At 66.6% G+C, this 56929-nt stretch carries 52 protein-coding genes, 3 tRNA genes and 1 pseudogene; 26 read left to right on the forward strand and 30 right to left on the reverse strand.

Translation table 11 applies throughout. The features are described 5' to 3' along the window. From dnaA to MWM45_RS00060, 12 genes are all read left to right on the forward strand, one after another. Complete coding sequence (dnaA, locus tag MWM45_RS00005) at positions 1-1416, forward strand: chromosomal replication initiator protein DnaA (protein WP_043442664.1); 1416 nt, start codon at positions 1-3, stop codon at positions 1414-1416. Between the two features lie 484 nt (positions 1417-1900). After that, positions 1901-3025 (forward strand): DNA polymerase III subunit beta, encoded by a 1125-nt coding sequence (gene dnaN / locus MWM45_RS00010; RefSeq protein ID WP_247827579.1) that lies wholly within the window; start codon positions 1901-1903, stop codon positions 3023-3025. Between the two features lie 64 nt (positions 3026-3089). After that, positions 3090-3986 (forward strand): phosphogluconate dehydrogenase (NAD(+)-dependent, decarboxylating), encoded by an 897-nt coding sequence (gene gnd, locus MWM45_RS00015; RefSeq protein ID WP_247827580.1) that lies wholly within the window; start codon positions 3090-3092, stop codon positions 3984-3986. Between the two features lie 10 nt (positions 3987-3996). Continuing rightward, complete coding sequence (recF, locus tag MWM45_RS00020; RefSeq protein WP_247827581.1) at positions 3997-5286, forward strand: DNA replication/repair protein RecF; 1290 nt, start codon at positions 3997-3999, stop codon at positions 5284-5286. Further along, positions 5279-5905, forward strand: a complete 627-nt coding sequence (locus MWM45_RS00025; RefSeq protein ID WP_247827582.1) for a DciA family protein — start codon at positions 5279-5281, stop codon at positions 5903-5905. The genes recF and MWM45_RS00025 overlap by 8 nt, the downstream gene beginning before the upstream one ends. A 244-nt stretch (positions 5906-6149) precedes the next feature. Next, complete coding sequence (gene gyrB / locus MWM45_RS00030; protein WP_272496054.1) at positions 6150-8189, forward strand: DNA topoisomerase (ATP-hydrolyzing) subunit B; 2040 nt, start codon at positions 6150-6152, stop codon at positions 8187-8189. 67 nt (positions 8190-8256) lie between these two features. Beyond that, on the forward strand, positions 8257-10926 hold the full coding sequence (gene gyrA / locus MWM45_RS00035) for a DNA gyrase subunit A (protein ID WP_247827583.1): 2670 nt from the start codon (positions 8257-8259) through the stop codon (positions 10924-10926). Then, a complete protein-coding gene (locus tag MWM45_RS00040; protein ID WP_247827584.1) occupies positions 10923-11453 on the forward strand; it encodes a DUF3566 domain-containing protein in 531 nt (176 codons plus the stop codon). The genes gyrA and MWM45_RS00040 overlap by 4 nt, the downstream gene beginning before the upstream one ends. Before the next feature lie 86 nt (positions 11454-11539). Then, positions 11540-11613 (forward strand) — tRNA-Ile (locus MWM45_RS00045). A 38-nt stretch (positions 11614-11651) separates the two neighbouring features. Next, positions 11652-11768, forward strand: coding sequence for a DLW-39 family protein (locus MWM45_RS00050; RefSeq protein ID WP_247827585.1), 117 nt, complete (start codon positions 11652-11654; stop codon positions 11766-11768). A gap of 45 nt (positions 11769-11813) precedes the next feature. Further along, positions 11814-11886 (forward strand) — tRNA-Ala (locus MWM45_RS00055). Between the two features lie 88 nt (positions 11887-11974). Further along, complete coding sequence (locus MWM45_RS00060) at positions 11975-12895, forward strand: DMT family transporter (RefSeq protein WP_247827586.1); 921 nt, start codon at positions 11975-11977, stop codon at positions 12893-12895. Between the two features lie 90 nt (positions 12896-12985). On the opposite strand, the gene MWM45_RS00065 is transcribed toward MWM45_RS00060, so the two are convergent. Further along, positions 12986-13957, reverse strand: coding sequence for a hypothetical protein (locus tag MWM45_RS00065; protein WP_247827587.1), 972 nt, complete (start codon positions 13955-13957; stop codon positions 12986-12988). A gap of 164 nt (positions 13958-14121) precedes the next feature. Here MWM45_RS00065 and MWM45_RS00070 point away from each other — a divergent pair, with 164 nt between their 5' ends. Together MWM45_RS00070 and MWM45_RS00075 are read left to right on the forward strand one after the other, a co-directional pair. Then, a complete protein-coding gene (locus MWM45_RS00070) occupies positions 14122-14664 on the forward strand; it encodes a peptidylprolyl isomerase (RefSeq protein ID WP_247827588.1) in 543 nt (180 codons plus the stop codon). A 5-nt stretch (positions 14665-14669) separates the two neighbouring features. Next, on the forward strand, positions 14670-15545 hold the full coding sequence (locus tag MWM45_RS00075; RefSeq protein ID WP_247827589.1) for a rhomboid family intramembrane serine protease: 876 nt from the start codon (positions 14670-14672) through the stop codon (positions 15543-15545). 268 nt (positions 15546-15813) lie between these two features. Here the strand turns inward: MWM45_RS00075 and MWM45_RS00080 are convergent, their stop codons facing one another. Then, the gene (locus MWM45_RS00080; protein WP_043442692.1) at positions 15814-16062 is read right to left on the reverse strand and encodes a cell division protein CrgA; all 249 of its coding nucleotides are present in this window, start codon (positions 16060-16062) and stop codon (positions 15814-15816) included. 305 nt (positions 16063-16367) lie between these two features. Here MWM45_RS00080 and MWM45_RS00085 point away from each other — a divergent pair, with 305 nt between their 5' ends. Continuing rightward, positions 16368-17012 (forward strand): aminodeoxychorismate/anthranilate synthase component II, encoded by a 645-nt coding sequence (locus MWM45_RS00085; RefSeq protein WP_043442695.1) that lies wholly within the window; start codon positions 16368-16370, stop codon positions 17010-17012. On the opposite strand, the gene pknB is transcribed toward MWM45_RS00085, so the two are convergent. Genes pknB through MWM45_RS00120 form a run of 7 tightly spaced genes read right to left on the reverse strand, consistent with a single transcriptional unit; the run spans position 17009 to position 26561 of the window. After that, positions 17009-18982 (reverse strand): Stk1 family PASTA domain-containing Ser/Thr kinase, encoded by a 1974-nt coding sequence (pknB, locus tag MWM45_RS00090; protein WP_247827590.1) that lies wholly within the window; start codon positions 18980-18982, stop codon positions 17009-17011. The genes MWM45_RS00085 and pknB overlap by 4 nt on opposite strands. Positions 18983-19016: 34 nt before the next feature. Next, positions 19017-20846 (reverse strand): protein kinase domain-containing protein, encoded by a 1830-nt coding sequence (locus MWM45_RS00095; protein ID WP_247827591.1) that lies wholly within the window; start codon positions 20844-20846, stop codon positions 19017-19019. Continuing rightward, positions 20843-22285, reverse strand: a complete 1443-nt coding sequence (locus tag MWM45_RS00100; protein ID WP_247827592.1) for a peptidoglycan D,D-transpeptidase FtsI family protein — start codon at positions 22283-22285, stop codon at positions 20843-20845. Before MWM45_RS00100 ends, MWM45_RS00095 begins: the two co-directional genes overlap by 4 nt. Then, positions 22282-23712 carry an FtsW/RodA/SpoVE family cell cycle protein gene (locus tag MWM45_RS00105; protein WP_247827593.1) on the reverse strand — a complete coding sequence of 477 codons (1431 nt, stop codon included), beginning with the start codon at positions 23710-23712 and terminating at the stop codon, positions 22282-22284. Before MWM45_RS00105 ends, MWM45_RS00100 begins: the two co-directional genes overlap by 4 nt. Continuing rightward, a complete protein-coding gene (locus MWM45_RS00110; RefSeq protein ID WP_247829280.1) occupies positions 23705-25291 on the reverse strand; it encodes a PP2C family protein-serine/threonine phosphatase in 1587 nt (528 codons plus the stop codon). Before MWM45_RS00110 ends, MWM45_RS00105 begins: the two co-directional genes overlap by 8 nt. Before the next feature lie 44 nt (positions 25292-25335). Continuing rightward, positions 25336-25824 (reverse strand): FHA domain-containing protein FhaB/FipA, encoded by a 489-nt coding sequence (locus tag MWM45_RS00115; RefSeq protein ID WP_043442704.1) that lies wholly within the window; start codon positions 25822-25824, stop codon positions 25336-25338. Continuing rightward, the gene (locus tag MWM45_RS00120; protein ID WP_247827594.1) at positions 25821-26561 is read right to left on the reverse strand and encodes an FhaA domain-containing protein; all 741 of its coding nucleotides are present in this window, start codon (positions 26559-26561) and stop codon (positions 25821-25823) included. The genes MWM45_RS00115 and MWM45_RS00120 overlap by 4 nt, the downstream gene beginning before the upstream one ends. Before the next feature lie 316 nt (positions 26562-26877). Between MWM45_RS00120 and MWM45_RS00125 the strand changes: the two genes are divergently transcribed. After that, positions 26878-26960: transfer RNA gene (locus MWM45_RS00125), tRNA-Leu, on the forward strand. 60 nt (positions 26961-27020) lie between these two features. On the opposite strand, the gene MWM45_RS00130 is transcribed toward MWM45_RS00125, so the two are convergent. The 4 genes from MWM45_RS00130 to MWM45_RS00145 form a co-directional block, all read right to left on the reverse strand. Further along, complete coding sequence (locus MWM45_RS00130; RefSeq protein ID WP_247827595.1) at positions 27021-30440, reverse strand: error-prone DNA polymerase; 3420 nt, start codon at positions 30438-30440, stop codon at positions 27021-27023. After that, complete coding sequence (locus MWM45_RS00135) at positions 30440-32047, reverse strand: DNA polymerase Y family protein (RefSeq protein WP_247827596.1); 1608 nt, start codon at positions 32045-32047, stop codon at positions 30440-30442. Before MWM45_RS00135 ends, MWM45_RS00130 begins: the two co-directional genes overlap by 1 nt. Beyond that, a complete protein-coding gene (locus tag MWM45_RS00140; protein ID WP_247827597.1) occupies positions 32044-32835 on the reverse strand; it encodes a hypothetical protein in 792 nt (263 codons plus the stop codon). The genes MWM45_RS00135 and MWM45_RS00140 overlap by 4 nt, the downstream gene beginning before the upstream one ends. A gap of 98 nt (positions 32836-32933) precedes the next feature. After that, complete coding sequence (locus tag MWM45_RS00145) at positions 32934-33326, reverse strand: DUF5997 family protein (protein WP_247827598.1); 393 nt, start codon at positions 33324-33326, stop codon at positions 32934-32936. Positions 33327-33380: 54 nt separating this feature from the next. On the opposite strand from MWM45_RS00145, the gene MWM45_RS00150 reads away from it, so the two are divergent. Then, complete coding sequence (locus tag MWM45_RS00150; RefSeq protein WP_247827599.1) at positions 33381-34079, forward strand: LysR family transcriptional regulator substrate-binding protein; 699 nt, start codon at positions 33381-33383, stop codon at positions 34077-34079. Positions 34080-34263: 184 nt separating this feature from the next. Here the strand turns inward: MWM45_RS00150 and MWM45_RS00155 are convergent, their stop codons facing one another. Both MWM45_RS00155 and MWM45_RS00160 read right to left on the reverse strand, forming a co-directional pair. Next, entirely contained in the window at positions 34264-35664 is a 1401-nt protein-coding gene (locus tag MWM45_RS00155; protein ID WP_247827600.1) for a GntP family permease, read from the reverse strand. A gap of 43 nt (positions 35665-35707) precedes the next feature. After that, positions 35708-36226 (reverse strand): gluconokinase, encoded by a 519-nt coding sequence (locus MWM45_RS00160; protein ID WP_247827601.1) that lies wholly within the window; start codon positions 36224-36226, stop codon positions 35708-35710. Positions 36227-36374: 148 nt separating this feature from the next. Here MWM45_RS00160 and MWM45_RS00165 point away from each other — a divergent pair, with 148 nt between their 5' ends. Beyond that, the gene (locus MWM45_RS00165) at positions 36375-37094 is read left to right on the forward strand and encodes a FadR/GntR family transcriptional regulator (protein ID WP_247827602.1); all 720 of its coding nucleotides are present in this window, start codon (positions 36375-36377) and stop codon (positions 37092-37094) included. A 126-nt stretch (positions 37095-37220) separates the two neighbouring features. Here the strand turns inward: MWM45_RS00165 and MWM45_RS00170 are convergent, their stop codons facing one another. Both MWM45_RS00170 and MWM45_RS00175 read right to left on the reverse strand, forming a co-directional pair. Continuing rightward, on the reverse strand, positions 37221-37436 hold the full coding sequence (locus MWM45_RS00170) for a hypothetical protein (RefSeq protein WP_247827603.1): 216 nt from the start codon (positions 37434-37436) through the stop codon (positions 37221-37223). A 110-nt stretch (positions 37437-37546) separates the two neighbouring features. Next, positions 37547-37990 carry a hypothetical protein gene (locus MWM45_RS00175; protein WP_247827604.1) on the reverse strand — a complete coding sequence of 148 codons (444 nt, stop codon included), beginning with the start codon at positions 37988-37990 and terminating at the stop codon, positions 37547-37549. Positions 37991-38136: 146 nt separating this feature from the next. Between MWM45_RS00175 and MWM45_RS17715 the strand changes: the two genes are divergently transcribed. After that, positions 38137-38526, forward strand: coding sequence for a 3'-5' exonuclease (locus tag MWM45_RS17715; RefSeq protein WP_418909710.1), 390 nt, complete (start codon positions 38137-38139; stop codon positions 38524-38526). A gap of 261 nt (positions 38527-38787) precedes the next feature. Here the strand turns inward: MWM45_RS17715 and MWM45_RS00180 are convergent. Beyond that, positions 38788-39115: pseudogene (locus MWM45_RS00180) on the reverse strand (recombinase family protein); the annotation flags it as partial. Positions 39116-39306: 191 nt separating this feature from the next. Continuing rightward, on the reverse strand, positions 39307-40251 hold the full coding sequence (gene glsA, locus MWM45_RS00185; RefSeq protein WP_247827605.1) for a glutaminase A: 945 nt from the start codon (positions 40249-40251) through the stop codon (positions 39307-39309). 171 nt (positions 40252-40422) lie between these two features. On the opposite strand from glsA, the gene MWM45_RS00190 reads away from it, so the two are divergent. Then, positions 40423-40641, forward strand: coding sequence for a hypothetical protein (locus MWM45_RS00190; protein ID WP_247827606.1), 219 nt, complete (start codon positions 40423-40425; stop codon positions 40639-40641). Between the two features lie 38 nt (positions 40642-40679). Here the strand turns inward: MWM45_RS00190 and mnhG are convergent, their stop codons facing one another. Genes mnhG through MWM45_RS00220 form a run of 6 tightly spaced genes read right to left on the reverse strand, consistent with a single transcriptional unit; the run spans position 40680 to position 46997 of the window. Continuing rightward, complete coding sequence (gene mnhG, locus MWM45_RS00195; RefSeq protein ID WP_247827607.1) at positions 40680-41072, reverse strand: monovalent cation/H(+) antiporter subunit G; 393 nt, start codon at positions 41070-41072, stop codon at positions 40680-40682. 4 nt (positions 41073-41076) lie between these two features. Continuing rightward, positions 41077-41334: an MrpF/PhaF family protein gene (locus MWM45_RS00200; protein WP_247827608.1), complete on the reverse strand. Its 258-nt coding sequence runs from the start codon at positions 41332-41334 to the stop codon at positions 41077-41079. Next, positions 41331-41879: a Na+/H+ antiporter subunit E gene (locus tag MWM45_RS00205; RefSeq protein ID WP_247827609.1), complete on the reverse strand. Its 549-nt coding sequence runs from the start codon at positions 41877-41879 to the stop codon at positions 41331-41333. Before MWM45_RS00205 ends, MWM45_RS00200 begins: the two co-directional genes overlap by 4 nt. Further along, a complete protein-coding gene (locus MWM45_RS00210) occupies positions 41876-43486 on the reverse strand; it encodes a Na+/H+ antiporter subunit D (protein WP_247827610.1) in 1611 nt (536 codons plus the stop codon). Before MWM45_RS00210 ends, MWM45_RS00205 begins: the two co-directional genes overlap by 4 nt. Continuing rightward, a complete protein-coding gene (locus MWM45_RS00215) occupies positions 43483-44001 on the reverse strand; it encodes a Na(+)/H(+) antiporter subunit C (RefSeq protein ID WP_247827611.1) in 519 nt (172 codons plus the stop codon). Before MWM45_RS00215 ends, MWM45_RS00210 begins: the two co-directional genes overlap by 4 nt. After that, positions 44001-46997 carry a Na+/H+ antiporter subunit A gene (locus MWM45_RS00220; protein ID WP_247827612.1) on the reverse strand — a complete coding sequence of 999 codons (2997 nt, stop codon included), beginning with the start codon at positions 46995-46997 and terminating at the stop codon, positions 44001-44003. Before MWM45_RS00220 ends, MWM45_RS00215 begins: the two co-directional genes overlap by 1 nt. A 245-nt stretch (positions 46998-47242) precedes the next feature. Between MWM45_RS00220 and MWM45_RS00225 the strand changes: the two genes are divergently transcribed. Beyond that, positions 47243-47992 (forward strand): alpha/beta fold hydrolase, encoded by a 750-nt coding sequence (locus MWM45_RS00225; protein WP_247827613.1) that lies wholly within the window; start codon positions 47243-47245, stop codon positions 47990-47992. A 114-nt stretch (positions 47993-48106) separates the two neighbouring features. On the opposite strand, the gene MWM45_RS00230 is transcribed toward MWM45_RS00225, so the two are convergent. The 3 genes from MWM45_RS00230 to MWM45_RS00240 form a co-directional block, all read right to left on the reverse strand. Beyond that, complete coding sequence (locus MWM45_RS00230; RefSeq protein WP_247827614.1) at positions 48107-48433, reverse strand: hypothetical protein; 327 nt, start codon at positions 48431-48433, stop codon at positions 48107-48109. 1143 nt (positions 48434-49576) lie between these two features. Then, positions 49577-50500: a DUF1963 domain-containing protein gene (locus MWM45_RS00235; RefSeq protein WP_247827615.1), complete on the reverse strand. Its 924-nt coding sequence runs from the start codon at positions 50498-50500 to the stop codon at positions 49577-49579. A gap of 76 nt (positions 50501-50576) precedes the next feature. After that, on the reverse strand, positions 50577-51830 hold the full coding sequence (locus tag MWM45_RS00240) for a hypothetical protein (protein ID WP_247827616.1): 1254 nt from the start codon (positions 51828-51830) through the stop codon (positions 50577-50579). A 427-nt stretch (positions 51831-52257) separates the two neighbouring features. Here MWM45_RS00240 and MWM45_RS00245 point away from each other — a divergent pair, with 427 nt between their 5' ends. Continuing rightward, positions 52258-52788: a hypothetical protein gene (locus MWM45_RS00245; RefSeq protein WP_247827617.1), complete on the forward strand. Its 531-nt coding sequence runs from the start codon at positions 52258-52260 to the stop codon at positions 52786-52788. Between the two features lie 109 nt (positions 52789-52897). Here MWM45_RS00245 and MWM45_RS00250 read toward each other — a convergent pair whose 3' ends face one another. Next, positions 52898-53383 carry a hypothetical protein gene (locus tag MWM45_RS00250; RefSeq protein ID WP_247827618.1) on the reverse strand — a complete coding sequence of 162 codons (486 nt, stop codon included), beginning with the start codon at positions 53381-53383 and terminating at the stop codon, positions 52898-52900. Between the two features lie 391 nt (positions 53384-53774). Here MWM45_RS00250 and MWM45_RS00255 point away from each other — a divergent pair, with 391 nt between their 5' ends. Both MWM45_RS00255 and MWM45_RS00260 read left to right on the forward strand, forming a co-directional pair. Further along, positions 53775-54338, forward strand: coding sequence for a recombinase family protein (locus MWM45_RS00255; protein ID WP_247827619.1), 564 nt, complete (start codon positions 53775-53777; stop codon positions 54336-54338). Between the two features lie 158 nt (positions 54339-54496). Then, positions 54497-54721 carry a hypothetical protein gene (locus tag MWM45_RS00260; protein ID WP_247827620.1) on the forward strand — a complete coding sequence of 75 codons (225 nt, stop codon included), beginning with the start codon at positions 54497-54499 and terminating at the stop codon, positions 54719-54721. A 107-nt stretch (positions 54722-54828) separates the two neighbouring features. Here the strand turns inward: MWM45_RS00260 and MWM45_RS00265 are convergent, their stop codons facing one another. Next, on the reverse strand, positions 54829-55146 hold the full coding sequence (locus MWM45_RS00265) for a hypothetical protein (RefSeq protein WP_247827621.1): 318 nt from the start codon (positions 55144-55146) through the stop codon (positions 54829-54831). Positions 55147-55280: 134 nt separating this feature from the next. Between MWM45_RS00265 and MWM45_RS00270 the strand changes: the two genes are divergently transcribed. Both MWM45_RS00270 and MWM45_RS00275 read left to right on the forward strand, forming a co-directional pair. Next, positions 55281-55613, forward strand: a complete 333-nt coding sequence (locus MWM45_RS00270; RefSeq protein WP_247827622.1) for a hypothetical protein — start codon at positions 55281-55283, stop codon at positions 55611-55613. 54 nt (positions 55614-55667) lie between these two features. Continuing rightward, a complete protein-coding gene (locus MWM45_RS00275) occupies positions 55668-56747 on the forward strand; it encodes a hypothetical protein (RefSeq protein ID WP_247827623.1) in 1080 nt (359 codons plus the stop codon). Positions 56748-56929 lie beyond the last annotated feature (182 nt).

A 56929-nucleotide genomic window follows, 5' to 3' on the forward strand; every position in this document is an offset into this window, starting at 1 on the left:
GTGGGTACAGATGAGGTAAACGACGTCGGGAGCTCCTGGCGTAAGGTCATCCGCACCCTCGAACAGGACGACCGCGTCACCCCCCGCCAACGCGGCTTCATGGTCCTCGCCCAGGCTCAGGGGCTCATCGGGACGACGATGCTCATCGCCGTCCCGAACGAACTGACGCGCGAAGTGCTGCAGACCCAGCTCAAGGGGGCTCTCGACGAAGCCCTGCGCGATGTGTTCCGCGAGGACATCCAGTGCGCGTTCGTCATCGACCCCGAACTGACCCCCGTCACCGAGGACGTCCCGGAGCAGGAACCCGCGGAGCAGCCATCCCCGGAGCCGAAGGGTGAAGCCAAACCGTCTCCGACGCCCCCCAGCAATTCGCACGAGTTCGGTCGGCTCAATCCGAAGTACATCTTCGACACCTTCGTCATCGGGTCCTCGAACCGCTTCGCACACGCTGCCGCGGTGGCCGTCGCGGAGGCCCCGGCGAAGGCCTACAACCCGCTGTTCATCTACGGCGACTCGGGGCTGGGCAAGACCCACCTCCTGCACGCGATCGGCCACTACGCGAGGCACCTCTACACCGGCATCCGCGTCCGCTACGTGAACTCCGAGGAATTCACCAACGACTTCATCAACTCGATCCGCGACGACGAGGGCTCGAGCTTCAAGCAGACCTACCGCAACGTGGACATCCTGCTGATCGACGACATCCAGTTCCTCTCCGGCAAGGACCGGACCATGGAGGAGTTCTTCCACACCTTCAACGCCCTGCACAACCACAGCAAGCAGGTCGTCATCACCTCGGACCTGCCACCCAAGCAGCTCATCGGGTTCGAGGAACGCATGCGCTCCCGCTTCGAGTGGGGCCTGCTGACCGACATCCAGCCTCCCGAACTGGAGACGCGCATCGCCATCCTCCGGAAGAAGGCGATCAGCGACAGCCTGAGCGCCCCCGATGACGTGCTCGAGTACATCGCCTCGAAGATCGCCACGAACATCCGCGAACTCGAAGGCGCCCTCATCAGGGTCACGGCCTTCGCCAGCCTGAACCGCCAGCCCGTGGACGTGAACCTGGCGGAGATCGTCCTGAAGGACCTGATCTCGGCCGACGGAGCACAGGAGATCACCTCGACGGTGATCATGGCGCAGACAGCGGACTACTTCCAGATCAGCATGGAGGAACTGTGCAGCAAGTCCCGGACGAGGACCCTCGTGACTGCGCGGCAGATCGCGATGTACCTCTGCCGTGAACTGACCGACATGTCCCTGCCGAAGATCGGACAGGAGCTCGGTGGACGCGACCACACCACCGTCATCCACGCCGACCGCAAGATCCGGGAACTCATGGCCGAGCGCCGTGCGATCTTCAACCAGGTCACCGAACTGACCAACCGGATCAAGCACAAGCAGCGGGAAGCCTGACCCTCCAGCGGGCCTCCTGGAGGCAACGGCAGTAATTAACAGGTGTGGACACAGCTGTGGATAACCCGGGGGACATCCCGACTCAACCTGAGGATAACCACCCACCTGCCTGTGGATGCGCGGAATGACAAGGATTCTGCCCACAGCCACCCCCTGCAGGCCGTCGGCTCGACGCACACGTTATCCACAGGCAAAATCCGCGGCGTCGCACCGCCCAGCGACGTTATCCACAGAATCCACAGCAGTTATTAACACTACGAACCTTAAACTTCAAAAGCTCGTCAAATAACATTCCACGTCCCGGACATCCCGCACACCGCCCCGACGGACCCCGCTGCGCGGGCTCGCTATCCGGCTAAGCTTTGACCCAGTAGGGTTGTAGTTCCCGTGCCGTGGGGACATCCGTCAAGGCATCGGACCCGACCATCCGCCGGCTGTTCGCCGGTGGCTGTTTTTTTGATCTGGCGAAAGGCGGCACTGCTCCGTGAAATTCAGAGTTGAGCGGGATGTACTTGCGGAGGCAGTGTCCTGGACCGCCCGTTCCCTGTCACCGCGCCCCCCCGTGCCGGTCCTCGCGGGCCTCCTGATCAAGGCCGAAGGCGGCATGCTGAGCCTTGCGAGCTTCGACTACGAGATCTCCGCCCGCCTCGAGATCCCTGCCGACGTCCTCGAGGAAGGCACCATCCTCGTCTCGGGACGTCTCCTCGCCGACATCTGCCGGAGCCTGCCCTCCGCACCCGTGGAAGTGGCGACCGATGGCTCCAAGGTGACGCTCACGTGCCGCAACAGCCGCTTCAACCTCGCGACTATGCCCGAAGGGGAATATCCCGAACTGCCGAAACTCCCGGACGTGAGCGGCGTCGTCGACGGAGACGCCTTCGCCCTGGCGGTATCGCAGGTCATCATCGCGGCAAGCCGTGATGACACCCTGCCGATCCTCACCGGCGTGCGGATGGAGATCGAGGACGACCTGATCACACTGCTGGCCACGGACCGGTACCGTCTGGCCCTCCGTGAGGTCGCCTGGAAGCCGTCGACCCCGGGCATCTCCACCAGCGCCCTCGTCAAGGCCAAGACCCTCAGCGAAGTGGCCAAGACCCTCGGCGGGGCCGGCGAACTGAACATCGCCCTGTCGGACAACTCGGAACTGATCGGCTTCGAGTCCGGGGGCCGCCGGACCACGTCGCTGCTGGTGGACGGGGACTACCCCAAGATCAGATCGCTGTTCCCCGCCACCACCCCGATCCACGCGACCGTGCAGACCAGCGCGCTCGTGGAGGCAGTGCGACGCGTCTCGCTCGTCGCCGAGCGCAACACCCCGGTGCGCCTCGCTTTCTCGGAAGGACAGGTCACCCTGGATGCCGGGACCGGGGAGGATGCGCAGGCCTCCGAAGCGATCGAGGCGACGCTCGACGGCGACGCCATCACCGTGGCTTTCAACCCGCACTACCTCAGCGAGGGCCTCGGGGCCTTCAACAGCCCGTACGTGCGATTCTCCTTCACCTCGCCCCCGAAACCCGCTGTCATCTCGGCCCAGGAGGACTCCTCCGGCGAGGACAGGGAAGACTACAGGTACCTGCTGATGCCCGTGCGACTGCCCAATCTGTAACCGGACCATCCGGTCCAAGGACCCGGCCGACGGCCGGACGAACACGTCACCAGAAAGAGAGCTCATGCACATCGGTCTCGTCGGTCTCGGCAAAATGGGATTCAACATGAGGGAGCGGCTCCGGGCCAAGGGCATCGAGGTCACCGGCTTCGACCGTGCTCCCGATCGCACGGATGTGTCGAGCCTCGAGGAACTCGTGTCCTCCCTGCCGGCCCCTCGGCTCATCTGGGTGATGGTCCCGGCCGGCGAGATCACGCATGCCGTCATCACCGAGCTCTCACAGCTCCTGTCCGAGGACGACCTCGTGATCGACGGCGGCAACTCCAGGTTCACCGATGACCAGATCCACGCGACGCTGCTCGCCCAGAAGGGCATCCGGTTCCTCGACTGCGGTGTCTCCGGCGGCATCTGGGGCCTGGAGAACGGATACGGCCTGATGGCCGGAGGCAGCGACGAGGACATCGAAGTGGCCCTGCCGATCTTCGACGCACTGCGCCCCGAGGGCGATCGGGCGGAGAGCTTCGTGCACGTCGGCGATGTCGGAGCCGGGCACTACGCCAAGATGGTGCACAACGGGATCGAGTACGGTCTCATGCAGTCCTACGCTGAAGGCTATGAGCTGCTCGAGGCCAAGGACATCGTGAAGGATGTCCATGGCACCTTTGCCGCGTGGCAGAAGGGCACCGTCGTCCGCTCCTGGTTGCTGGACCTGGTGGTCAAGGCCCTGGAGGAGGACCCGCGCCTGGCGACGATCGCCGGCTACGTGGAGGATTCGGGTGAAGGTCGATGGACCGTCGAGGAGGCCATCGCCAACTCGATCCCAGCTCCCGCGATCACCGCCGCGCTGTTCGCACGGTTCAATTCGCGCCAGGAGGACTCACCGTCCATGAAGATGGTCGCCGCGCTGCGCAACCAGTTCGGCGGACACGCCGTCAAGCCCGCCCAGCCGAAGCCCGAGTAAGTGCGCCCCGGTGTACGTTGAGCACCTCTCGCTCACCGGGTTCCGGAGCTACGGGCAGCTCGACACCGCCATCGAGCCCGGCATCACCGTCTTCGTCGGGCCGAACGGTGTAGGGAAGACCAACATCGTCGAGGCGATCGGATACCTCGCGACGCTGTCCTCACACCGGGTCAGCACGGACAAGCCGCTCATCGCCTTCGGCGAGGAGCGGGCGATCATCAGGGGCAAGCTTGTCCGCGGAACGCAACGCACGACCGTCGAGGTCGAGATCAACGCCGACGCCGCGAACCGCGCACGGATCAACCGGTCGAATCCCGTGCGGGCCAGGGACGCCGCGGGGATCCTGAAGACGGTCCTCTTCGCTCCCGAGGACCTCACCCTCGCCAAGGGTGACCCATCGGTACGGCGCCGGTACCTGGACGAGGTCATGGTGTCGCTGCTGCCGCACCAGTCCGCGCTGCGGGCGGACTACGAGCGGGTACTCAAGCAGCGCAACGCCCTGCTCAAATCGGCTCGTGCTGCCGGCCGGTTCTCGACGGGGCACGAGGCCACCCTCGACGTGTGGGACCAGCACCTCGCCGAATCCGGCGCGCGCCTGCTGTCGGCGCGGTTCGCCCTCGTCGACAAGCTCCGTCCCCACGTGCAGCGCGCCTACCGGGAGTTGACGGACGGTTCGAAGCCCGCGGACATCGCGTACGTCTCGAGCGTCTCGCCGTCGTCGGACCCCTCCGCCGAGGGAGACGCCGAGCTGGGGCGGACCGGGGACGACGGCCTGGGGAACCTCGACCAGGGTGCGCTCACCGACCTGTTCGTCACCGGTCTCCTCCGCCACCGCAAGAAGGAACTCGAGCGGGGGATCTCCCTCGTCGGCCCGCACCGTGACGAGCTCGCGCTGGTGCTCGGACGCGTACCCGTGAAGGGATATGCCTCCCACGGCGAGACCTGGTCGACGGCCCTGGCCCTGCGACTCGCGTCCTACTACCTGCTGCTGGAGGAGGACCGGACGCCGGGCGGGGATCCCGTGCTCATCCTCGACGACGTCTTCGCGGAACTCGATACGCAACGGCGCACCCGGCTCGCTGCCATCGTGGCACCCGCCGAGCAGGTCCTCGTCACCGCGGCCGTGGGGGACGACATCCCGGCGGCACTCGCCGGACGGCAGCTCCGGGTGGTACCCGGCGCCGTCGTCGCCGGCGGGGACATCAGTGACGGCACGAACGGAACCGGCGACGTCACTGATGGGATCGCCGACCGGCGCTCCGCCGCCGAGATCGATGCCGCTGGAGGAATAGATGTCTGACCGGGCCTCCGGGGACACTCCTCCCACGGATGGACAGGACCCCCAGGTCTCCGGTGACCGATCACCCCGGGATGCGCGGGAGGGCGACGGGCCGCCCCGGACGGCCGACGCGGCGGACGAGTTCCCGGAACAGGATGCCCCGCAGGCCCTGCTCAACCGGCTGCGAAGCGCATCACAGGCGAGGGGCACGCCGCGCGAGGCGGCGTCGAAGCGATCGGCGAAGACGACGCGACGCCGGTATTCCCCCGAGCCGGTGTACGGCGGCAGGGACCCGGAGGGCGTGGGCAACGTCTTCTCGCGGATGCTCGCCGAGCGGGGATGGAAGTCACCGGTCGCGATCGGATCGGTGCTGTCACGCTGGAGCGAGATCGTCGGGACCGACATCGCGGCGCATTGCGTCCCGGAGAGCTTCGACGCGGACACCGTGCTGGTCCGGTGTGACTCGACGGCCTGGGCCACGCAACTGCGTCTCATCACCCCGCAGGTGCTGCAGCGCTTCGAAGCCGAACTCGGCGCGGGCGTCGTCACCCGGCTGTCGGTCATCGGCCCCGCGGCTCCGAGCTGGCGCAAGGGCGGACGCTCCGTCAAGGGTCGCGGACCGCGGGACACGTACGGGTGATCTCCGATGATCCGATTGCGCTGTCCGCTGAGCGGCCTGTAGCGCAATCAGGGCCCCGGCAGCCGTATCCGGGCTCACGGATGGTACTGCCGTCCGGTCTGACGCGGGTTTATTGGCCAATGAAGGGGTGTTCGCACCGGACTCGGGCCCTCCGCAGGGTAGAATAGGGAAGATTGTTTTGGTCGATCCAGTTGAGGAGCCGTCTACGCCTGTGGCACACGAGAACGAGTTGAATGCAAGCGACGTGAAAATAGGCGATGGCGAGTCCCCGATCCTGGAGGCGGCCACCGAACACGCCTACGGCGCCAGTGAGATCACGGTGCTCGAAGGACTGGAAGCGGTCCGGAAGCGTCCGGGCATGTACATCGGATCGACGGGGCCCCGCGGTCTCCACCACCTCGTCTACGAAGTCGTGGACAACTCGGTCGACGAGGCGCTGGCGGGATACTGCGACCACATCGAGATCTCACTGCAGGCCGATGGCGGCGTGAAGGTCGTCGACAACGGCCGAGGGATCCCCGTGGACATGCACCCCACCGAGGGTCGGCCGACCGTGGAAGTGGTCATGACCATCCTCCACGCCGGCGGCAAGTTCGGCGGCGGAGGCTACGCCGTGTCCGGTGGCCTGCACGGCGTCGGCATCTCCGTGGTCAACGCGCTGTCCAAACGCGTGGAGACGGTGGTGCGACGCCAGGGCCATGTGTGGATGCAGTCCTTCGCGGACGGCGGGAAGCCCGTCGGCGAGCTGCGCAAGGGCGAGGAGACGTCCGAGACGGGCACCACGCAGACGTTCTACCCCGACGACTCGATCTTCGAGAGCACCGAGTTCGACTTCGAGACACTCCGCGCACGCTTCCAGCAGATGGCGTTCCTCAACAAGGGACTGCGCATCACACTGACGGACGAGCGCGTGGACGTCGTGGAGACGGACGAGGTCGCGGAGGTCCAGAGCGCGCAGGACTCCGACGGGGAGCCGAAGCACCGGTCCGTCGTATACCTGTACGAGAACGGGCTGCTCGACTACGTCCGCCACCTCAATTCCTCCAAGCGCGTGGATGTGATCCACCCCGACGTGATCGCCTTCGAGACCGAGGACACGGACCGCAGGATGGCCGTCGAGGTGGCCCTGCAGTGGACCTCGGCGTATTCGGAGAGCGTGCACACCTATGCGAACACGATCAACACGCACGAGGGTGGGACGCATGAAGAGGGTTTCCGTGCGGCCATGACCACGCTGATCAACAAGTACGCACGCGAGAAGAACATCATCAAGGAGAAGGACGACAACCTCACCGGTGACGACATCCGCGAGGGCCTGACCGCCGTCATCTCCGTCAAGCTGTCGGAGCCGCAGTTCGAGGGGCAGACGAAGACCAAGCTCGGCAACTCCGAGGCGAAGGGGTTCGTCCAGCGGGTGGTCACCGATCAGCTCGGCGACTGGCTGGAGCGCAACCCCGGACCGGCCCGCGACGTCATCCGGAAGTCGATCCAGGCGTCCCAGGCCCGCCTTGCGGCCCGCAAGGCGCGCGAGTCCACGCGCCGCAAGGGCCTGCTGGAATCCGGCGGCATGCCCGGCAAGCTCAAGGACTGCCAGTCCAAGGACCCTGCGCGCTCCGAGATCTACATCGTCGAGGGTGACTCGGCCGGCGGCTCCGCGGTCCGTGGCCGGAATCCCGAGACCCAGGCCATCCTGCCGCTGCGCGGCAAGATCCTGAACGTGGAGCGTGCCCGCCTCGATCGTGCCCTCGGCAACAGCGAGGTCCAGGCCATGATCACCGCCTTCGGCGCGGGGATCGGCGAGGACTTCAATGTGGACAAGGCCCGGTATCACAAGATCGTGCTCATGGCCGATGCCGACGTCGACGGCCAGCACATCACGACGCTGCTGCTGACCCTGCTGTTCCGCTACATGCGGCCGCTCATCGAGAACGGTTTCGTGTACCTCGCGCAGCCACCGCTGTACCGGATCAAGTGGTCCAACGCGAAGCACGACTACGTGTTCAGCGACCGGGAGCGCGACGAGGTCATCAAGATGGGCATGGCGAACAACCAGCGACTGCCCAAGGACAACGGGATCCAGCGCTACAAGGGCCTCGGCGAGATGGACTACACGGAACTGTGGGACACCACCATGGACCCGGACCACCGCACCCTCCTGCAGGTGACCATGGACGACGCCGCAGCCGCCGACCAGGTGTTCTCCGTCCTGATGGGCGAGGACGTCGAATCCCGCCGCAACTTCATCCAGCAGAACGCCAAGGACGTGCGTTTCCTCGACATCTGAGGTCCGCACCCGGCCTGCGGTCGAGTGATCTCTGCGGTTGAGAACCTTCCACGAACGGAACTGATTCATGAGTGACGACATCACCGGCAACGGACCGGACGAGCCCATCGAGGGCGAGGTCCTGACGGACCGCGTCGAGCAGGTCGACCTGCAGACGGAGATGCAGCGGTCCTACCTGGACTATGCAATGGCGGTCATCGTGGGCAGGGCCCTGCCCGATGTCCGCGACGGACTGAAGCCCGTGCACCGCCGTGTGCTCTACGCGATGTTCGACGGCGGCTACCGGCCGGACCGCTCGTTCAACAAGTGCGCCCGCGTGGTCGGCGAGGTCATGGGGCAGTACCACCCGCACGGCGACTCCGCGATCTACGACGCCCTGGTGCGCCTCATCCAGGACTGGACGATGCGCTACCCGCTGGCGCTCGGCCAGGGCAACTTCGGGTCCCCCGGCAACGACGGCGCCGCGGCACCGCGATACACCGAGACGAAGATGGCCCCGCTCGCCATGGAGATGGTGCGGGACATCGACGAGGAGACCGTCGACTTCCAGGACAACTACGACGGCAAGAACCAGGAGCCGACGATCCTCCCGTCGCGCTTCCCCAACCTGCTGGTCAACGGATCCTCCGGTATCGCCGTCGGCATGGCCACCAACATCCCGCCGCACAACCTGCGCGAAGTGGCCGACGGGGTCCAGTGGTACCTAGAGAACCCGGACGCCACGAAGGAAGAGCTCCTCGAAGCGCTGATCGTGCGCATCAAGGGACCCGACTTCCCCACCGGCGCCCAGATCCTCGGGCACAAGGGCATCGAGGATGCCTACCGGACGGGTCGCGGATCCGTCACCATGCGGGCCGTCGTGAACGTCGAGGAGATCCAGAACCGGACCTGCCTGGTCGTCACGGAGCTGCCCTACCAGGCGAATCCCGACAACCTCGCGATCAAGATCGCGGAACTCGTCAAGGACGGCAAGGTCAGCGGGATCGCCGACCTCCGCGACGAGACGTCCGGCCGCACCGGCCAGCGCCTCGTGATCGTGCTGAAGCGCGACGCCGTCGCGAAGGTGGTGCTCAACAACCTCTACAAGCACACGCAGCTGCAGGACAACTTCAGTGCCAACATGCTGGCGATCGTCGACGACGTGCCCCGCACGCTCAGCCTCGACGCGTTCATCCGCCACTGGGTGACCCACCAGCTCGAGGTCATCGTGCGCCGCACGCGGTACCGGCTGCGCAAGGCGGAGGAGGAAGCCCACATCCTCCGCGGACTGCTGAAGGCCCTCGACGCCCTCGACGAGGTCATCGCGCTGATCCGCGCCTCGTCCACGACGGAGCAGGCCCGGGACGGGCTGATGGAGCTGCTCTCGATCGACGAGCTGCAGGCCACGGCCATCCTGAACATGCAGCTCCGGCGCCTCGCGGCCCTCGAGCGGCAGAAGATCCAGGACCGCCATGCCGAGCTGGAGTCGATGATCACGGAGTTCAACCGGATCCTCGCCTCCGAGGACGTGCAGCGTGGCATCGTCAGTACCGAACTGGCGGAGATCGTGGCCAAGTTCGGCGACGACCGGCGGACCGAGATCCTCATGGGCTACGACGGCGACATGAGCATGGAGGACCTGATCCCCGAGGAGGAGATGGTCGTCACCATCACCCGCGGTGGATACGTCAAGCGCACGCGGAGCGACAACTACCGTCAGCAGGCCCGCGGCGGCAAGGGCATCCGGGGTGCACAGCTGCGCGGCGACGACGTCGTCGAGCACTTCTTCGTCACCACCACCCACCACTGGCTCCTGTTCTTCACCAACCTGGGCCGGGTCTACCGCGCCAAGGCGTACGAACTCGTCGAGGCGGCACGGGACGCCAAGGGCCAGCACGTGGCGAATCTCCTCGCCTTCCAGCCGGACGAGACGATCGCCCAGGTCCTGGACCTGCGCGACTACCAGCAGTCGCCCTACCTGGTCCTCGCCACCAAGCGCGGCCTCGTGAAGAAGACGCGCCTCGAGGACTACGACACCAACCGCACCGCCGGCGTGATCGCCATCAACCTGCGCGACAACGACGAACTCGTCTCCGCTCAGCTGGTGTCCGGCGACGACGACATCATGCTCGTCTCCCGCAAGGGACAGTCGCTGCGGTTCACGGCCGACGACGACGCCCTGCGGCCCATGGGCCGCGCCACCTCGGGCGTGACCGGCATGAAGTTCCGCCCGGACGACGAGCTGCTGGCCGCGAACGTGGTCACGGACGACTCCTACGTCTTCATCGTCACCGAGGGCGGCTTCGCGAAGCGGACCAAGGTGGACGACTACCGTGTCCAGGGCCGTGGAGGACTGGGCATCAAGGTCGCGAAACTGGCCGAGGAGCGCGGAGACCTCGTCGGAGCGCTCGTGGTCCAGGAAGAGGACGAGGTCCTCGTGGTCATGGGTGGCGGCAAGGTGGTGCGATCGGCGGTGGCGGGAGTCCCCGCGAAGGGTCGCGACACCATGGGTGTCATCTTCGCGAAGCCCGACAAGACCGACCGCATCATCGCCGTCGCGCGGAACAGTGAGCGCAGCGTCGCCGTCGAGGAGGGCCTCATCGACGATCCGGCCGAAGCCAGCCCGGACGTCGACATGATAGGCACGATCACCCCGCAGGACGATCCTGCGGAGTTCACAGCCGATGAAGTACGGTTGTCGACAGAGGAGATGGCTGAGCCCGACGCTGAGTCGCCCGAACACGGAGGTAACGAGTGAGCTCGGCCAACACCAACCCGCGGCCGTCCAGCGGACAAGTGCGCACGTCCGGGGCGCCGCGCGTGAATGCTCCCGCGCGTCCGCCACAGCGGCCCGCATCCGGTGGACAGGCCGCCCGTCCGGGGCAGCGTCCCGGGCTCGTGAAGCCGGCTCCGAAGGCGAAGGCCCGGAAGGCCCGGCTGCTCGTCAGCAAGGTCGACCCGTGGTCGGTCCTGAAAATGTCCTTCCTGCTGTCCGTCGCGCTCGGGATCGTCACCGTGGTCGCGTCCTTCGTGATCTGGACCGTCCTCGACCTGACGGGAATCTTCGACGGCGTGAACGAGCTGCTCCGCGAGATCGCAGGATCGGAGAGCAGCGGGTTCGACCTCCGGCAGTTCGCCTCCCTGCCGCAGGTCCTCTCCTTCGCGACGATCATCGCCGTCGTGAACGTCGTGCTCCTGACCGCCCTGGCCATGCTCTCGGCCGTGCTGTACAACATCTCGTCCACCCTCGTCGGCGGTATCGGTGTCACGCTGACCGACGATTAGGAGACCGGCCTCTTCGGCGCCCCCGGGCGATTTGAAGAAAGCCGAGACACTACTGTAAAGTCGTATCTCGGCCCGAAGAGGTATCGGGGCGTATAGCTCAGGCGGTTAGAGCGCTTCGCTGATAACGAAGAGGTCCCAGGTTCAAGTCCTGGTACGCCCACGGATCCACCACTCGCAGGAAGCCGCAAGGAGACTGTCGTGAAGAAGTTGCTCGTCGCAGCAGCGGCTGCCGCAAGTGTCCTCGTGTACAAGCGGTGGAAGGATTCGGAGAAAAGCAAGAGCGTCTGGAGCAGTGCGACGGACGACGTGGTCTAGCTTCAAAGAACAGCGTCCCGGGATCCACCGGACGAGGTTCACTTCGGGGGCATGGCGCAATTGGTAGCGCACCTGCTTTGCAAGCAGGGGGTTCGGGGTTCGAGTCCCCGTGCCTCCACCGAAGAAAAGTCCCGGCCGATGGCCGGGACTTTTCGCGTTGACGGGTCGGGTCACGGGCCACGGATACCGTGCCCTACAGTTGCCGGGTGACTATCTTCCTCTCGATCCTCGGCGTCATCGGGGTATCGGCGTCCGGACCGATCATGGCCGCCACCGCAGCGCCGGTCCTGGCCATCGCCTTCTGGCGCAACCTGCTCGGCGCCGCGCTGATGGGAGGGCCGGCACTCGTGTCCAAGAGGGCCGAGTTCGCCGCCCTGACCCGGGCGGAGTACCGGCGACTCGGTATTGCGGCCGTCGCACTCGCCCTCCATTTCGCGTGCTTCATCACGGCACTGAAGCTGACCTCCGTCGCGGCCGCCACCGCTCTCGTCTGCCTCCAGGTGGCATGGATCGCGCTCTTCAACGCCCTGCTGGGATCACGGCCGCAGGCGGCGGTGGTGGCGGGACTCGGTGTCGCCTTCGCGGGCGTCGTCATCATCACCGGATTCGATCTCTCCCTGTCGCGGGAGGCTCTCCTGGGTGACCTGCTGGCTCTCGCCGGCGGAGCCCTCGCTGCGGTCTACCAGATGGCCGGAGCAGCCGCCCGGCGGACCATGTCCACCGGGACCTACACCACGCTCTGCTACGGCGCCTGCGCCATGATCCTGCTGGCCCTGTGTGCTGCTACCGGGCAGCCCATCGTCGGCTTCGGTCCCGCTGCCTGGGCGGGAATCCTCGCGGTCACCCTGCTGGCCCAGATCATGGGTCACTCCGTCTTCAACCATCTTCTGGCGGTCATGAGCCCGCTCGTGGTCTCCATGATCATCCTGCTCGAGATCCCCGGAGCCGCGATCCTCGCTGCGGTGTTCCTCGGCGAGCAGCTCCCACTCGGCACCTACGGCGGCCTGGCACTCATCCTGGTGGGCCTCGCCGTCGTCATACGCGGTCAGCAGCGACGGAAGGCGCGCCGCTCCCCTACGGAAGCAGGGACCGCGGTCGCACCCCCGCCGGGAATGGGTGGCGACTAGTATTCTCGGTCCGTTATATGCGTTATCTGGGATGTTAAAGGAAGAACCCCCGGCCTGTGGCCGGGGGTTCTTCCATGCGCTACGGCCGGATCAGGCCTTCGAGTCGTCCGACGGCTTGGCGGCGTGCTTTGCCGCCTCCGTGGCGTCCTTCGCCTTGTCGGCAACGGACTTGGCTGCGTCCGTTGCCCTGACCTTGGCATCGTTCTTGGCGTCGTTCGCGGCCTTGGCCTTGTCGTCGCTCTTGGCGTTGCTCGTGACGTCGCCTTCCGAGGCTGCGGCACGACCGGCCGCCTCCTTGATGGAGGTGACGACCTCGTTGGCTTCGCGGGTCTTCTCGCTCGACACCGGAGCAGGCGCCGCCTTGATCGGAGCCGGCGTCTTCCATGGGTCCTCGACCGGCTTGGAGGCCCGCCAGACGGCGACACCCGCGACGATCGCGCTCAGGACGATGCCGACGATCAGCCAGCCCTTGCCCTTGTTGCGTCGCTGGCTCTTCTTCAGGTCCTTGGAGGCCTGCAGGGTGGCCGCTACCAGGCGCTTCTGTGCCTTCTTGACCGCCTTCTTGTCACCGGTGATCCGAATGACGGCCTTCTCGACGGCCGGCGGCACGTGCGCGGAGGCGAGCGAGCGGGACGCGGTGTCCGCTGCGTCGCCCAGCTTCGTGGACAGGGTCGGCAGGTAGTCGTCGACCACCTTAACCTTCGCCGAGTTCAGCGCGGGAGCCGCCTTGTCGAGGGTTCCCTGGATCTTCGGCGTGGTGTCGTCGATGACCTGCGAGATGCGCGGGCCCACCTTGTCGATTCCGTCCTGGATCTTCGGCGCGACGACGGCGATACCACCGGCGATACCACCGGAGATTCCCTCCGAGGCCTTGCGGACGGAGTCCTGCAGGGCGGGGCCGGCGGTCTCGATGCCCTTCTCCCACCGCGGCTTCGCCCACTCGTACGCGGCGTCGACGCGCGGTGTGGCCCATTCGCGTGCGGCGGCCAGTCCGGCGGCTGCTGCCAGTCCGAGTGCGACGCCTTCTTCGAGTTCGTGGGTGGGACGTGCGTTCTTCTTCACAAAAACCTCCAAGGGGGTGGTTACTCGTTTTGATCAGCCTACGTTGCATGGGCAGAGGGTGCTATCCGGCCGGCAGGCGGAATGCCCGGGAGGCTGCCGTTTCACTGTGCGCGGAATGGCCCTGCTCCAGCTTATTGTCAGATGCCGCGTGGAAGAATGGCCTGATGACTGCTATTCCGACAGCAAAAGCGACCATCCATACCAACCAGGGCGACATCGAGGTGAACCTCTTCGGCAACCATGCGCCGAAGACGGTCAAGAACTTCGTGGGCCTCGCGACCGGCGAGATCGCCTGGACCCACCCGCAGACCGGTGAGGAGAGCAACGCTCCCCTCTACGACGGGACGATCTTCCACCGCATCATCAAGGACTTCATGATCCAGGGCGGGGATCCCCTGGGCCAGGGCACCGGCGGCCCCGGGTACAAGTTCGACGACGAGATCAACCCGGACCTCTCGTTCAAGGAGCCCTACAAGCTGGCGATGGCGAACGCCGGCACGCAGGGCGGGCGCGGCACCAACGGCTCGCAGTTCTTCATCACCTCCGTGCCCACCACGTGGCTGCAGGGAAAGCACACCATCTTCGGTGACGTCACCGACGAGGAGTCGCGTGGCGTGGTGGAGAAGCTGAACTCGATCGCCACCGACATGAGGGACAAGCCCCTCGAGGATGTCGTCATCAAGAGCATCACCGTGGAACAGCTCTAACCCAGATGTCCTACGGTGTCCACGCGCCCGATGCCGGGAGCCAGCCGGCCCCGGTCTGCCCGCGGCACCCCGACCGCGTCAGCTATGTGAGATGCCAGAGGTGCGACCGGCCGGCGTGTGCGGACTGCCAGAGGCCCGCGGCGGTCGGTTTCCAGTGCGTGGACTGCGTACGGGAGCAGGCCGCCGCCGCTCCGGTCTACCGGACCGCGCTCGGCGGCGTGGTGCGCGGGGGCACGACCGTGGTGACCTACACGCTGATCGGTATCTGCGTGGTGGTCTTCCTGCTGCAGCTGGTGCTGCCCGGGGTGACCAACACCTTCATCTATGCCCCGGTCTTCACCGCCGGTGTGGAGGGGGCGCTGCCGGCCCAGCCCTGGCGCATGCTGACGGCGGCCTTCCTGCACTCGCCGGGCTCGTATCTGCACATCGCCTTCAACATGTACGCGCTCTACATCCTCGGGAAGTCCCTGGAGCCCACGCTGGGACGGGCGAGGTTCCTCGCGCTGTACCTGATCTCGGCCCTGGGCGGATCGGTCGGCGTCCTCCTGTTGTCCGGGAACCCCGGTCAGGGCGTCGTCGGTGCCTCGGGAGCGGTCTTCGGACTGTTCGGAGCGCTCTTCATCGTCCAGCGGAAGCGCGGCGGGGACGTCCGACAGATCGTCGTCCTGATCGCGATCAACGCCGCGCTGGGGTTCCTGGTGCCATCGATCGCCTGGCAGGCCCACCTGGGCGGGCTCGTGGCCGGTGCAGCATGCGCCGCAGTGATCGCCTACGTCCCCCGCGGTCCCCGGCAGACACGTCTCCAGTGGCTGGGTCTGGGAGGCGTCGTCGTGCTCCTGGTCCTGCTGACCGTGCTGGGAGTCTCACTTCTCCCCTTCTAGGACGCTACTGACGACGGAACGAACTCGGGAGGGCCGGTGCGCATCGCGCCGGCCCTCCCGAGTTGTCCACACCCCTTATCCACACGGGGGATAACTTACACACATGTAATTCCACAGCTGTGGATAAGCCTCGCCCGGGATTTCAGGCCCCCCGCTGAACCATCAACAATTCTGTGCACATCTGTGGATAACTTTCTGCACAGCGTGTGTACAGAGCGGAGAGGGGCGCTGCCGTGGATGGCAGACGCCGGGCACCGGCCGCGCGCGGCTACCGCCAGCGTGTGGTCATGAGGAACCCGACGATCGCGATGCCGAAGCCGGCGAGGATGTTCCACGATCCCCAGGCCTCGACGGGAAAGCGGGATTCCGAGATGTAGAACGTGATGATCCAGAGCAGGCCGATGATCATGAGGCCGAACATGACGGGTTTGTACCAGACGGGGTTCGGCTTCGGCTGCGAGGACTTCACGGCGGGAGCGGCGGACCTGGCTCTCTTACGGGGCTTCGACTCGGGCACGGTTTCTCCTCGGCAGGGCACGGCTGCGATCAGCTGTACCAGTGGTCGTACCGGCCGCCATTCCGTGCCCGGACCCGCAGGCTAGCCTGAAGGAGAACAACGTCCGGCGGCCCGGATATCCCCCTGATTCTAGCCAAGAACCGTCCGATACCCGTGCAACCCCAGGGCGGCAGCGGCAATGGTCAGGTCCGAGGTCCGGTGCGCAGGAGCGTATTATTGCTTACTCGGTGCTGATGCTCTTCGTGTTCCCCTGGGTCTCCCAGTCCAACCCGCTCACTGATTCAACGATTGGTTCCCCCTAGCTCATGGCTGACACCACCAGAATCCTCGTCGTCGACAACTACGACAGCTTCGTCTACACGCTGGTCGGGTATCTCCAGGAACTCGGTGCCGAGACCACCGTGGTCCGCAACGACGACCTCACACTCGCGGAGGTGCAGGAGATGGCCGCCTCACGCGACGGAGTCCTGATCTCCCCGGGCCCGGGGACGCCCGCCGACGCCGGGGTGTGTGTCGACCTCATCAGGTGGTGCGGAGAGAACGGCAAACCCATGCTCGGGGTCTGCCTCGGCCACCAGGCACTCGCGGAGGCCTACGGCGGCACCGTCACCCACGCGCCCGAGCTGATGCACGGCAAGACGTCCCTGGTGGAACACGATGCCACCAGTGTGTTCGCCGGGCTCCCCTCACCGGTCACGGCGACGCGGTACCACTCGCTCGCGGCCGTCAGCGACGACGTCCCGGCCGAACTCACGGTCACGGCACGCACGGCCAGCGGCATCATCATGGGCCTCGAACACAGGAGCGCGCCGCTGTGCGGCGTCCAGTTCCACCCGGAATCGGTTCTCACCGAGGGCGGGTACCGGATGCTCGGCAACTGGCTCGAGTCCCTGGGCCTCGAGGGTGCATCGGCCCTGTCGGAAGGACTCAGCCCGCTGATCGCCCGCTAGTCGGAGCCCTCCGTAGGCCGCGGCTCCGACTGCTCCCCCGTCGGCCGGTCCTCCGGCTCGTCGCTCGGGGGATCGGCCGGTGTACCGGTCGGCTGCTGGGTGGGCTCCTGGGTGGGCTCCTGGGTCGGCTCCTCCGTCGGTGCCTGGGTGGGTTCCGCCGGTGCCTTGGCGATGGTGAGGACGATCTCCGTACCCTGCGCCACCTCGGACTGCGCCGGCTCCGACTGTGCCGTGATGATACCGGGCTGTACGACGCTGTTCTCGACCTCACGGACGCTGAAGGGCAGCTGTACGGCCGGGTCCTCGAGCAGGGCCTGCGCCTGCGCCACCGTGAGGTCGGTGAGCAGGGGAACCGTCACCCTGCCGCTGGAGAGCACGAGGTCCACCGTACTGCCGACCGGCACGGACTGCCCGGGCTGCGGCCTCGTGGTGATGACCCTTCCCTGTGCGACGACGGCGCTGGTCTCCTCGGTGACCTCGCCACCCTTCAGGCGCAGGTCCTCCAGTGCATCGCGTGCCGAGGACTCGGTCAGGCCTGGGAGGGATTCGGGCAGCACCACGTTCGCCGGCCCGAGGGACACCGTGATGTTCACGCGGGAGTCCGGTTCGACCGATGCCCCCGCCGACGGGTCGGAGGAGATGACGTCCCCGGCGTCGACCGACGCGTTGAATTCCTCGTCCGTGGAGGGAGTGAGGCCCGCGTCCACGATGGCGTCCCGCGCATCGGCTTCCGGCATGCCGACCAGGTCCGGGACATCCACCGCCGCCACTTCCTGGACGGGCTGGTCGTTCACGGAGGTGATGACGAAGTAGCCCGCGGCGAGCACGAGCAGCACCGCCACGAAGAACACCGTGGTCCAGGCTGCCCGGGACGCCCTGCGCCGCCGCTCCCTCCGGTCGTCCGGCTCGTCCCCGCCGCGCAGGACGTCCAGCCGGCCGTCGTCGTCCGACAGGTGGTCCCCGTCCGCCGGCAGATGCTCACCCGCGACCCTGTCCATGGCACGCGTGCCCGGTCCGGCGGCCGCCGCCGCGGCCGCACCCAGGGTCGCCGGATGTGTCCGCGACGCCGTGACGTCCATCGCCTCGGTGGCGTCACCGGCCGCAGGGGCGAGCACCACACCGCGTCCGGCGTCGAGCAGTGCCCTCCGGAAAGCGCCCGCATCCTCGAAACGGTGGTCGCGGTCCTTCTGGAGCGCCCGGTCCAGCACGGACTCGAGCGCCGGGGTCACCTCGGGGTTCAGGCTGCCTGCACGGGGTGGTGCCTCCCGCACGTGCTGATAGGCGACGGAGACGGGACTGTCACCGATGAACGGTGGCCGTCCGGTGAGTAGTTCGAACAGCAGGCAGCCGGTCGAATACAGGTCGCTCCGCGCATCGACGGTCTCGCCGCGTGCCTGCTCGGGCGAGAGGTACTGCGCCGTCCCCAGCACGGCCTGCGTCTGCGTCATGGTGGCCTGCGAATCGGCGATGGCGCGTGCGATGCCGAAATCCATGACCTTGACCGCACCAGCGGGCGTGATCATCACGTTGGCGGGCTTGATGTCGCGGTGGACGATGCCCGCCCGGTGGCTGTACTCGAGGGCGGAGAGGACACCCGCCACGTAGGTGACGCTGTCCTCCGGGGTGAGGTCGCCGGCCTTGACGTGGTCCCGCAGGGTGAGCCCCTCCACGTACTCCATCACGATGAACGGGACCCGCACCTCGTGCTGCGGCCGGTCGGGGATCTCCTCCTCGCCCGTGTCGTACACCGCCACGATGCTCGGGTTGTTGAGTCCGGCCACGGCCTGGGCCTCCCGCCGGAACCTCGCCTGGAAGAGCGGATCCCTCGCGAGGTCCTTCCGCAGCACCTTGATGGCGACCGAACGGCCGAGGCGCAGGTCCACCCCCCGGTGCACGTCGGCCATGCCGCCGCGGCCGATCAGTTCACGGACCTCGTAGCGCCCGTTCAGGACGCGCTCGGTGGTTGTCACATCGCATCCTTTCCGTGCCGTCTCGGGTCGCCGGTCACGGGCCGGAGGTGGCTGTCGGTGTCGGTGTCGGCGTCGGTGTAGGCGTCGGCGCCGTGGCCGCGGCCGTCGCCGGCGGCGTGGTCGGAGCCGCCGGCGGCGGGGCCGGCGCGGGCGCCTGGGTCGGGGGAGGCCCGGACGAGACGATGTAGCTCACCTCGCTGTCGACCGGCACCTCGGTCCCGGGCCCGGGGTTCGTCCGCAGGATCGTCCCCTCGGGTTGCGTGGACTCCTCGCTGCCCGCGTTCACGGGCCGCAGGCCGAGGTCCACCAGGGCGGCCTGGACCTCGGCCTCCGTTCGTCCCTGGAGTCCGGCGGGGATCGAGACCTGTTCCGGTCCGGCCGAGACGGTGAGGGTGATGGTCTCCCCCGGGCTCAGCGCTCCGACGGGGGCGACACCGATCACCAGGCCCTCGGCGTACTCGGCGGAGGACTCCCGCTGGGATTCGACGCGGAACCCGAGGCCGCCGAGTTCCGCCGAGACCTCTGCCTCGGGCCGGCCGAGGTACTGGCTCGGGGTGATGACCACCTGATCGGCCTCCGTCGTGCTCGGGGAGGGTGAGGGGGACGGCGAGGTGGGAGACGGCGACGGCGACGACGTGCGGGAGGTCGCCGGTACGGGGCTCGCGGAGGTGCTCGTCTCCGCCGGCGCAGGATCATCCCCGCCACCGGCCAGCAGGGGCTGCAGGACCAGGAAGGCGATGGCGCCGAGCGCGAGCAGGAGGAGCACGATCAGCGGGATCAGCCACGGGCTCCGGCGGTTCTCGTCCTCGTCGCGGTCCGTCGGGGCGGGCGCATCGACGTCGTCCTCCGACCAGTTCCGCGAGGCCGCGAGGCCGGCAGCCGCGCCGGCCGCGGCAGGTGCGGCGACCGTGGGCAGGGCCGATGTCGTCGGTGCGGGCACCGTCGTCGTCGCCTGTGTGTCCTGGCGGGGAATCGCTGCGGTCGCTATGCCTGAATCGTCCGCGAAGGATAGCAGGCCCGGGACGGCCGCTTCCGCGGCACGGATGTCACCGGCACGGATCGCATCGACGGCACGTGCGAGGGATTCGGCATCGCGCGGTCGATCCGCAGGGTCCTTGGCCAGCATGGAGCCGATGAGCCCCCGGACCGGACGCGGGATGGACTGCGGGAGCGGCGGCGGGGCGTCGTTGACCTGGGCGAGGGCGATCGCGATCTGGGACTCGCCGGAGAACGGGCGCCGTCCGGCCAGCAGTTCGTACCCGATGACGCCGAGCGCGTAGATGTCGGAGGAGCCCGTTGCCGGCTGGCCGGTCGCCTGCTCCGGCGCGAGGTACTGCGCCGTCCCCATGACCTGCCCGGTAGCGGTCAGCGGTACCTGATCGGCCAGCCGGGCGATGCCGAAATCGGTGATCTTGACGCGACTGTCCGGCATCACGAGGATGTTGCCCGGCTTCACGTCGCGGTGCACCAGACCCTGGCGGTGCGCGACGGCGAGAGCCGTGGCGGTCTGCCCGACGATCGAGAGCGTGCGGTCGGGGGAGAGCACCTGTTCCTTCTCGATGACGGCCGAGAGCGGCTGCCCGGGAACGAGTTCCATCACGAGGTACGCGGATCCGCCCTCCTCGCCGTAGTCGAAGACGTTCGCGATGCCTTCGTGGTTCAGCAGCGCCGTGTGGCGGGCCTCCGCCCGGAAACGGTTGAGGAACGCGGGATCACCCGAGTACTCCTCCTTGAGGATCTTGATCGCGACGACACGGCCGAGGATCTGGTCCCGGGCCTTCCACACCTCGCCCATACCGCCGATGGCGATCCGCTCGGTCAGTTCGAACCTGCCGCCCAGGGTGATGCCTGACGTGGGCCTCATCTGTTCAACACCGCCTCTATGAGTCTCTTGGCACTGGGTGAAGTCAGTTGCTGACCAGTGGGGATGTCCACGTTCTCCATCACGATCGAAAGGGCTACCTGGGGGTCGTCCGCGGGTGCGAAGCCCGTGAACCATGCGTTGTCACCGGTCGTGGAGAACTCCGCGGTTCCCGTCTTGCCGGCCACCCGGACACCGGGTACCTGAGCCCCCACCGCCGTGCCGTTGTCCACCACGTTGACCATCCAGTCGGTGAGCTGGTCCGCGGTGTCCCGGCTGACCGACTGGCGCAGCGACTCCGGCTGGGGCGAGTCGATGAGCTCCAGGTCCGCGGCCCGGACCGACTTCACGAGCTGCGGTTTCATCTGCTGGCCGTCGTTCGCGATGGCCGCGGACACCATCGCCATCTGGAGGGGGGTCACCAGCGTGTCGAACTGGCCGACGGCGGACTGCGCCAGCTCGGGATCCGTCAGGTCCGACGGGAAGGTACTCGCGATCACGCGGGTGGGGATGTACATCTCCTCGCCGAAACCGAATTTCGCGGCCTGCTCCTGGATGGCCTCCTCCCCGAGGTCCAGTGCGATCTGCGCGAAGGGCGTGTTGCACGACTGTTCCAGCGCGAACTCCAGGTCCGCCGTCGTCCTGCTCGCGCAGCCGCCCGAGACGAAGTTCGGCAGGGTGTACTCGATCCCCGGGAACTCGAGGGCCGGAGGATTCGGGATCTGCGATTCGGCGTCGTACTCCCCGGACTCGAGGGCCGCGGCGGCGTCGATGAGCTTGAAGACGGACCCGGGCGAGACGAGGGCCTCGGTTGCCGGATTCAGGTAGATCGAGAGTCCCGGCTGCTCGGAGAGCCTCGCCGCGTTCTGTTCGATGACCGCCGTGTCATGCCCCGCCAGGAGGTTGGGATCGTAGGAGGGCTTCGAGACCATCGCGAGGATGTTGCCGGTGGAGGGCTCCATCACCACGATCGAGCCGCGCTGGCCGTCGGGGATGAGGTCGGAGGCGAGCTGCTGGATCTCCGGGTCGATCGTGAGCTCCACGGAGGCGCCCTGCGGATCGACGCCGGAGAAGAGGGTCACCACGCGGTCGTAGAACAGCGAACTGCTGGTTCCCGCAAGGATCTCCGACTCCGTCTTCTCGAGCTGCGACGACCCCAGGGAGAGGGAGTAGTACCCACTCAGGTGTGCGTACAGTTCCGGTTCGTTGTACACGCGCTGGTAGTTGAACTGGTCGTTCGAGGGCACGGACTCGGCGACGGCACGGCCGTCCACCAGGATCGCACCGCGCTGCCGGCCGAAGTCCTGGTACAGCTGGCGGCTGTTCCAGGGGTTGTCCTTGAGCTCCTGCGCCTGGAAGAACTGCACGTAGGTGAGGGAACCGAGGACGAGGGCGAACATGCTGATCGCCACGACCCATGCCCTGCGGATGGCCTGGTTCATCGGGTGGCCACCTTCGCGGTCCTTTTCTTCATGGGTCTGCCGTTGACCCCGAGCGCTTCGGGGAACGAGTCCTTCATGGGTGCCGTCGACACCGGACGGCGCGCGGACTCGGAGATGAGCAGGATCAGGGCCACGATGAGCCAGTTCGCCAGCAGGGAGGAGCCGCCGGCCGACATGAACGGCGTGGTGAGTCCCGTGAGGGGGATCAGGCGCGTGATGCCGCCGATGACCACGAAGCACTGTAGGGCGATGGTGAAGGAGAGGCCGCAGGCGAGGAGCTTGCCGAAACCGTCCTTGGTGCCGAGGGCCGCCCGGATTCCCCGGGAGACCAGGAGCACGTAGAGCATCACGACGGCGACGACGCCGATGAGCCCCAGCTCCTCTCCCAGTGCCGCGATGATCATGTCGCTGTTGGCGTACGTGACGAGGTCGGGACGCCCTGCGCCGAAGCCCGTGCCGGCGAGTCCGCCGTTGGCCAGGCCGAACAGGCCCTGCACCACCTGGTGGCTGCCGCCCGGCACGCGGTCGTAGACCTCCGGGGCGAAGGCATTGATCCACGAGTCGAACCGCAGCGCGACGTGGCTGAACAGTTCGAGGGCCACGAAGACGCCGACGCCGATCATGGCCAGGCCGATCAGTACCCAGCTGACACGGCTCGTCGCGACGTAGATCATGACCATGAACAGGCCGAAGAAGAGGATGGACGAGCCGAGGTCCCGCTGGAAGATCAGCACACCGATGCTCACGACCCAGGCGGCCGCCATGGGCGCGAGGTCCTTGAAGCGGGGGAGCTGGAGCGGGCCGAGCTTCTTGCCCGCCAGCAGGATCAGGTCACGATTCGTCGAAAGATACCCGGCGAAGAATATGGCGAGGGTGATCTTCGCGATCTCGCCCGGCTGGAAGGTGCCGAAGCCCACCGAGATCCAGATCCTCGCCCCGTTGATCTCCAGGCCGATCGGGGCCGGGGCGAGCGGCAGCAGGAGAAGGACGGCGCTGACGATCAGCGAGATGTACGTGAAACGGCGCAGCAACCGGTGGTCCCGCAGCAGGATCAGGAGAGCGGCGGCGGCGCCCATCGCGACGGCCGTCCACATGACCTGCTGTGATGCGACGGGGTCGATCTCCGGGTTGGCCTGCAGGGCCGACAGGTCCAGCCGGTGGATCATGGCCAGGCCGATCCCGTTCAGCGCCACCACGATCGGAAGAATGAGCGGATCGGCATACTTCGCCCGGAGACGCAGGACGATATGCAGGAAGAGGCTCATGAGGGTGAGGGTCAGCCCCTGGGTCCAGAAGAACTCACTGAACGCCTCCTCGCGATCGACGCCCGCCAGGTAACTGGCGGCTATGGCGACGGTCAGCGCGAGGAGGAGCAGGAGCAGCTCGACGTTGCGCCGCGACCGGGGCGCGGTCAAGACATCACTCATCTGCTGCACCTTCACATTCGACGGCTGGGGATGACACGGCGGGGGACGACGACGTCGGCTGCGGCGACGCGGACTCCGCGGCGGGACCGGACGAGGACGACGGGGACGACGACGGGGTGGGCCCCGCGGTCGGGGTGGCCGATGGAGACCCGGAGGGCTGCGGTGACGCCGTACCCGAGGGCGCCGCTGCGCCGGCTGTGGAACCGGCGGTCGGGCGCGGCGACGCCGGGGCCGTCGAGGAGGGTGCCGGGTCGCAGCTGACGGCTCGCAGTTCACTGCGCAGATCGCCGACGATCCGTTCGGCTTCCTCCAGGCTCGCGGCCGGCAGCGTGTTGGACAGCTGGGACCGCTGGTACTCGGGCAGGTTGGAGACGGGGATGTCCGTCACCTCGTACAGTTCGCTGAGGCTGATCGGCCCGATCCGCTGGGGGACCCCCGTGTAGATCGCGACGCGGTTCTCGGAGTCCGCCACGTAGTAGCGCGTCTGGGTCCAGGTGTAGCCCAGGCCGACGACGGCGATCAGGATGAGGCTCATGAGGGCGAGGGTCGCCGGGATGAACCAGCGCTTCTTCCGCGCCGGGGCCTCGTCCTCGACGTCGTCGCTGACCTCCGGCTCCGCCTTGTGGGTCAGCATCATCGCGGCGCGCCGTTCCGTGGACCGCTGGGTCACGATCGGGATCTGGCCCGTCTCGGTCGCGAGTGCCGCGGACCCCACGAGCACGTGGGGTCTCGTCAGCAGGTCCTGGCGGATGATGTCGGCGCGGATCGCCGCACCGGGCAGGTCGCCGTTCCGGTCGATCTCGTGGGAGGCCGCATCGGGGTCTGTCGGTGTGTCGCGTTCCCCGGCCGCCTGCCGCGCGGGCGGGATGGACACCGGCGGCAACGCGTCGTCGTCGTCCGCTTCGATGACCTCGACGACGGCGACGGTGATGTTGTCCGGGGAGCCGCCCGCGAGGGTCAGCTCGACGAGGGTGTCGACGCACTCGCGGATGCCCTTCGACTCGCGCATGACCTGCTCCACCGCGCGGTCCTGCAGGACCGCGTTCAGGCCGTCCGAGCAGAGCAGCCAGCGTTCGCCGGGTTCGGCGTCGAACTGCGCGAGGTCCAGCTCCGGGCTCGCGTCGACGTCGCCGAGGACCCTCATGAGGACGTTCTTGTGCGGGTGGGTCTCCGCTTCCTCGGGCCTGAGCCGCCCTTCCTCGATGAGGCGCTGGACGAACGTGTGATCCGTGGTGATCTGCTCGAAGACGCCGTCCTTGAGGCGGTAGGCGCGGGAGTCGCCGATGTGGGCGAGCTGCAGGGTGCTGCCCTCGAGCAGGATCGCCGTGACCGTGGTCCCCATGCCGGCGAGCTGCGGGTTGGTGGCGACGAGTTCGGACAGGAGCGAGTTCGCGGTCTGGATCTCGTCGGCCAGGTGCGTCCCGGCGTCGCCGTCGTGCGCCCCGTGATCGAGGTGGACGAGGTCGAGCACGGTGGAGGCCGAGGCCACGTTGCCGCCCGCGTGTCCGCCCATGCCGTCGGCGACGACGGCCAGGTAACGGCCCACGTACGCGGAGTCGTCGTTCTTCGCCCGCACCATGCCCACGTCGGAGCGGGCAGCGAACCTCAGGGCAAGCTGCACGCCTACGGCCTCAATTCGATGACCGTCTTACCGATCCGGATGGGGACATTCGGTTCGACGGGCAGTGCGCGCGTCAGTTGGGCTCCTGCGAGGTAGGTGCCGTTCGTGGAGCCGAGGTCCTCGATGAACCAGCGGCTGCCCTGCGGGAAGAGGCGGGCGTGACGGCCCGAGGCGTAGTCGTCCTCGAGCACCAGGGTGGCTTCCTGGGCTCGGCCGAGGAGGATGGGGCTCGCTGCGAGGTCGAGGCTGGTGCCGGTGAGGGGACCCTCGGTGACGACCAGGCGGCGTGCGGAGGTGCGTGCGGGGGGAGGTTCCTCCACGAGCTCGGGATTCTTGCGGATCTCGCGCGCCGTGGGTGCCCCCACCCTGTTGCGGCGTCCTACGGCGAGGTCGCGGCGCAGGGCGCCGACCGTGCTGAGGACGAGGACCCACAGCAGGATCAGGAACCCGAAGCGGAACAGGGTGACGGTGAGCTCTCCGGCCTCGCTCATCGGTGGCCCGTCCCGTCCTGTGTGGGGAGGAGATGGAACGTCATGCGGGAGCGTCCCATGGTGATCGTGGACCCGTCGGTGAGTTCGGCCTGCCCGATGACCCGTTGCCCGTTGACATAGCTGCCGTTGGTGGAGCCGAGGTCGACGGCGTAGATCCGGCCGCCCTGCGCCCGGATCTCGAGGTGGCGCCGGGAGACCCCGGTGTCGTCGACGAGGATGTCCGCTTCCGAGGAGCGGCCCAGGACGATGGAGCCGGAATTGATCGAGTACCGCTGCCCGTCCATCTCGAGGATCGGCTGGTAGCGCGTGGGCTGGCGGCGCGGGGCGGTGGGCGCGGACGGGCCCTGGGGGCGCTGGGCGGCGGTCTGCTTCTCGATGGAGGAATCGATCTCGAAGACGCCGGCCTTGAGCTCCGGATCGTGCTCGAAGGAGACGCGGACGGGTCCCTGGAGGCTGTAATGCTGGCTGTTCACATGCGCGATGACGACGTCGCACAGTTCTTCGGCGAGGGCGGAGCCCCACTGCTGCGCGAGCTCGAAATCGGAATCGGACAGCCGGGCGGTGAACACGTTGGGGGCGAGGGTGCGGCCCTGCGCGAGGACGAGGGACCGGTTGTCCAGTTCCTTGCGGAGGGCGCTGGCGATCTCGAGGGGCTGCACCTGGGAGCGGGCCCCGGTGGTGAAGGCTCCGCGGACCAGTTTCTCGAGTCCACGCTCCACGTTGTCGAGAATGCCCATCTTCCGCCTCCTCCCCCTGCCACACAGGTGTCCGGGCCCCGGTCAGCAGGGTGCTGAGGGGCGTGGCCCGGCCATGGTCATGGGAATGTCCAGCCGGGCATGTTCCATCCGATACTACTGGGAGCCTCTGCGAATGGGCTCCAAGCCGTCACGTCGAGGATTACTTTGTCCTAACGATCGTCCGCCGTCGCGGACCGTGCAGGTACGCCCGGGGGCCCGTCCTGGGGGGCGGTTTAGGTAATTGCCGCCGCGCTCCGTTATGCTTATCTCTGCTGTTCACAACACCTGCCGGTGCAGGTGTTGGAATCTCGAAATTGCGCGAGTGGCGGAACGGCAGACGCGCTGGCTTCAGGTGCCAGTATCCGAAAGGGTGTGGGGGTTCAAATCCCCCCTCGCGCACAGATGAACGACTCGGAAGGGCTCCCGCTCAGCGGGGGCCCTTCGTCATATCCGGGCCCGTCAGCGGAAGTCGCGGGACTTCGTGGTCGCCTTCAGCTGCAGGACCTCGATGCGGTCCGCCACGACATTGACGATCCCCTCGGCGGACCGCTCCAGGATGCCCCTGACGATCACGCTGCCGGCCTCCCGGGCGACGCGGCGATAGCGCTGCCACACCCCCACGGAGCAGATGACGTTCACCAGTCCCGTCTCGTCCTCCAGGTTCATGAAGGTGATCCCGCTGGCCGTCGCCGGCCGTTGCCGGTGTGTCACGACTCCCGCCACCTCGATCCGCCGGCCGGACTCGGACGTCCTGAGCTCCTGCGCCGTCAGGGCGCCGCGGCGCTTCAGCCGGGCCCGGGCGTGGCGTACGGGGTGGTCGTCAGGGGTGATGCCCGTGGACCACAGGTCGGAGCCCACCTTGTCGATGTCCGAGAGTTCGGGCATCAGGGGAGGCTGGATGTAGACGGCCGTGCCCCTGATCTGGCCCTCGCGCTCGGTGGATGCCGGTCCGGCGTTCCAGAGTGCCTCGCGGCGGCTCAGGCCCATCGAGTCGAAGGCACCGGACGCCGCGAGGGCCTCGAGCTGGCCCGCGTTGGCACCCGTGCGGCGCGCGAGGTCCGGCATGTCCTCGTAGGCCCCGTTGCGATCCCGCTCGGCGACGATCCTCCCGGCGAGCTTCTCCCCGACGGTGTCGACGCCGGCCAGCCCGAGCCGCACCGCGTAGTTGCCGTCGCGGCGGTGGGCTGTCGAGTCGAACGGCGTGTCCCGGTCGAAGTAGCCGACCGGGGGCTGCTCGTCCTCCGTGCAGCAGTCCGTCCCGGTGGTGCGCCCGGACGGATCATCGGCGGGCTCGTAGCCCTCGAGCGGTTCGAGGTCGGCGTGCACCCCGGAGTGCAGGATGTCGGGCCGCAGGACCACGGCTCCGTGCCGCCGGGCGTCGGCGACGAGCGTCTGCGGTGAATAGAACCCCATCGGCTGCGCCCTCAGGAGGGCGGCGAGGAACGCCCCGGGGTAGTGCAGGCGCAGCCAGGCGCTCACGTAGACCAGCAGGGCGAAGCTGATCGAGTGGCTCTCCGCGAAGCCGAAGTTCGCGAAGGCGTGGATCTTGTTGTAGATGGTGTCCGCGACGTCGCCGGTGATCCCGTTGGCGGCCATGCCCTCGTACAGCGTGGCCCTGAGGGAGTCGATCCGCTCCTCCCCGCGCTTGGATCCCATGGCGCGGCGCAGGAGGTCGGCGTCCGCCCCGGAGCAGCCGCCCACCACCATCGCCATCTGCATGAGCTGTTCCTGGAAGAGCGGGACGCCGAGGGTCCGTTCGAGGACCGGTTCGAGGTCGGGATGGAGGTACCGGACCTCCTCCTCGCCCGTCTTCCGCTTGATGTAGGGATGGACGGCGCCACCCTGGATGGGGCCGGGCCGCACGAGGGCCACCTCGATGACGAGGTCGTAGAACTGTCGGGGTTGCAGCCGTGGGAGCATGCCCATCTGCGCGCGGCTCTCCACCTGGAAGACCCCCACCGAGTCAGCGAAGCACAGCATGTCGTACACGCCCTGCTCCTCCTTGGGGATCGTGTGCAGCTCCCACTTCTCCCCGAAATGCCGCTCCACGAGGTCGAAGTTGTACTGGATCGCCGCGAGGATGCCGAGACCCAGCAGATCGAACTTCACCAGCCCCATCCAGGCGCAGTCGTCCTTGTCCCACTGCAGGACCGTCCGCCCCTCCATCCTTCCATGCTCTATCGGGCATACTTCTCCCACGGGGCGATCGGTGAGCACCATGCCGCCGGAGTGGATCCCCATGTGGCGGGGGAACGTCAGGACCTCCTGCGCCAGGCCCACCACGGACGCCGGGATGTCGTGGTCGGTGCTGGAGACGAGCCCTCCCCACCGCTCGATCTGCCGCGACCAGGCGTCCTGCTGGCCGGGACTGTGGCCGAGGGCCTTCGCCATGTCCCGGACGGCGAACTTGGGACGATAGGTGATGACGTTGGCCACCTGGGCGGCGTTGAAGCGCCCGTACTTCCGGTAGACGTACTGGATGACCTCCTCACGGCGGTCCGCGTCGAAGTCGACGTCGATGTCGGGCTCCTCGTCGCGCATGCTCGAGAGGAAGCGCTCGAAGGGGAGCTGGTACCTGATGGAATCGACGGCGGTGATCTCCAGCAGGTAGCAGACCGCCGAGTTGGCGGCCGAGCCCCGTCCCTGGCACAGGATGCCGTTGCGGCGCGCATAGTGCACCAGGTCGTGGACGATCAGGAAGTAGCCCGGGAAGTTCTTGCTCTCGATGACGTCCAGCTCGCGTTCGATGCGGTCGCGGACGTCGGTCCGGCTCCCGTAGAGCCTGTCGGCCCCCTGCCATACGAGTTCGCGGAGATAGCTCATCTGGGTGTGGCCCTCGGGAAGGTCGATGGTCGGCAGCCCGGGCCTGACGCTGCGCAGGGTGAAGGAGAGGTCCGCGGCGATGTCCACCGTGCGCTCCACCGCCCCGGGGTAGTGCCGGAAACGCCGTGCCATCTCCGCACCGCTGCGCAGGTGGGCGGCGCCGGCCGCGGGAAGCCAGCCGTCCATCTGGTCCAGGCTCCGGCGGGCCCGGACCGCAGCCAGGGCCGAGGCGAGCCGGTGCTGCTCCGGTGTCGCGTAGTGCACGTTGTTGGTCGCCACGGTGGGCAGCCCCACGCGGGCCGCGACGGCGCTCAGGGCGTCGTTGTGCGCCGTGTCCAGGGGATTGCCCTGGTTGACGAGCTCGACGGCCACCGACTCCCGGCCGAACAGGTCGACGAGGTTCCGGAGCTCGGCCTCGGCCGCGGATTCACCCGCAGCGACGAGCGCCGAGCGGACCGCACCCTTCCGGCAGCCCGTGAGGATCATCCACTGGCCGGCGGCATGCCCTGCGAGGCGTTCGAGATCGTAGCGGGGCTTCCCCTTCTCGGCGTCCGCGTGGAGCTGGGCGTCGGTGATGGCCGTGGACAGGCGGTGGTAGCCGGCGGATCCGCGGGCGAGGACCAGCAGGTGCCGCCCTTCCGGGTCGGCCTCCCCGTTCTGCGGCCGGGACAGGCCGAGCGAGAGTTCCGTCCCGTACATGGTCGAGATCCCGGGGTGCTTCTCGGCGGCCTCCGCGAAGCGCACCGCGCCGTACAGCCCGTCATGGTCGGTGAGCGCCATACCGGTGAGTCCGAGCCGCTGGGCTTCCTCGGCGAGGTGCTCGGGGCTGGAGGCGCCGTCGAGGAAACTGAAGTTGGAGTGGACGTGCAGCTCCGCGTACGGCACCACGGGCCCCTCGGGGGCCGGGACCTCGGCGGGAGCCGTGTAGGGCCGGCGCTTGCGGGACCAGGCGGGGCTGTCGCCGCCGTCGGCCCCGACGGGCGGCGCGCCGGGCCGGGTGTCGGCGAGGTTCCGTTCGAAGTCCGACCACGGGATGGGGGGGTTGTTCCAGCCCATCAGTCGTAGCTCGCCTCGACCCACCACGCGTGGTCCTCGAGCAGCAGGAGCCAGGCCGATCCCGAGTGGTCCACCAGCTGGAAGCGGTTGAGGACGCGCCCCGCGGGGTCCCACCAGCGTTCGTCGATCGGCCACGGGCCCGCCCAGGAGTGCACGGGCCGCCGATCGTCGTGGGGCCCGGCGCTGAAGAAGGAGGGATCGGCGGTCAGGAGACCGCGGGGGTCCACGTCCACCGGGTTGCCCCGGGAATCGACGACGACGGCGGGCACGGGGTCGGCGAACACCGTGGCCGGTGCCGGACCGGGCAGGCGGCCCGGCCAGGGCTGCGTACGGTCCCTGGCCTTCGCCGTCGAGGACTGCTGCGGGCCGGCCGGTGCGTCTCCCCACGGGATGAAGACCCGGCGGTCCGCGAGGAGCCGGCCCCCGGCGATGATCCCGGTCAGCACGGCGCCGTGGCCCAGCATGCTCTGCACGCGGGCCAGTCCGTGGTGGATCCCCGCGTCCGGTCCCGTGCCCCACAGGCCGTCCGCGTGGTCGGCGAGGTCCTCCACGATCCCGGGCACGATGTGGACCCGCGTGATGCCGGAGGTCAGGCCGTGGTCCGAGGCGTTGGTGCCCTGGAGCTGCCAGCGCACGCGGTCCACGACGTCGTCGGCGTCGAACCAGCGCGGATGCCGCCACCGGCGCTCGGACACCTCGCCCGACTCCGTGTGCAGACGGACCTGCAGCGCCGTGCACACCAGTCCCGCCTCCCGGAGTCCGTCGACGAACTCGCCGGCCCGGGTGCGGAACGCGAAGGCCAGCTGGTCGATGCGGGCGAGGGGTGGCTCGAAATCCGCGGTGGCGTCCAGATGCGGCGGGGGTGTCCGGGCGACGACGTCCCGGTGGTCGAGTCCGCTCGCCTGGCGGTGCGCGAGGGCACCCTCGGCGCCGAAGCGGTTGCGGACGTCGGAGGCCCTGAGCGCCGCGAAATCCGCGAGGGAGCGGATGCCGAGGCGCTTGAGCAGCACGGTGAGCTTCGGCTGTTCGAGGACGTCCAGGGGGTAGCTGCCGAGGAACCAGGGCGATCCACCCTCGGGGATGACGACCAGCCGCTCGACGTCGTCGTCCAGTTCGTCGGTGGCCCGGGCGGCCTGTTCGGCGGCGAACGGGCCGTCCGCGATGCCGATCCGCAGGTCGGTGAGGCCGATGGCCGCGAGGGTCCGGAAGACCACGTCCGCGGCCCCGCGCTCGCCGCCGTAGTAGCGCGCGGGGCCCTTGATCCTGATGGCGCACAGCCCGGGGCGGATGACCTGCACGCCGGGCATGATCGTCTCCACAGCCGCGGTCACCGGTTCGAAGGTGCGCTCGTCCAGTGACGGGTCGTACGGGAGGGACACGAGTCCGGTGCTGCGGGCCTGGGCCTCCCGGACGCGCAATCCCCTCCTCACGCCGTCCTGCCGTGCTGCGGGGGAGCAGGCGAAGACCTCCCCCCGGTCCACGAGGACGAGTGCCGTGTCGGCGGGCAGCGCATGCTCGCGCAGGGCCGCCGTGATGGGCCAGTCGGGGCACCAGAGCATCATGGTCCGGGTGGCGGTCGCCGTCCCTGCCGGCGGTGTGGCCGTCACGAGGACTTCATCAGCCGTGGTTCGAACAGGGTGGACGCCCCGGCGAAGGAGGGTCCGGGAGGGGCGAGGGCGGTGGGCGCCTCCGGAGAAGTGTCCTGCAGGTCCGCCAGCCCCACGTAGGCGTGGCGGAGCCGCCCTGAGGGCTGGGTCGCGGTGATCTTCAGGCGCCGGGACCGCAGGTGGCCCGAGCCCGACCCGAGGCCCCCCCACGCGCTCTCCGCCACGCCGAGGGTGGAGTCGCTCTGCTTCCAGTTGCCGAGGGTGATGAGTGCCGCTCCGCGCTGCCGGAGGCGTGCCTTGAGCCGGGCCCATTCCGTGGGCGCCAGGTGGTCCGGGGCGCGGGTCAGGATGACGGAGACCACGTCCACGAGCGCCGCGGTGACCGTGAGCCACTGGGAGCCGGGATCGGGGACCAGGATGAGGCGGTCGAGGTTGATGCCGAAGCCCTCGGCCGCCTCCACGCTGAAGTCCGGCATGCCGATGACGCTGCACCACGCGCCGGTCGAGGAGGGGCCGGCGAGCAGGGCCATGGCCAGGGTGGTGGAGTTGCGGACGGTGTAGGAGCCCCCCGACTGGAGGCCTCCGCCCGGCAGGATGTGCGCGAGGGCCGGAACCGTGGGCAGACGGCGGGAATCGAGGGTGGTGGCCTGCATGCTGTTGATGCGGGCCTGGAGGTCGAGGGTGGTGTCCGGGATTCCCCGACCGCCGGTCGCCCCCGGCCGCGTTGTCCCGGCATCGGGGGAAGGCTCGTCCCTGTGGAGGGCGGAGCCGGCAGCTGGAGGCGTCACTCGTCAATATTCGAACAGGTGTTCGAATAAGTCAATCGTCGTGCCTCACTCCTGGGCCGGGGCCCAAGTGACGCATGGGACTCCGTCCCGTGCCGTGCTCAGGCGTCGGTCGCCTTGCGCGCGGCGTCGCGTTCCTTCACCCGCGCGGCCTCCGCACGGACGGCCGCCTGCGTGGCCCGCTCCGTGACCAGCCATGCGGGGGGGTCCTGCAGCAGGGCGGTGATCTGCTCGCTCGTCAGGGGATCCGTGAGGCCACCGCGGGCCAGTCCGCCGATGGAGATGCCGAGTTTCTGGGCGACGACGGGGCGCGGGTGCGGGCCGGTGCGGCGCAGTTCGGCGAGCCATTCCGGAGGGGTCTGCTGCAGTTCGTCGAACTCCGCACGCGTCAGCTCGGCCTCCTGGAAGTCCTGCGGGGCGGCGGGCAGGTAGATTCCCAGTTTCTTGGCCGCCGTGGCGGGCTTCAGGGTCTGGGGGGTTTTCGCGGGAGTCATGGTCCCAGCTTAACCGTCCGCCTCGCCGTCGTCGGCAGGGGCTACTGTGATCAGATGCCCGCAGACCAGCCCAGAACCCTGTCCGTCGGCTTCGTGCCGGGCGTGACGCCGGGGAAGTGGGTGGCCCGGTGGCGTGAACGGCACCCCGGGGTGGACCTCGCACTCCACCAGCACGACGACGCCCTCACGGCGCTGCTGGACGGAATCGACGACGTCGTCTTCGTCCGCCTGCCGGTGGAGCGCACCGGGATCCACCTGATCCCCCTCTACGACGAGCAGCCCGTCGCGGTCATGGCGCGCGATAACGAACTGTCCCTCTACGACGACGTACCGCTCGGGGAACTCGAGGGGGAGTCCCTGCTGGACATCGAGGAGTGCGGCGGCCCGAAGACTGCCGTGGAGGTCGCCGCGACCGGCGCCGGAGTCGTCGTCCTGCCGATGTCCCTCGCCCGCCTGTACGCACGCAAGGACGCCGTCCACCGCCCCGTCCCGGGGCTTCCCGTGACGACCATCGGGATCGCCTGGCGTGTGGAGGACGAGTCCGACGACGTCGAGGAGTTCATCGGCATCGTGCGCGGACGCACGGCCCAGAGTTCACGGCAGCCCTCGCAGCGTGAGGCCCCGAAGAGGACCGCGTCCCAAAAGGCCGCCGCGAAGAAGGCCGCAGCCGGCGGGAATCCCCGCGAGCAGAAGGGGGCGGGGAAGCCGCGGAAGCCCGCGCGTCCTGCCGGGTCCCGCGGTAAACGGCGCTGACCTCCCCCGCGGTGGGGGCCTGCCCGGTGCGTAGTTGCGGCGCGTGTGTGGCGCAGTGACCCGCCACAGGTGCGCACCGAAGGCGATCGCGGGTCCAATCCGCTCCCTGGCCCGCGACCTGCTACCCGGACACGGAAAGGCCCGCCCCGCGCGATGCGGGACGGGCCGGTGTTGCCGTGATGCGTCAGGTTGCCGAGGCGAGGGCGAAGACGGCGGTGGCGATGGCGAAGCCCATGACGCCGATCGTGGTCTCCATGACGGTCCACGTCTTCAGGGTGGTCTTGACGTCCATGTTGAAGAAGCGGCCCACGAGCCAGAAGCCGGAGTCGTTGACATGGCTCGCCACCACGGAACCGCCGGCGACGGCCACCACGAGGGCTGCCAACTGCAGGCCGTTGTAGTCGCCGGCGAGGATCGCGGGGGAGATGAGGCCAGCGGCGGTGGTCAGTGCCACGGTCGCCGAGCCCTGGGCGATGCGGAGGATCGCGGCGATCAGGAAGCCGGCGAAGATGATCGGGATGCCGAGATCGCCGAGGACGTCGGCGAGTGCGTCGCCGATGCCGCTGGCCCGGAGGACACCGCCGAACATGCCGCCGGCGCCGGTGATGAGGATGACGGAGCAGACCGGGCCGAGCGCCGATTCCAGCGTGCTCTCCAGCGCGGTCTTGTCGATCCCGCGGCGACGGCCGAGCACGTAGGACGCCACGAGGAGGGTGATCAGCAGGGCCACGGGGGTCTCGCCGAGCATGCGCAGGAGCTGGAACCATCCCTGTTCCGTCACGCTCTCGTCCACCGCACCCGAGCGGGCCAGCGTGTTCAGGCCCGTGTTGAGGAAGATCAGCGCCAGGGGCAGCAGCAGGATCCCGACGACGGTGCCGAATTTGGGCGGGTTCGCCTCGGCGTGCTCGTCGGCCGTGCCGAGCAGTTCGGGGACGGGCAGGACGTACTTCTTGCCGGCCCAGAGCCCGTACAGGTAGGAGGTCACGTACCACGTGGGGATCGCGGCGAGGAGGCCGATCATGATGACGAGGCCCACGTTCGCACCGAAGAACTCGGACGCGGCGACGGGTCCCGGGTGCGGCGGCACGAAGATGTGCATGACGGAGAAGGCACCCGCGGCGGGGAGCCCGTAGCGCAGCACGCCGCCGCCGAGGCGTCGGGCGACGGAGAAGACGATGGGCAGCATGACCACGAGGCCGGCGTCGAAGAAGATGGGGAAGCCGAAGATCAGCGAGGCGACGCCGAGCGCGAGGGGTGCCCGCTTCTCGCCGAAGGCCCGGATGAGGTAGTCGGCGAGCACCCTCGCGCCGCCGCTGGTCTCGACCAGGCGCCCCAGCATCGCGCCGAGGCCCACCAGCAGCGCCACGGCGCCGAGCGTGGTGCCGAAGCTGCTGACCATCACGGGGACGATCTGCGACGTGGGGATCCCGGTGGCGAAGGCGGTGGCGAGGCTGATGAGGATCAGGGCGACGAACGCGTGGATGCGGAGCTTGATGATCAGGAACAGCAGCGCGAGGATGGCCGCTGCGGCGATCAGGAGGAGCGGACCGGCGGTGAGGCTCTGGGTCCATCCTTCGATGGTCATGTTTTCTCCATTGAAAGTGGTGCGGATCGGGGGTGGGGGGGGGTCAGTTGCTGGGCAGGTCGAGCTGGTCGATGACGTGGGTCGTGACGTCGTCGGGCGTACCGGTGTTCTGGATGCGGATGCCCAGCTCATCGGGTTCCAGGGGTTCGAGGGTGCTGAGCTGCGAGGGCAGGAGCGACTCCGGCATGAAGTGGCCGCTGCGGGTCTTCATGCGCTCGAGGATGAGGTCGGTGTCGCCGAGCAGGTGCACGAACCGCACCCGACCCTCTGCCCCGGTGAGGAGATCCCGGTAGGAGCGCTTCAGGGCGGAGCAGGTGACGACGGTGCTGCGGCCCGCCTGCGCCTGGAGGGTCATCCAGGCGCGCATGGACTCCAGCCAGGGCCAGCGGTCCTCGTCGGTGAGCGCCGTGCCGGCGGTCATCTTCGCGATGTTCGCCGCGGGGTGGAAGTCGTCCGCCTCGGCGAACACCCAGCCGAGCCGTTCCGTGAGGCGGGTGGCGATGGTGGTCTTCCCGGACCCGGAGATACCCATGACGACCACATGGTGTGGCTGTGCATCCATGCTGACTCCCTTGTCGGTGCTGTGGAACGGTTCGCGATCGGAGTAAAGGTAACACCTTTCACGTCAAAGGTAGTACCTTTTCGGGTTTGCACGATCGCTCTATCGTTAGGGGATCGGCCGGGTGGCCGCCGGCGCATGGAGGAGGACGATGACGTCGCAGTCAGTACCGGCGGGATCACCGGGGGAGGCGGCCGCGGTGTTCCATACGCGGATCATCGACGCGCTGGGCCAGGACATCGCGGACGGCGTGCTGCCCGAGGGCACGCGCCTGACGATCGAGGGCCTGCAGCAGCAGTTCGGGGTCTCGCGCACCGTGGTGCGGGACTGCATGCGGGTGCTGGAGTCGATGAACCTGATCGTGCCCAAACGCCGGATAGGACTCGTGGTGCAGGGCCCCGAGCGGTGGAATGTCTACGATCCCCGGGTCATCAGGTGGCGGCTCCACGGCCCGGGGCGGGCGGACCAGTTCCGTTCCCTCACGCACCTGCGCCGCGCCGTCGAACCGGTCGCGGCGGCCCTTGCGGCCCGGCACGCCTCCGGCACGCAACGCCTGCGGATCGCGGCGCTCGGGGAGGACCTGCGGCGGCTGGGCGAAGCCGGATTGCTCGAGGAATTCCTGGAGGCGGACATCGAGTTCCACACGCTCGTCCTCGAGGCGAGCGGCAACGAGATGTTCCTGGCCCTGCGGGAGGTGATCGCCGAGGTGCTCTCGGGCCGGACCCGACAGGGCCTCATGCCGCACCATCCGAAGGAACACGCACTGTGGACCCACGAGCAGGTGGCATCCGCGATCCGAAGCGGCGACGCGGCCACCGCCGAGGCGTGCATGGGATCCCTGCTCGCCGAGGTCAGCGAGGCCATCGACTAGCAGGACGAGCAGAGGGCCCGCGGGTGCGGCAGTTCCACGCTTCCCGATCTATTCGAGGCAGTACCACTCGGAGGAAAAGGTTCTCGTGATCTGGCTGCACAGGCAACGCACGTGGGCACACAAGGGTCATACCCAGCCTTCCCGCTGGATCATGATGACGGGTTCGAGGAATCTGATCCTGACCGCGGTCCTGGTGTAGGAGATGGCGTGTGCCTGGACCCGGATGGCCTTCGAGGGGTAGCGGACCCATGCGTACACTTGGCGTGGCTCCGGGAAGTCGGTGGGCCGGTTGTTCTCGACGTCGAGCTCGGCCGCGGTGAGCATGATCAGCTCCTCGCGCATGACGAACTCCTCTTGTTCGTTCGTCCATCAGCCTGGCGTAATACTTGCCGTACCTTTTTGAGCCGCCCATAACCCCGTCATGCCCCGGTCGCTGCCTGCCAGCCGCCGGTTCAGAACCCGTCGACGGTGGTGACGCGGCGCAGCTGCCAATCCGTCGAGCGGGGGTCCGCGCTCATCTCGAACTCCAGCACCGGGGACGCCGGCCCGGTCTGTGCCTGAAACCGCCAGAACCGGGTGCCGGCACTACTGCCGGGCATGGGTAGGGGGGTCGGCGCGGACACGAATCCTGGCCGATTGTTCGGGGTGGACCAGGAGGTGGGGGTGCCGATGACCTGCCAGAGGCCGCCCCGCCAGCGCAGCGCCAGCGGGAGCCCTGAGGGCAGGAACCGGACGGCCGCGGCCTCATCGAGCACCAGATCAGCACCCAGCCCACCATCGGTTCCACTGTTGGCCCCACCATCGGCCCCACTGCCCGTCCTGCTGCCTGTCCTGCCGTTCTGTGTGGGGGTGTGCTGGTGGGTGGTGTTCCGTCGGTGGGTGGTCGTGGTCGCCATGGGTGTTTCTCCTGGTCCTTCCTGCCGTCCCTCGGACAGGTTCCTTAAAATAGAACACAGGTTCTATTATTTGGGAAGCTGAACCTGACAGCCGGGCCCGGTTGGCGCCCATTCAAACTGCAGTTCTCGAACCAGTCCTTCAGGCGATGATTAATAATGTTGGTGCAGCTCGTGTGCTTCACCTCCTACGTGATGCAGCCCTGAATCTTGGTGCGAGTAGACGCCCATCTCGACTGCCAAAACAAGGAGAACCAATTCGGGAGCTAGAAGTCGAAGCGTTGCGCAGGCGGCTGCAGCGAGACGATCTCATTCCGGGCTTGACCGTTCACCAGGCGAAGGGACAAGAGTGGCCCCGGGTAGGTGTTTTTTTGTCCGCAAAGGACGAGCAAACGCTGGCGGGGGGGCTTCATAAGTTGGAACCCGAGCACTGTGTGCTCTATGTGGCGTTGACGCGGGCGAAGGAGTCATGTGTCGCGCTTGGCGATTCAAGCGAACTGCAAATGGGTGAAGACAACGAGCAACGAGCAGGAGGCTGATCTCAGTCGGGCCGCCCAGTTGTCGATCCAGTCAAAGGATCCCTTGACTGGACGGCTGCGGGCGGCAGCGAGGCGCACGGCCTACGGTGGGGTGGCCAAGCCCGTTCCGCTCGTCCCACCTCAACGAAGACGTTTTGTACCCGCCTTACGTTTATTTCTGGGCCTGCATGCCTGATGCACAGCTACGGGGTGTTCAACGGAGGGTAGTTTCACTCGGTCAATGTGCCGCCCCGAGGAACGCGAGGAGTCTTGCCGGGTTCGTTACGGCACGGTCGTGTTCAATCGGCTCTGCGGCTCACGGTAGACGGTGGTCCGGGAGATGCCGAAGAGTTCTGTAATTTCGGCGTGGGTGTATTCGCCTTCGTCGTGGAGCCCGAGGAGGTGCTTTCGACGGGATGCGGACAGTGTCGGTTGTTTTTCCGCGTAGCCGGCCTTCGGCTTTCGCGACTGCCATGCCTTCCCGGGTTCTCATCCGGATGAGGTCGGCTTTGAACTCAGCGACCATGCCGAGGACGTTCAAGAGCAATCGGCCGACGGGGTCGGTGGGATCGTAAACGCCGGCACCGAGGCTCAGGGCGACCGGTCGCCGGAGATGATGCGGCCATCACCGGATGCATCAATATGCTCGACGCATGCCGTCCGCTGTGATGCCAAGTCGAGGTCTTCCGGGGGGGGGGGGAGACCGGACAGTGCGCACTTCCGATGGTCGAGGTAAGTCGGTGACCACCAGGGTCGAGGTGGCGATGCTCGACGAGGTCACTGCTCGGTGCGGGACGCGCGTTACCCGCGGTCGCCGCCGGTCGCGGAGCCGAAGGCGTGCAGATCGAGCTCGACGCTCAGAAGGTCGGAGGCGACTCGCCCGCGCACGCTGGTCCCCTGCTCGTCGAGAGGTGGGCTTATGACCGCGGCACCGAGTCGCCCGGGGGCGGAGAGCACGATCGCTCCGGAGACGCTGGACTTCGCGGGGATGCCGATTCCACGCATCCAACGGCCTGAGCCGTCATACACACCGCAGGTCGCCATGACCGAGACGACGTCGCGAGCCACGCCCGGCGGGACGACGCGCTTCTCCGTCACCGGGTTGACTCCGCCGCAGGCGAGGGTCGCCCCCATCACCGCGAGTGCCTTCACGTCGACCAGGACGGCGCAGGCGCGCGCGTAGACGGCGACGGCATCGTCGGCACTGACGTGCAGGGTTCCCTCCGCCCGCATGAGGTGTGCGAGGGCGTGGTTGCGGTCGCCGAGGAGGTGCTCGTTGCGGGCGACGTCTTCATCCACTTCGAGCCGACGCCCGGCGAAGGCGGAGAGGCCTCGGAGGATCCGCTCGTTACGCTCGTCGACATCGCTGCCGTCGATGAGCGATGCCGTGAGCAGCGCTCCGGCGTTGACCATCGGGTTGGGTGGGCGGCCGGAACCGCTCTCGAGCTTGATCGCGTCGAAGGCTTCGCCGGTCGGTTCGATTCCGATGAGGTCCAGGGCGTCGCCGTCGGTGTCCAGCAGGGCCAGGGCGAACAGGAACGGTTTGACCGCCGACTGCACACTGAACGGCGACTCCGCCTGCGTAGTGCCGCGCACCGTCCCGTCGGGCAGGGCCAGGGCCAGCGTGCATTGGTCGGCGTCCGCGGCGGCGAGTTCGGGGATGCTGTCGTCCACCGATCCGCCGTTCTCTTGCATGACCCGCGTCCGCAGATCCTCGAGGTCATAGGTTCCTGCGTCCGGTGTCATCCGTCTACGGTGACACAGATCGTGCTCAATGAAGGCAGTAACGGGTGCAATCGACTGCGTGCAGCAAAGTGTGCCACTGAGTCTGTTGTGATGGTTTGTGTGTCTGCAGAGCAGTCTGTTGTGCTGGACTTAAAGAGCGACGGCTCAAGAGGCAGGGCGGAGGGAACCATCATGAGCGAGAAACCAGTGCGACGAGGTCGGCTGTTGGCTGCTGCGCTGGTGAGCGGCGTGATTGCCGGATGGTGGCTCAACTATGCGGTGTTCAGTCCCTTGATCGTCGGTCCACTGTTCTTCATCGCGCTGTCTCTTACCTGCTTCTTCCTGGCGATCGGCGCCCACTATTTCCACCGTTGGTGGGCGATGGAGCGTCCCCACCGTGAAGATCGATGAGCGATAAGCCGACACGACTGCTCTGAAGCGCCTTCACCTCATTCCTGGGTGTCGATTTGCGCCGGTCTACCTGATTGATGAGATGCGTCGTTGCGGGCTGCGCGTGTCACGACGTCGTCGAGTTCGTCGAGGGTGAGCAGGTCGCGTCGCAGGTGCCGCGTGCGGTAGCCGGCCCGGCCCACCATGTGCGCCGACACGGGGCTGGTGAGGAGCTGGAAGATCCAGCACAGCACCAGCACGGGCACGAGCACCCAGCTCTCGAACTCGACGGCGAGGGCCAGGAGGAGGAGCAGCAGTCCGAGGACCTGCGGCTTGGTCGCGGCGTGCATGCGGGAGAGCAGGTCAGGGAAGCGCACGAGGCCGATCCCCGCCGCCAGGGACATGAGCGCCCCGCCGAGCAGGAGGACCGACACGATCACGTCGTTGATCATGGGGTCACTTCCTGTCGGTGACGAAGCGGGCGACGGTGACGGAGCCGATGAAACCGATGAGCGAGATCGTCACGAGCAGCACGAGGTTGTCGAGGTGGCGGCCCACCACCATGTTCAGTACCAGACCCGCGCCGACGACCGCCAGGACGACGTCGAGCGCCAGGACGCGGTCGAGGATCGACGGCCCGCGGACGGCCCGGTACAGGGCCAGGAGGGCCGCAACAGAGAGTATCCCTCCGACTAGATAGATTACGGCGTTCATCGGTCTGCCTCCTCGGCGCGAAGGGAGGCGAGATCCGCCTTGGTACCCATAATTCGGATGAGCCAGCCCTCCGTGGCGCGGACGTCCCGGCGGATGGCCTCGGCGTCCTCGGGCGCATTCACGTGGAGGCAGTGGAGGTAGAGGGTCGAGGTGGAGCGGTCAACCTCCAGGACGAGGGATCCGGGGATCAGGGAGATCGCGTGGCCCGTGGCGGTGACGAGGAAGTCCGAGCTGCTGCGGAGCTCCACGGCCACCACGGCACTCCTGAGCTGCGGCCCCTTCGTGAGGGCGAGCCAGAACACCTCGGCACTGGCGGTGATGAGTTTGAAGAAGAACCGCCCGAGGAAGGGAATCAGCCAAAGGACATTGAAGCGCCCGGTCAGCTGGACGGGCGGCAGGTAGAAGAAGTTCACGACGGCGTACGCGAGTATGGCCCCGAACACCAGGTTGCCGGGGCTGAAGTCCTGCCACAGCGCTCCCCAGACGAGGACGAGCCAGATGACGAGCGGCAGTTCCGTGACGAGGGGGATGCGCTGGCGGCTCATCCGTCGGCCCCCGGCCCGAGGACGGCCTCGATGTAGGGGGTCCGGTCGAGCATCTCCTGGGCCGCATTGTCGCTGAGGGTGAACAGCGGCCCGGCGAGGACGGTGAGGGACAGTCCCAACACCACGAGGCCGATCGTGGGGCCTGTCATGGTGCGCGGCAGCAGGGTCACCGGGCCCCTCCCTGCGAATCTCCCGGCGTCTTCGCCCGTGACGTGGCGGGAGGTGCCGATTCTGGAGCCGTCGGCCTTGCTCGCGAGCAGGATGGGGTCCGGGTCCTCCGCGTCGTCCGGGGTACGCCAGAACGCCCGGTTCCAGACCCGGGCCATGACCAGGAGGGTCAGCAGGCTGGTGGCCACCCCACCCGCAACGAGGAGGTAGGCCAGCGGTGTCCCGAGGTCCACGCCGGCCTGGATCAGCCCGAGCTTGCCGAGGAAGCCGGAGAACGGGGGGATGCCGGCGAGGTTCATGGCGGGCAGGAAGAACAGGATGCCGAGCAGCGGTGAGAGCTTCGCCAGTCCCCCGAGCCGGTCCATGTTCGCCGTCCCGCCCCGGCGCTCGATCAGTCCGGTGACGAGGAAGAGGCTCGTCTGCACGGTGATGTGGTGGGCCACGTAGTAGACGGCGGCGCCGAGTCCGATCCGTGTGGAGATGGCCAGCCCGAAGACCATGTAGCCGATATGGCTCACGAGGGTGAAGGACAGCAGCCTTTTGATGTCGTCCTGCGCCAGAGCGCCGAGGATGCCCACGATCATGGTGAGCAGCGCGACGACCATGAGCAGGGTGTTGATGCGGTCGCCGGGGAAGAGGAGTGTCTCGACGCGGACCATGGCGTAGACGCCCACCTTGGTCAGCAGGCCGGCGAACACGGCGGTGACGGGTGCAGGAGCGGTGGGATAGGAGTCCGGGAGCCAGAAGGAGAGCGGGAAGACCGCCGCCTTGATGCCGAAGGCGACGAGCAGCATGAGGTGGAGCACCAGCTGGGTCGCCGGGTCCACCGTCTCCAGCTTCACCGCGAGATCCGCCATGTTGACCGTCCCGGTCGCCCCGTAGATCATCGCGATCGCGATCAGGAACAGCATGGAGGACACCACGCTGACCACGACGTAGGTCACCCCGGCCCGGATGCGCGGCGCGGTGCCGCCCAGGGTCATGAGGACGTAGCTCGCGGTCAGCAGGATCTCGAAGCCGACGTACAGGTTGAACAGATCCCCTGTGAGGAAGGCGTTGGACACCCCGGCTACGAGGATGAGGTAGGTGGGGTGGAAGATCGAGACCGGTCCGTCCTCGTCGCCGTCCGCTATCCCTTGGCCCGCGGCGTAGATGAGCACCGCGAGGCTGATGGCGGAGGACACGACGAGCATCAGGGCCGAGAACTGGTCGACCACGAGCACGATGCCGAAGGGTGCTGCCCAGCCGCCGAGGTGGACGGCGTGGGTCCCCGTGGAGGGGGCGGCGAGGAGTATGACGACCTCGATGAGCAGGGTGATGCTGAGGGTGGTGATGCTGACGGCGCGCTGCGCCCGGGAGTGGCGGATGAGCAGGAAGGTGACGGCCGCGCCGAGGAACGGCAGGACGACGGCGAGGGGGGCCAGGTCGGCGGCGATCATCGTTGTCCTTTGTGGTTCAGTTTGTTGATGCGCTGCACTCCGGGTCGTTCCTCTGCCTCATCGACGCTGCCCTGAGATAGGTCAGCGGGGTCGGGTATTTCGTGAACGAATTCTGTGGTCTCGACGGGGACGTCGGCGTCGTCCTCCCAGTCGTAGCTGCTCTGGTCCGCGACGCGGCGATCCTCGGGGTCGTCCTGGACGACGTCCGCGCGGCCGAGGACCCATGAACGGTAGATGATGCCGAGCATGAACGCGGTGACCGCAAACGTGATGACGATCGCCGTCAGGATCAGGGCCTGCGGCAGGCTGTCCGTGTACTCCTCCGCAGGGGTTCCCGAGACGTAGAGCGGCGATGTGCCGCCGCCGCCGCTCATGGCGAGCATCAGGATGTTCGCCCCGTTGCCGAGGAGGATCAGACCGAGCAGCACGCGGGTCAGGCTGCGTTCGAGGAGCAGGTAGATCCCGGCGGCGAAGAACGCCGCCATGATGACGATGAGGGTGATGTTGATGGTCATTACCGGGCCACCGTTTCGCCGTCGTCCGTGCGCTGCTGGTGTTGGGTGAGCAGGTCATCGTCTTCGGGGTCTGATTCGCTGCGTTCATCGATTTTCGAGCCGAGGCTGCGCAGGACGTCCAGGACGAGTCCGACGACGATGATGTAGACCCCGATGTCGAAGATGGTGGACGTCACGAACTTCACGTCGCCGAAGACCGGCAGCCAGAATTCGAGGATGTAGCTCTCGAGGACCGCCCCGCCGAAGAGCAGGGGTGTTACCGCGGTGAGGGAGACGATCGCGAGCCCGATGCCCAGCAGGGCGCCGGCGCTGACCGGGCTGGCTTCGGCCAGTTCCAGCCGTCCGCCGGCGAGATAGCGGATGGCGAGGGCGAGCCCTGCGGTGAGTCCTCCGGCGAAGCCTCCGCCGGGCAGGTTGTGGCCGGCGACCAGCAGGTACAGGGACAGCATGATGATGGTGTGGAAGAGCAGCCGGGTGATGACCTCGAAGATGATGGACCGGCGCTCCGGCGCCAGGGTTTGCCCGGCAACAAGCCACGGGTCCCTGGATGAACCAGCGAACTGGGCTGCGAGTTCACGGGCTGCGTTGCCGCGACCCCGGGCGTCCAGGGGTTCCTGGCCCCGGTCCACCGAGCCGTCCTCTACGTCAGCGGCCCGGTGTCGCTTGTCCCCGCGGCCGCGGACGAAGATCAGGCTCGCGACGCCGGTTGCGGCGATGGCGAGGACGGTGACCTCCCCGAAGGTGTCCCAGGCGCGGATGTCCACGAGGAGGACATTGACGGCGTTGGCTCCGCCGCCGCCGTCGTAGGCCATCTCCGGGTAGGCGAGGGAGATGGGAGCCGCGTTGCGCGAGGCCATGGCGGACATCGCGATCACGGCCATGGTGCCGCCGAACGCGATCCCCAGGCCCGCCCTGAACCAGCGGTTAACACTGGCTGCGCGGTCTCCCAATCGGGGCGGCAGGGAGCGCAGGGCGAGGACGAAGGCGACCAGCACGATCGTTTCCACCATGACCTGGGTGAGCGCGAGGTCCGGGGCGCCGTGCAAGGCGAAGATCAACGCCATGCCGTACCCGGTGATGCCCACCATCAGGACAGCCGTGAACCGTTTCTGCGCGCGCAACGCCGCGACGATCCCGACCAGGATCACCACGCCGACGATTACCTGGGCGGCTGATTCCGCAATCATGAAACTGGACGGCGTCGGGGCGTCGAAAAGGATCAACGCTGCCAGCGGGGTTGCTACCGCCATGGTCAGGATGACGAACAGGTAGAAGGACAGGGAGCCGCGCTGCGTTTTGCCTGTCACCCATACGGCGACGTCGTCGAGCACGCCGATGCTGTTCCTGTAGGTGCGTTCGGCATCGAATACTGGATACAACGTGTCCTGCCACCGTTCGATCCGCAGCCGCGCGTAGAACATCATGGCCCCGCAGACGAGGGTGATGACCGACAACATCAGGGCCAGATTCACACCGTGCCAGAGGGCCAGATACGGGGGTGATTCGGGGGCCTCGAACAGCGACACATACGGTTGCACGGCCGCGTCCAAAGGGGCCGGCCAGATACCGAAGACGACGGTGCAGGCGGTGAGGACGCAGGGCGCGATCAGGAAGGACTTACGGATCCGCTTGATCGGGGTCGGGCTTTCGCCCGGCTTTGTGGCGAAGCCCCCCCATACGAATCGTGCACTGTAGGCGAAGGTCAGGATGGACCCGAGCACGATCCCGCCGAGCAGGAGGGTGCCGGCGACACCGTCCTCGGCCCGGTGCACGAACGCCTCGTACACAGATTCCTTCGCGACGAACCCGAACAAGGGTGGCACCCCAGCCATGGAAGCACCCGCAACAATTGCGGTGAGTGCCAGGACCGGGGCGCCTCGACCGACCCCCGACAGTTTCCTGATGTCTCGGGTGCCCGTCTGGTGGTCGATAATTCCGACCACCAGGAACAACGTGGCCTTGAAGAACCCATGAGCCAGCAACAAACCGAGACCGGCAAGCGCACCATCGGCTCCGCCCAGTCCTACGACCATGGTCAGGAATCCGAGCTGGCTGACCGTGCCGTACGCGAGCACGAGTTTGAGGTCGAACTGGCGCAGCGCCCGCCACCCGCCCACCAGCATCGTCGTCATACCCAGGACGAGGATCACCGGATGCCAGAACGCGGTCTCGCTGAACCCGGGCGCGAACCGTGCCACGAGGAAGACGCCGGCCTTCACCATCGCGGCAGCGTGCAGATACGCGCTGACCGGCGTCGGGGCGGCCATGGCACCGGGCAACCAGAAGTGGAACGGCACAAGCGCGGACTTCGTGATGGCGCCCACCAGCACCAGGGCGATCGCGACATCAATCAGGGTTCCTTGGGCGACCAGCGCATCTGCGCCTGCAAGGATCTCGGAGATGCGGTACGTTCCCGCTGCCTCACCGATCATGACCAGGCCCACGAGCATCGCCAGACCGCCGAAGGTCGTGACGATCAGGGCCTGCAGGGCCGACCGGCGGGCCGACAACCGGTGCCGGGAGTAACCAATCAGCAGGTAGGACAGGATGGTGGTCAGTTCCCAAAAGATGAACATCAGCAGGAGATCGTCCGCCAGGACCAGCCCGAACATCGCGGCCGCGAAGGCGAGCAACTGGGCTCCGAAGGCGCCGACGTCAGGGTCATCACTTTTGAAGTAGCGCGCGCAATAGAAGAGCACGAGCGCGCCCACGCCGAGGATCAGGATGCACAGCGCGGCCGCAAGACCGTCGATCCGGAAAGCCAACTCAAGCTGCAGACTCGGGATCCACGGGATCGTGACTGACGGTGGGGCATTCGGCTGGCCGGGCAAGGCCCGCTGGTCGGCAGTGAGGACAGCGGGCAGTGAAAACATCAACCACACAAAGCCCGCAGCGGGGAAAGCAGCAAGAACGAAGAACGCCGACCGGCCGAACCGTGCGAACAGCAATGGCGCGATGAGAGCACCCGCAAACAGACCTATCAGGATGATCAGCACCAGACCATGGCCTTCCGATGGTGGACGGTCAAGGCCTTCCAGCTTACCGGTGCACCACGAGCCACCCGGCATCCGAGGACGACCCGGTCTTCACCGGGAGCGGCCCTGTAGAATTCTCGCCCTCGCGCTCCGCCGGGCCAGGACCGAACCACCAAACCGGATGCTTCAGCCAGAGGTCCTCGTACGATCGGTCGCGGACGACAATGAAAAATGAAGCGCAGTGGAAGCTTTGAGAACATAAGACCATGTATGTCGCTTCTTCCGGCCCCGAGAACACCTCACCCGTGCTGCTTCTTCACGGCGGAGGAGTGGCTGGATGGATGTGGGAATCGCTGCAGCAACAACTTGAAAGTGCACATCTGACGCTTGTGCCTGACCTCCCCGGGCATGGTCACAGCGCCGCTGAACCTTACGTCTCCCATTCCCAAACGGTGCGCGAGCTCACCCAGATCCTTACTGACATGGTTCCCAACCAACCCGTGACCGTCATAGGTTTCTCCCTCGGAGCGCAGCTGGCAATTCAGCTCGCATCCGAACACCCCGAGCTCGTTCGCCAGGTGGTAATCATCAGTGCTCAGGCGAAGACAATGCCCTTCACGAAGTTCACTCTCAAACTTCTTGGTATTACCGCACCACTAGCCCGCCATCGTTGGTTCGCCAAGCTGCAATCCCGGGAGTTGTTTATCTCGCCTCGCCAGATGGAGAATTACATTAGAACGAGCAGCAGTATCACCAGAGAATCTTTGGTTACTGCGGTGGGTGAGAATATGAGGTTTAGACTTCCCGAAGAATGGCACACATTCCCAGGCCGCGCTTTGGTGATGGTGGGAGGACGCGAAGGTCGCCTGATGCGCGACTCTGCAAGGGCAGTGCACGCAGCTTTACCACGCAGCGAACTTGAGGTCGTGGAGGGGCTCGCCCATGGCATCCCCTTGCAGCGGCCGGAATGGTTCAACCAGCGCATTACCGCGTGGCTTAGGGAGCGCATCATCTGAGCCACCGTTTGCTAGGACGTATTTCAGGGGGATGCCCTTGGCAAAAGCGGTCGTCTGAAGCGATGCCGATCGTGGCTCGCTCAATCCATCGGCTACCGGATGAAGCGTGGGTGGTCAGAGCAGGTTGCGGGGGCCGCGGAGTTCGCCCCATCCGAACTGGCTCTCGGCGATGAAGTCCTGCAGGTCGCTCTGCACAAAGCGGACAAGTGCATCTGCACCGTCATCCAGAGGAAGACTGCCCGAGCCGCCCTCTTCACCCAGTATTTGCCATCGGAGCCAGGCGTCATTCGTCTCGATGTTGGTGTCGTCGGGAAGCTCGACGCCGTCGGCGACCCTCTCCAATCGGAACGTGAATGACCGTAGCTCTCTGAGGCTGAGCATTGACTCGAACATGGGCTCGAGGAGCCGCTTCACGTCTCGCACGTGCATTGATCCGATCATGTCTCCACGATAGAGATGCTCGGGGCGCCACCCACGTCAAGCGATCGAAAGCGGATAGCCCAGCGCCCGCTATTTCCAGTCCGGTCAAAGGATCCTTTGACTAAGACGACGGGAGATGCAGATTACTGGATGGTGGGCGAGGCTTAGGTGACAGAGTTTGTGAGTGCACGTTTCTCGCCGACCTCGCATGGCAGCCGGATGTGTTGGGCCGTGTGGTGCGTTCCGTGGGCCAGCATCGACCCGTCTGAGGCGTTTAGATGTGCCTATTCGTTTCAAGCACGCGGCTTGCGAATCGGTGCTGCTCCCCGTGAGCAGTGGTGTGCCGGAAGGTTCCAGCTGATGATGGGTGCATGACATGGTCGGCACGGTTGGGAATCGCGGTTCTCACGGCGACTTTTCTCGCTGCGTGCGCCACCCCGGGCAATCCGGGTAGCGAGCCGGTGGAGGCACCGAGCGGAGGGCCCATCGTTGGGCCGACGGCTACTCCGGACGCCGATTCTTACACTGGCCGTGGTGGATTCGTCCCTCCCGCGGCGCCGGGTTCCGTCATGGGTCAGGGCACCGTCCTTCAAGCAGGGGAGGCGTTACCCCGTTTTTGCCTTGGCGGGGTGCAGGAGTCGTATCCGCCGCAATGCACCGGGCCCGAGCTTCTTGGGTGGGACTGGGACCAGGTGCAGCAGTCGGAGAGGGCATCGGGTGTCACCTGGGGCACGTTTGCGGTCACGGGAACCTGGAACGGCATACGCTTCACGCCCACGACGGCGCCGATTCCCCTGTCACTTTATGACGCCATGCCCTTCGAGGACCCGCTGGCTGGCCGGCAGGGTTCCAGTGCCCCTCAGGAGCTTGCCCGGATCCTGCAGGACATCTTTTTCGGCTTCGGCGATTACCCGGTGAGCGGGGGCGTGGAGAGCAGTTCCGCCCGGTCACCGGATAACACGCATGCGGCAGGACACCTACTAGTGAATGACATGGGGCGGACCGGAGAGCGACGCGCTCAGGCGTCGGGGACGTCGGGGTCACGAGGATTTCGAGGTCACGGGGAGTGGTGGGCTCGCGCCGGGCTGAGGACAGCGCTATCGCTCAGGATCCCGTCCGCAGCCAGCTTCACCGCCGCGTCACCGACCTCGTGACCCAGAACAACTAGTCGGTGCGGATGAGGCACCAGGCGCGTTCGAAGGCTCGTGCCTGGAGGTCGGATTCGCGGATCCAGATCTCGAGGTTACCCGCATCGCCGAACCATCCCGCGAGGGCGGTCCACGACTCGAGATCCAGGATCAGCCGGTACTCGTCGCCTGGTTCCAACGGCAGGACGCCGGGAAGGATGTCTTCAACGGCGGCGATCCGGCCGTGATGGCTGTGGCCATAGGCGTGGCTGAACGGTATCGGCACCTCCGGTGAGGAACCGGTGCGTTGGGCGAGCCACCCGTTCTGCAGGCTGAGCTCCAGGGACTCGACGAGATCGAACCGGTCCTGGGGCCCGGAGGCCGCATCGGCGGCCGAGGGCAGTGTGAAGCCCGGCAGCGGCAGGCACAGCTGGCATACCTCGGTGGGGGTGTCCAGGTCCTGGGGCGGGTCGATGAGCACCGAATGGTCGGGGGTCTTCACCCAGCGGACCAGCCAGCTACGCGCCGCACCCTCAGCGGGGTCGTAGCCGAAGGACTCGAGATCATGGAAGACCTCAAGGACGCCTTCAGTGGGCAGTCCTTCGCGTAGCTGTCCCTCGGGCCACCCCGCCTTGCCCACAGCATCGGTGGTGGCATCCAGGACGCCTAGGTGGATCGAAGCCACATGGGCCAACGCCTTGCCGTCGGCGCGGCGGGGCCATTGCTCCAAGGGGGCGACGGCGGGTCCGCCCAGCCAGCACATCCACCCGCCTGCAGGCCACAGCTCGCGGAGCTCGGCTTCACTCGGCGCCCCGGGCTCGAAGGACTGCTCACTGAACACCGGGGAAAACACGGCGTCCTCGAGCACTTCCCCGGCGCCGGTAGCGCGCAGCCACTTCTCCACCTGGCCATACGGTCCATGGACCGGGACATCTAGATTCTTCTTGGTCGTGCGGGTCATCGCTTTTGTCGTTGTCCTTCGCTGGAAATGCGGAGCGGGTGCATACGCCCCCGCTCCGCATTAGATCACTGTTGGATCAGATATTCACGCCGCAATGACGCAGGAGGTTCACACCGATCTGGTGCTGGGTGCTGAAGGACTGCTGATGGACCCACTGGCGCATCGTCTGGTTGCTGGCGGCATTAGCCCCCAGCGATCTGACGCCCTTGCGGGACATCCAGCTATTGATGCACTTCTGGTGGACCTGTGTCGGGATTTGTACCAAATTGTTCTTGTGGTGAATGGCCTCAGCCTTCCAAACACCTCTCTTGGTCCCAGTGAGGGTGGACTGCTCGACGATGTGATGCCACTGATACCCTGATCTGCTCCCCGCAGCCGCCTTGAAACGAGCGAAGGTCGCGTACCCGCCCTTCGTCGTATAGGCGACGCCGGCCCGAATCGTGGTCGCGGCGAAAGCTCTGATGGCGTGGGGCGCAACTGCCCTTGCTGCTGCACCTAGAGCGATGGCAATTAGCGGTAGGGGGTCGGACACGACGGGGAACGCGGCATCCGTGGTATCCACAACTTGGACCAACTCGCTACCGCGCACCTCGAAGTGCGTTGGTAGTTCGTTCCCTTCCGAATCCACCGACCAGGGTTCCTGGAAGGCGACGGCGATGGCTTTGCCCTCGAGGGCGGCGTCGCCGGCCGCGCCGATCACCTCGAGCGGCGCTTGATTCTCCTGATAATCGACCGCATCTACTTCCGATACTTCCGGGAGCACTACGGATAAATCAACAGGCTCGGCCGCCGGGGCGGAGTCGAGATCTTGAAGGACCACGACGGTACCGTCGGTTAGTTGCGTGAGTTCCATGCCCGCGGGCAGTTGGACACCATAGCCGTACTCGTGGAGCGACTTATCTGAGAACGATTCCTCCGCCACGGTCAGAATTCGCGCGGGTCCGTCTTCGACGCTTTGAACTTCCGTATGAAGACCGTTGCTTTCGTCCGCGTAGACCAGCGTTCCGTCGTCAGAAATCTGTGGTTCTATTCCGGTGCCTACCGGAAGATCTAGTACCAGTCCGGTTGCCGATCCGAGGTCCATCGAGACGGTTCCGGATTCGACGGCGACGCTGCCGTCCGACGAAAGGTGGCCCGCCTCGGTCACCTGGAAGTCATCGAGGGCGAGGACTTGATTCGCTGCCGCCGAAGCTTCCGAGGTCTGCGCGGTGATTAATGTTTCTGCTTCTGCCTCCGCAGCGCTAGCCGGTGCGATGCCCGTGCTGGCAAGAACTAGCGCCCCCAGCGCCAGGCCCGAGACGGACCTGCAACACTTCTCGTACTTATTCACATGTTCCCCCGGAGCCAATCATTGAAAGTGAGACCCGTTAACGGCCAGCGCTCCCAATCGAGGGGATGCGTTGAAGGAATCCAATCAGAATGAGCAATCCCTGACAAGAACTTCAGTGGACCCGGCCGGTCAAACCACCATGGTCACACTCAGCTCATTGAAACAGCCACGGCTAACGTGATCATCTGTCGCTGCGCTCCGAAATAGACCGACGCCTGTGGTAGCAGATTCTAGGCAGCACGAGGTCTCACAATGCAATTCCCCTCCGGGGTACGAGGTCGACGTTCGCGCTGTTGGTCGCCGGCCAACTCCACCTAGAACGGCTACGCCGAAACACTCCATTGGCCGCCAACCTGAGTCTCGGTCTGGCTTGGGCCACCAAGCACTATATTGAGTCGCAAGAATGCGACGGCCCGAGGAAGAGTGCATGAACCCCAACACCCGTCGCCTGACAAGCTCAACCGGCATCCTCGTTCAGGCGGTGCAGGATCTCGAGGACTTCACCGACGATCCGGACAAGTACCTGGTCGATTTGTATGCGGACGAGCACCGCGCGGTGAAAGTATGGATGAGCGCTGGAGCATCGGACCACTTCACCTACAACGACGGTGCCATCACGCTTGCCTGGGACGGCATTCCGTTGCTGGGCGTCCCGGACTGGCACGACATCTGCACACTGTGGACCTACCTGGTCAACGTCGTGGAGGGCTACCTCGCCACGGGCCGGGGCGCATCCTTCTTCCCTGGCCAGCCCACACCCATCGTTCTCGAGCGGATCCACGGCGGCGCCCTGGTCACCATCGGTGACACCAGAGCGCGAGTCGATCCCTCAACCTTCTGCCGGGAGCTCCTCGATGAAGCAGGCCGATTCTGGCAATGGGTGGAACGCCATGACATCCCCCTCTACGGTGAGCCGGAGTTGGCGCGAATCGACCAGATGCAGGCACGCGTTCCCTGACACGCACCCTCCTAAGCAAGTGTCCGCACGCCGATCGGCACCGACCTGCCGGCACCATGTACGGGCAGCACAACGACTCAACGACCTGCGCTTCCCTGATGAGGCGCTATCACGATGATGTACGAAGGAGATAAGTGAAGGTGTTGGTGCCGGCGTGAATAGATTCGGTCTGTGTCCCGACGCGAGCGGTGGTTTCGATTTCCTCATCGATGGTCGATTCCTGCGGGAGCTGGTGTTCGAGACAGATGACCTGGAGCAGTATGAGATCACTCGGTTGCGACGACGCAAGCTGCCTTTCGCCGCCTCCCGGGATCAGATTCGCCAGCTGAAGGGCGAGCTTCCAGGCAAGTTCTTTCCTTACCGTGTCTGGCTCTATTTCTGCGGTGGATGCTTCGATGAGGGCTGCGGCGGAGTCAGCGCGAGGGTACAAGTCGGGCCTGATGAGGTGGTGTGGAGCGATTTTCGTCATGGCGGTCCGCCTGATGCCGAGGACGAACTTGACAAGGTCCAAGAGGAAGACAAAATCAGTTCCGTCGGACCGCTCGTATTCGAACGCAGCGAGTATGAAGCCGCCCTTGATGATGGGGCTGATCAACTGGGACGAAGCCGTCTGCGGTACTGGCTCAAGACAGCGCCTCTGACATGTACTCCAACCTAATCCCCTCGCCTCGAAGAGCTATTGGCTACCGGTAGACGCGATATGGCAGGAGTGGAATCAGGAATCGCTGAGTGAAGTCACCGCTACAGCGAAAGCTAAAGACTTCTGCGGCGGCCTCAATTCGCTCGAAGGCCCTCCCCGACACCCTGAATGACCAGCAGCCGATCCTCGAACGGAACCATGACGAACAGTCACGCGGAGTAACGTTCAGCGAACGACCGTCCATAGGACACTTCAGCTCAGGATCGCCAAGAACGGCGTGTCGTGTTCCATGGGTCGTGTCCGAGACCTATGTGCTGTGATGAGCGTTCACGGTACAGTTTGGGTCATGGCAGCAGTCGGGTACGCGCGGGTCTCGACGCGGGATCAGAATCTGGACGGTCAGACCGATGCGCTGGAGGCCGCCGGGTGCGAAAAGGTCTTCATCGAGCACGCCTCGGGGGTCCTGGCGAAGCGGCCCGCCCTGGAGGACGCGCTCGAGTACTTGAGGGCGGGGGACACCCTGGTCGTGACGAAACTCGATCGGTTGGGCCGGTCGGTCAGGAATCTGAAGGAAGTCGCCGACGGGCTGCAGCGGCGGGGGATTGGGTTGAAGGCCCTGTCCCAGGGCATTGATACGACGACTCCCGGTGGGCGGTTGTTCTTCCACATGCTCGCTGCGATCGCCGAGTTCGAACACGACCTGATCGTGGAGCGCACCAAGGACGGCCTGGCCGCAGCGAGGGCCCGTGGCCGGACGGGCGGGGGCCGGGTAAAGATGACACCGAACAGGGCCCGGCAGGCCCGGACCATGTATGAGGAGAAGACATACACGGTGCAGCAGATCGCCGAGACGTTCGGGGTCTCCCGCGGCACGATCTACCGGCACCTCGGCGACGACGCCAGGGCCTGACGGCGCAGCGACGCGACGACGAAGAGCTCGAGGTGAGGCCGTATTGCTGAGATCGAGTCTCCTGCGGTGCGCCCGCAGGACGATTCTGTCTGGAGGCCTGTAACCCCGACCGCTCCACGGTGGGTCGCCTTCAGATGCCGGCGAGTTAGGTTCAATTCATGGCTTACGATCCGACACTCCTTCTCATCGCCTTCGGTATGCTCGCGCTCGGCCTGGTTGGTTTGGTTCTTTCCATCATCGGCTTGAGCTGGTTCGCCACTCATCCGAAGGAGAACGGGGAGTCGTTCCGAGGCGGGAAGAGGCGACGTATGTTCGTGCTCCTAGTCATTGGTCTGCTGTTCATTGGAGTCGGCGTCGTGCCCTTCGCGCCATCGCCCTTCTAGTCCTGAAGCGTCTCCAGCGTCGCGAACTAACGAGGGCGATGACCGCGGAGGGATGAGCTTCAGGGGGTGAGGCCACGGTCGTGCTGCTGCCGGCTACCAAACTCCACCTAGAACGGGGCGAATCCCGCGAAGAGGGAAAGGAACACGGCGCAGAAAGACCATATGAACGCCAAGCCAGCGAAGAAGAGGCTTCCCTGCGAGGAGTGGTTCTTGAAGACCGTTCCGGGCCTCACGCATAGGTAGAAGAAGACCAGGAACGGGGCGAAGAGGAGAGCAGCCGCAGCAAGCCTGAGGTTTTGGGTTCCGGCGGCGACCCCGAGCACGAAACCTTGATGGATCCTGATCCAGAACCAGGCCCCCACAAGGCTGGTCAACAGGATCGTCGCCGCGACGGAAGCAGGCTTCACGGCGTCAGCTCTTCTCATCGGGAGTCCCTCGTGTCTCCGCACGATGGCGGGCCTAAGTAGAACTTACTGCGAGATCACCCATGGGCGAGACCGTGCGCCGCGTCAGGTGACGGATCATCCATGCGGGCGTGCGGTGTCATTACGCTGAGCGGGTGAACGAACGCATCATGTATGTCCAACTGAAGACGGGCTACGGCACGGACCGGGGGCCGTCATGGATCTCCCGCGTGCGTTTCAGCAAGACCTGGCGCACCGCGTACTTCCACGGGCGCACCCTGCACCGTGTGACAGGAACTTCCCGCGCGAACTTCGACTCAAACTTCTACGACGTCGAGTCGGGCGAGGAGTACTGGGTGTCCGGACCCAAGCGTGATCGAACTGACGGTCGGTACAGCTCCCAGCCGCCCACCGTCGAAGAGGACGCCCGCGACGCGTATGAGGCATTCCTCGCTGGGGCTCCGCTTCCTGGACGTGAGAACGGGTAAAGCCAAACCGGATCCCTCCCGTGTTACGCGGATTCCCTCTGCAACACTTTGTCCATGGTGCATGAGTCCGCCGGGTGGCAAGAAGTGGCTGTCGCGGGTGCCCTTATCCGGGTGAGCCTGTCCGAGCCCGTCGCGGTGATCCGGCGTCGAGGGGCACCGGATCGGGTGGTGACCTGGGCTGATCTTCCGATAGGCACAATCAGCCCCCGCGTCAGGGTCGCGGCCGCTTCCAGTGGAGCATGGGTTCTCCACACGCCGGCGACGGCGGATGAGGTGATGGACCGCGACGGGACCTCATCGCGGGTGAAATCGACGGCCATACATATCTCCCCGTCGGGCGATATCGTCCGTTCTCTGGACCTCGTGAATGTCCATCTTTTGGGGTCTACCCGGCATGGTCTGTGGCTTTGGTCAGGTCACTGGGACGTAAACACCACCGCGGACTGGCTGAAGGTGCGTGAGCTCCTGGTCCTTGACGCCGGCGGAGCGATGAACCGCACGAGCATCGATCGGATGCCGCTGATGGCCTTCGAGGGCGAGTCATCAGCACACTTGGTGGTGTATGCCTCGGCACCGGAGGAACTCCACGACGCTTACGGTGGCACCGAATACACCTACCGTTACCTGCAGATCGATCTGCCTGCCGGCGATCTTCCTGCTGCGCTTCGGAGCGGAGAACAACCTTGCACCCCGATTGAAGCGACAAGCATTCCGGGGTGGTCCGAGGACGACACTCCTGCGACGTATCCCCTCGCTGCGGGGAATCCACGCGCGCCGTGGGACAGAGTCGATCTTCCCGCCGAGCAGATGAAAGCAGCCGTGGACGCAGTCTGCGCGCAGTTCGCCGATCTCGACGCGTACTGGCGGACGCCCCAGGGAGACACGTCGCCCCTCGCAGACGGTGTGAAGGAGACCCGCATCGACGTCATCGGGCAATGGCCCGTCACCAGGGTCGAGGTGAGCTTCGCACACCCTCACTACCCGCAGGGTCGGCTGCGGAGAACGTATCGGGTGTTCGACGACGCCGGGCGCATCAGATCGGTGCAGTACGCCTCGATCCATCTCATGGAAGACCTCGACACGGGAGCTCTTCCACCGGTCGGGAACGCCCGTAACACCATCCTGGACATCTGATACCAGCCACCTGCATAATCTTTTGCCCCTTGAGGTCCCCGGTACTTACCGCACTCGTGTGGTCGCCGTGTCGAGAGCGTGCTGAACGACCATTCTGGCGAAGGATCCGTTGACCGGACCGCTGGCAGGGCCGGTCACCGGGCCAGAAGTCTTCAGCATTGGCGGGGGAGTGAGCCCCCCGA

This window comes from Arthrobacter antioxidans (assembly GCF_023100725.1).
GTDB classification, from domain to species: Bacteria; Actinomycetota; Actinomycetes; order Actinomycetales; family Micrococcaceae; genus Arthrobacter_D; species Arthrobacter_D antioxidans.

Excerpts from the sequence above, each read along its gene's own strand:
- mnhG (WP_247827607.1), bottom strand. The coding sequence starts at position 41,072 with ATGATCAACGACGTGATCGTGTCGGTCCTCCTGCTCGGCGGGGCGCTC.
- glsA (WP_247827605.1), bottom strand. The coding sequence starts at position 40,251 with ATGACACCGGACGCAGGAACCTATGACCTCGAGGATCTGCGGACGCGG.
- MWM45_RS00215 (WP_247827611.1), bottom strand. The coding sequence starts at position 44,001 with ATGACCATCAACATCACCCTCATCGTCATCATGGCGGCGTTCTTCGCC.
- MWM45_RS00260 (WP_247827620.1), top strand. The coding sequence starts at position 54,497 with ATGGCTTACGATCCGACACTCCTTCTCATCGCCTTCGGTATGCTCGCG.
- MWM45_RS00265 (WP_247827621.1), bottom strand. The coding sequence starts at position 55,146 with ATGAGAAGAGCTGACGCCGTGAAGCCTGCTTCCGTCGCGGCGACGATC.
- MWM45_RS00025 (WP_247827582.1), top strand. The coding sequence starts at position 5,279 with ATGTCTGACCGGGCCTCCGGGGACACTCCTCCCACGGATGGACAGGAC.
- MWM45_RS00095 (WP_247827591.1), bottom strand. The coding sequence starts at position 20,846 with ATGAGGCCCACGTCAGGCATCACCCTGGGCGGCAGGTTCGAACTGACC.
- MWM45_RS00120 (WP_247827594.1), bottom strand. The coding sequence starts at position 26,561 with ATGGGCATTCTCGACAACGTGGAGCGTGGACTCGAGAAACTGGTCCGC.
- MWM45_RS00165 (WP_247827602.1), top strand. The coding sequence starts at position 36,375 with ATGACGTCGCAGTCAGTACCGGCGGGATCACCGGGGGAGGCGGCCGCG.
- MWM45_RS00075 (WP_247827589.1), top strand. The coding sequence starts at position 14,670 with ATGTCCTACGGTGTCCACGCGCCCGATGCCGGGAGCCAGCCGGCCCCG.
- MWM45_RS00070 (WP_247827588.1), top strand. The coding sequence starts at position 14,122 with ATGACTGCTATTCCGACAGCAAAAGCGACCATCCATACCAACCAGGGC.
- MWM45_RS00200 (WP_247827608.1), bottom strand. The coding sequence starts at position 41,334 with ATGAACGCCGTAATCTATCTAGTCGGAGGGATACTCTCTGTTGCGGCC.
- MWM45_RS00100 (WP_247827592.1), bottom strand. The coding sequence starts at position 22,285 with ATGAACCAGGCCATCCGCAGGGCATGGGTCGTGGCGATCAGCATGTTC.
- MWM45_RS00205 (WP_247827609.1), bottom strand. The coding sequence starts at position 41,879 with ATGAGCCGCCAGCGCATCCCCCTCGTCACGGAACTGCCGCTCGTCATC.
- gyrA (WP_247827583.1), top strand. The coding sequence starts at position 8,257 with ATGAGTGACGACATCACCGGCAACGGACCGGACGAGCCCATCGAGGGC.
- MWM45_RS00150 (WP_247827599.1), top strand. The coding sequence starts at position 33,381 with ATGCCCGCAGACCAGCCCAGAACCCTGTCCGTCGGCTTCGTGCCGGGC.
- MWM45_RS00130 (WP_247827595.1), bottom strand. The coding sequence starts at position 30,440 with ATGGGCTGGAACAACCCCCCCATCCCGTGGTCGGACTTCGAACGGAAC.
- MWM45_RS17715 (WP_418909710.1), top strand. The coding sequence starts at position 38,137 with ATGATTAATAATGTTGGTGCAGCTCGTGTGCTTCACCTCCTACGTGAT.
- MWM45_RS00225 (WP_247827613.1), top strand. The coding sequence starts at position 47,243 with ATGTATGTCGCTTCTTCCGGCCCCGAGAACACCTCACCCGTGCTGCTT.
- MWM45_RS00245 (WP_247827617.1), top strand. The coding sequence starts at position 52,258 with ATGAACCCCAACACCCGTCGCCTGACAAGCTCAACCGGCATCCTCGTT.
- MWM45_RS00115 (WP_043442704.1), bottom strand. The coding sequence starts at position 25,824 with ATGAGCGAGGCCGGAGAGCTCACCGTCACCCTGTTCCGCTTCGGGTTC.
- MWM45_RS00085 (WP_043442695.1), top strand. The coding sequence starts at position 16,368 with ATGGCTGACACCACCAGAATCCTCGTCGTCGACAACTACGACAGCTTC.
- MWM45_RS00155 (WP_247827600.1), bottom strand. The coding sequence starts at position 35,664 with ATGACCATCGAAGGATGGACCCAGAGCCTCACCGCCGGTCCGCTCCTC.
- MWM45_RS00105 (WP_247827593.1), bottom strand. The coding sequence starts at position 23,712 with ATGAGTGATGTCTTGACCGCGCCCCGGTCGCGGCGCAACGTCGAGCTG.
- MWM45_RS00210 (WP_247827610.1), bottom strand. The coding sequence starts at position 43,486 with ATGATCGCCGCCGACCTGGCCCCCCTCGCCGTCGTCCTGCCGTTCCTC.
- MWM45_RS00170 (WP_247827603.1), bottom strand. The coding sequence starts at position 37,436 with ATGCGCGAGGAGCTGATCATGCTCACCGCGGCCGAGCTCGACGTCGAG.
- MWM45_RS00110 (WP_247829280.1), bottom strand. The coding sequence starts at position 25,291 with ATGGTGCGGGCGAAGAACGACGACTCCGCGTACGTGGGCCGTTACCTG.
- MWM45_RS00235 (WP_247827615.1), bottom strand. The coding sequence starts at position 50,500 with ATGACCCGCACGACCAAGAAGAATCTAGATGTCCCGGTCCATGGACCG.
- MWM45_RS00275 (WP_247827623.1), top strand. The coding sequence starts at position 55,668 with ATGGTGCATGAGTCCGCCGGGTGGCAAGAAGTGGCTGTCGCGGGTGCC.
- MWM45_RS00230 (WP_247827614.1), bottom strand. The coding sequence starts at position 48,433 with ATGATCGGATCAATGCACGTGCGAGACGTGAAGCGGCTCCTCGAGCCC.
- MWM45_RS00190 (WP_247827606.1), top strand. The coding sequence starts at position 40,423 with ATGAGCGAGAAACCAGTGCGACGAGGTCGGCTGTTGGCTGCTGCGCTG.
- gnd (WP_247827580.1), top strand. The coding sequence starts at position 3,090 with ATGCACATCGGTCTCGTCGGTCTCGGCAAAATGGGATTCAACATGAGG.
- MWM45_RS00160 (WP_247827601.1), bottom strand. The coding sequence starts at position 36,226 with ATGGATGCACAGCCACACCATGTGGTCGTCATGGGTATCTCCGGGTCC.
- MWM45_RS00145 (WP_247827598.1), bottom strand. The coding sequence starts at position 33,326 with ATGACTCCCGCGAAAACCCCCCAGACCCTGAAGCCCGCCACGGCGGCC.
- MWM45_RS00175 (WP_247827604.1), bottom strand. The coding sequence starts at position 37,990 with ATGGCGACCACGACCACCCACCGACGGAACACCACCCACCAGCACACC.
- MWM45_RS00255 (WP_247827619.1), top strand. The coding sequence starts at position 53,775 with ATGGCAGCAGTCGGGTACGCGCGGGTCTCGACGCGGGATCAGAATCTG.